The organism is Sphingomonas sp. Leaf25 (genome assembly GCF_001421635.1).
In the GTDB taxonomy this organism is placed as follows: Bacteria; Pseudomonadota; Alphaproteobacteria; order Sphingomonadales; family Sphingomonadaceae; genus Sphingomonas.
In genome coordinates this window covers 350567-405301 of sequence record NZ_LMKU01000033.1, presented here as the reverse complement: position 1 = coordinate 405301, position 54735 = coordinate 350567, and the positions used below count along the sequence as shown (strand labels likewise).

The window sequence follows — 54735 nt, the reverse complement described above, 5'->3', positions numbered from 1 at the left end:
GGCGCGGGTTTGCGACGGTCAGCGTCACGCGCTGCTCGCTATCCGCGCCGCCCGCCAGCCGCAGCCGTCGTTCGTCGCGCGCCACCGTTCGTCCGGCGGCATCGACGATGCTGGTCCGCAACGTCACCGCGCCCGACCGGCCGTCGTTGCGCAACCGCGTGCGCACCGCCACCCGCGCCGCGCCATCGTCCAGCGTCACGACGCTGCCATAGACGCCCGGCCCGCCATGATCGAGCAGATCGACATGCACCGGATCGGTCACGATCAGCGACACCGGGCGATACAGCCCGCCATACATGAAGAAATCGCCCGAGATGGGCACGATGAACTCGGTCGTGCTGCCACGCTCCGGCTTGGAATTGTCGACCTTGACGGCAAGCACGTTCTCGCCCGGGCGCAGCGCGTCGGTCGCATCGACGCGGAAGCGGCTGAACGCGCCTTCATGCCGCCCCAGCTTGCGGCCGTTGAGCCAGACATCGGCGATGATGCTGGCGGCATCGAACTGGAGATAGATACGCTTGCCCGCGCTTCCGGCCGGGGGCGTGAAGCGCAGGCGATACCAGCCAATGCCGCGCGTGGTGTTCGCATCGGCGCGGCGGGTTACGGCATAGTTGCCGGCGCGGTTCCACGTATGCGGCACCGCCACCCGCTCCCAGCCCGCATCGTCGTGATCGCGCGCGGTCGCATCGCTCGGCACGTCGCCGAGGTGAAAGCGCCAGCCGTCGCTGAGCGACGTCTCGGTCCGCGCGAACGCCGCGGCGGGCAGCCCCGCCATCAGCAGCAGCATCGCGACCATCAACCACCGCCCCGGCATCGTCTTCTCCCGCCTCGCACGTCATTTGACGTATGACGTATTATGACTTATTCGTCTAAAGCTATCGAGTTGGCAAGTAAACGGCCGATGGTTGCCGGATCGCGAAAAAGGGGAACGTCCACGTGAAGCTGTGTCGCTATGGCAGCCCGAATGCCGAAAAACCCGGTATCGTCGATGCCGACGGCCGTATCCGCGACCTGTCGGGCGTGGTCGCCGACCTCGCCGGCGAGGTGCTGTCCCCCGCCTCGCTGGCACGGCTTGCCGCGATCGATCCTGCCACGCTGCCGCTGGCGACGGGCGATCTGCGCTACGGGCCACCCGTCGCAGGCACGCGCAAGTTCGTGGCGATCGGACTGAACTATGCCGATCATGCCGCCGAATCGAACCTGTCGATCCCCGACGAACCCGTCGTGTTCAGCAAATGGGTGAATTGCATTCAGGGGCCGAACGACCCGGTCGTGATCCCGAAGGAGTCGCGCAAGACCGACTGGGAAGTCGAACTGGGCGTCGTGATCGGCAGCCATGCCAGCCATGTGTCCGAGGCCGACGCGCTGGCCCATGTCGCGGGATATTGCGTCGTCAACGACGTGTCCGAACGGCACTGGCAGGTCGAACGCGGCCCGACGTGGGACAAGGGCAAGGGCTTTCCGACGTTCGGCCCGGTCGGGCCATGGCTGGTGACGCCGGACGAGGCGGGCGATCCGCAAGGCCTGTCGATGTGGCTGTCGGTCAACGACCGGCCGATGCAGAACGGATCAAGCGCGACGATGATCTTCACCGTGGCGCAGATCATCGCCTATCTGTCGCAGTTCATGACGCTGGAACCCGGCGACATCATCACCACCGGCACGCCTCCCGGCGTCGGCCTCGGCCAGAAGCCCGACCCCTGGTATCTGAAGCCCGGCGACGTCGTTACGCTCGGCATCGAACGGCTGGGCGAGCAGCGACAGGATTTCGTCGCGTGGCAGGCCCCTGCCCCCCGCCTTCCCTGACAGTCCGCCTGGAGACGCCGCCATGCCCGCACGCCGTAGCCTGTTGCGAACCTTGGCGGGTGCCGTACCGCTCGTCGCCTTGCCGCGCGGCGCACTGGGGCAGCGGCGGCGGACGGTCGACATTCGCGATCACGGCGCGGTCGGCGATGGCCGGACGCTGAACACCGCCGCGATCCAGCGCGCGATCGATGCCTGCGCGCAGGGCGGCGGCGGCATGATCGCGATACCGGCGGGCGTGTTCGTCAGCGGATCGATCGTCCTGCGCCCCGGCGTGGGCATGGAACTGCGGCGCGGCGCGGTGCTGAAAGGGTCGGCGTCGCTGGCCGATTATCCGCTGGTACTGCGTCGCTTCGCCGAAGCCTGGCCCGAACCGCTGCGCATGGCGCTGGTCAATGCGACGGGCAACCACGGCCTGCGCATCCTCGGCCCCGGCACGCTCGACGGACAGGGCGACCCGTTCTGGCGGAGCTTCTTTACCATGCCCGACGAATATGTCGGCCAGGCCAAGGTGCAATATCACTTGCCCCAGCTCTGCTCGATCGAGGATTGCGACGACGTGCTGGTCAGCGGCGTGACCTTTCGCGATCCCGCCTTCTGGAATCTCCACCTCTATCGCTGCCGCCGGGCGGTGGTCGAGGATTGCGGGTTCGAGGTGCCGCATGTGATCCGCGCGCCGAGCAGCGACGGCGTCGACATCGATAGCTGTCAGGACGTGATCGTTCGCCGCTGCCGCTTCTCGGTCGACGATGATTGCATCGCGCTGAAAGGAACGCAGGGCGCCGGTGCCGCCGCCCATGCCGAAGCGCCGCCGGTCGAACGCATCCATATTCACGACTGCGTCTTCGAACATGGTCTGGGCTGCGTCACCTATGGCAGCAACGCGACGGTGGTGCGCGACGTGCGCGTCGAACGGATCACCAATGTCGGCGACATGCCGACGATCCGCTTCAAGGTCCGCCCCGACACGCCGGGGCAGGTATATGAGAAGCTGCGGGTGAAAGGCGTGCGACTGGCCGAGGCACCGACTTCGGTCAGCCGCTGGCACAATGGCGAGGTGTTCCATGGCACCGACATTCCCAATTTCAGCGTCAACGATCCCGCGATCGGCCTGATCGTCAACGCCCGCCTGACCCATGGGACGAAGGTCGCGCCCCGGCAGCCGGGCGCGATCATCCGCGACATCGTGATCGAGGACGTTCGCGGCACCACGCGCGGCTTCGGCACGATCTCGGGCAATCCGACGACCGCGATCAGCGACGTCCTGTTGCGCGACATCGACGTCCGGCTGACCGACCCCGATCGATCCGCGCTGGTCGCACGCGATACGCGGAACGTTCGCATGGAGAACGTGCGGGTGAATGGCGAACCGGGCAGGACCGTGCGGGAGGACGACGGACGTTGATCGGGCGGGACCAGTACTGCCCGGTCGCAAAGTCCGCGAGCACGGTGGGATCGACAATGGGGCTAGGGCAGGACCGGTCATGGTAACGTGATCCCCTGAACAAGCCTGATTCCCGCGCTGCGACAACGATCAGAACGCCGGGTTGCCATTGGGTGAATGACGCATGCCGGCGTCGTACGACGACACCGCCCTTCACCTTGCCGGTCATGCGGGCTATCGCAGCGGCGGCCGGGGGGATGAACATGGGATCGATCAAAAGCACGCTGTCGGATCGGCAGGCGATCTGGGCGTTCGTTGCCGGCTGCATCGCGGTCACCGCCGGTGTCGTCGCGCATCTGCCGATGTTCGCGATGGCGCGTTCGATGCAGTATCGTCTGGCCGGCATGCCGATGGACAATCTGATGCTGGGCGGCATGGTGCTCATCGTCGTGGGAACCTTGGTGGCGGCCTATGGCCTGATGCCGCGCAACGTCGGTGCGCAGCGGGCCGCTGCCGCCGGAATCGTGGTTGCCGCCCCGGAAGATGCGCCGCTTGGACCCGCGCATTGGGGATTGATGGCGGTGCTGGTCATCGCACTGGTGATCGACGTGATGAAGCCCGCCTCGCTCGGCTTCACCGTGCCCGGCATGATCTCCGAATATGGCGTGCCGAAAAGGACGGTGTCGCTGGTGCCGTTCTTCGCGCTGGCCGGCACCGTCACCGGATCGGTGCTATGGGGCTGGATCGCCGACATCTATGGCCGCAAGGCGTCGATCCTGCTGTCGGCGGTGATGTTCGTCGGCACCTCGATCTGTGGTGCGATGCCGAGCCTCGCATGGAATATCGCGATGTGCTTCATGATGGGCGCGGCGGCCGGCGGCATGCTGCCCGTCACCTATGCGCTGCTCGCCGAGATGATGCCGAGCCGCCACCGTGGCTGGAGCCTCGTGCTGGTCGGCGGGCTTGGCGCGGTGGGCGGCTATTTCGCCGCCAGCGGCATGTCGGCGATCCTGCAACCGATCTTCGGCTGGCGCATCCTGTGGTTGGCCAACCTACCGACCGGGCTGACGCTGGTCCTGCTCGGCGCGCTGATCCCGGAATCCGCGAAGTTCCTGCTGGCGCGCGGCCGTATTGCCGAAGCAGAGGCGGTGATGCGGCGGTTCGGCGCGACCGCGCATAACGTCCCGGTGCCGACGGTCGCGCGTGCCGGCGGGTCGCAGGCGCTGCGCGGTGCGAAGCTGTACGGCAAGCTTGCCGCGCTCAGCATCTGTGCGCTGTCGTGGGGGCTCATCAACTTCGGGCTGCTGCTGTGGCTGCCCGCCGATCTGGTCGCCAAAGGCTATTCGGTCGGCGTGTCGAGCCGCCTGCTCGCCGAAAGCGCGCTGATCGCGTTTCCCACCGTCTTCATCGCGGCATTGCTCTACAGCCGGTGGAGCACGAAATGGGCACTGGCGACGATGATCGCGCTGACGCTGGCGGGGCTGTTGCTGGTGCTGCGCCTCGAACTGGCGGGCAGCGGCAGTCCGGTGCTGCCGGTCGCATTGCTCATCGTCGGCTCCAACGGCATCATCGCCATCGTCCTACCCTATGCCGCCGAGAGCTTTCCGCTGCGGGTGCGCGGCCGGGCGACGGGCTGGGTGGCGGCGTGTACCAAGGCGGGCGGCCTGTTCGCGCAGGCGCTGACGATCAGCGGCATCACCCTGTCGATGGGCACGTCGTCGCTGCTGGTCATGGTGCCGACCGCGCTGTCGCTCGTGCTGGTGGCGTGGTTCGGCCGCGAAACCCGCGGTCGCGACCTGCGCGATCTCGAATGAGGCGATTGCCATCGTGCAGCGGCACGGTCGTTCGATACACCGCGCCTTCGGGTGACGTTGCGGGCAGGTTGGCGATGCCGATACGGCGTCCTTTCCGTGACCCGGTTCCGGTCATCCGTCCAAGGCGTTTCCCGCCACCGCAAGCGACGCCTGCCCGTGCCGGCGACACTCTCTCGACGACGACAGCGCTGCGGCAAGGCCGTCCCGTTGATACGGCTTGCTCAGCCTCGGCAGGTCCGCTGCGATCCCTTCGAGTTCCGCATAGCCCGAGATGACGAGCACGGCGGTGTCCGGCCGCCGCTCGGCTACCTTGCGGGCAAGCTCGGCTCCGCTCATTCCCGGCATCAGATGATCGGTGACGAGAACGTCGAAGGCGATGCCGCTCTCGACCAGTTCCAGCGCCGCTTCCGCCGATGCCGCTTCCAGCACCGCGTATCCGAGATCGGTGAGCATGTCGGCGGTGCTGAGCCGCACCAGTTCCTCGTCGTCCACCAGCAAGGCGATCCCCGCGGCGTGTTTCGATTCCCGTACCAGTGCCGGGGCCAAGGCCGGCACCGTCTCGGCAGTCACCGGCAACCACAAGTCTATCACCGTCCCGATATTCGGCTCGCTTGCGATGACGAGGCCGCCGCCGAGCTGTGCGGCGAGGCCGTGGACCATCGACAGGCCAAGCCCGGTGCCCTTGCCGATACCCTTGGTACTGAAGAACGGCTCGATCGCGCGCGCAAGCGTGGCGTCGTCCATCCCGGACCCGGTATCGCTGACGGTCAGGCGGACATAGTCGCCGGCCCCGAGTATCGGACGGGACGCCGGCCCGATCGGCTCGGACCGTGCGGCGATCGTCAATGTCCCGCCCCCGGCCATGGCATCGCGGGCGTTGACGGCAAGATTGAGAATGGCCAGTTCGAGCTGGTTGGGATCGGCCCTGGCAGGCGGCAGGTCGGAAGCGAGGTCCAGTACGACCCGTACGCGCGGCCCGGACGTGGCTTCGATCAGGTGCGCCATGCCGATCACCAGTGCCGCGACATCGACCGCCACCGCCTGCAGCGGCTGACGCCGGGCGAAAGCCAGCAGACGCTGCACCAGCAACCGGGCGCGCTCGGCCGACTGCAGGGCGCCATCAATCATCCGCTGCTCGCGCTCGGTGCCGACGCCGCGTCGGTGCAGCAGGTCGAGGCTCCCCATGATCGGCGTCAGCAGATTGTTGATGTCGTGCGCCACGCCCCCGGTAAGCTGGCCCATGCTTTCGAGTTTCTGGCTCTGTCGCAGCGCCTCCTGCGCACGATCGAGTTCGGCCTCCGCCAACAGCCTTTCCGAAATATCGGTGGCCTGGTGAAATGCGCCGACGACCCGTCCGCTTTCGTCACGAAGCGGCGTATAGCTGATTTCCCAGCACGGCAATCCAAGCTCCGGTCGGCCAAAGGCCTCGACGACCGTGAAGCTCTCCCCCGACAAGGCGCGGGTCATCAGGTCACGCATGACGTCACATTGGTCCGCCGCGAACAGGTCGGGAAACACGTCGCCGATCTTCGTGTCGAAGCCGTTGACGCGCCGAAACTCATCATTGTGCGCCTTGTTGAAGGCGATCAGCCGATAGTCCACGTCGAACGCGCAGATCGGCGCGGCGGTCGCCTCGACGATCTCGCGATAGCGCCGCACTTCGACCGTACGCTTGCGCTCGGCGGTGACGTCGCGCCCCGTGGCATAGGTCATCTTCCCTGCCGGTGCGGCGGTCCACGAAATCCACCGGATCGTTCCGTCCCGATGCCGGTATCTGTTCAGCACCACGGGTCGCCCGCCCGCAGCGGCCATCTCATAGGCGTCGACCGTGTCGGCATGATCGTCCGGCACGACGAACTCGTTGACGTGATGCCCGATCAGTTCCTGTTCGCGATAGCCCAGCACCGCCGTCCAGGCCGGGTTCACTCGCCGGAAAACGCCGTCGAAATCGATGACGAGCATCAGGTCGGGCGATGTGTCCCACATCCGGTCGCGCTCTGCGGTCCGCTCGACGACCCGGGCTTCGAGGGATTCGGTCAGACACTCGAGCGCGCGTTCGGCGCGACGCCGCTCGACGGCAAATCGCGTCCGGTCCGCCACGTCACGGATGAAGGCGAGCTCCTCGGGCAACCACTGGCGTGGCACCGCGCAATTCAGCAACAGGATCGCGACCAGTCGTCCATGCTCGACGACGGGAAGATTGACCATCGCGCGCGCCGACCTGGTTCAATGCCCGCGCCGTTTCGACCGTGCGTGTATCGACGTCGGCATCGGCGATGACGACCGGCTCGCCACGCTTCAACTCGTCTATGAAGCTGCCGAAGTGGCGAAACCGATGGACCCCGGCAAGGCTCACGACCCCCGGTGCCGTCCAGTCGCGCTCGACTATGGCGGTTTCGGCGACGTCGTCCACGTCGGCATACCCCGATCGGTCGACATCGAGGATACGGCCGAGAACTTCGGCAGCCGCAAACAGCATCTCGGCCGGATCGTCGATGACACGAAACCGATCGGCGAGATCGACCAGCCCGGCGCCACGCTCGAGCGATGCCTGGGTTTCCAGATCGCGACCGATCAGTTCCGCGAAGAGCTCGAACGTCGCGCAGATGGCCGGATCGCGTGGACTGGCCGGTGCCGGGTCCAGCGCGCACAACGTCCCGAAGAACGCCCCCCGGCGCAGGATCGGCGTCGAGATGTAGCTCTGGAAACCGTATCGCTCCGGCGTATGATGGTCACGATATACCGGATCGTTCGCCACATGATCGATCGCTATGGTGCGTCCGCACGCACCGACCTCGTGACAAAGCGTGGACCGGACGTCCAGTTCACCCCCCGGCTCCAGCCCGAAGGCGATCTCGTCGTGAACCGCACAGGCGACCCATCGGTCGGCGGTAACGCGCGCAACCGCTGCGAAACGCATCCCTGTCAACCGGCAGGCAGCTTCCAGGATCTTGTCGATCGTCCCGAGCCGGCTCACGGCGGCGGCATCGTCTGATATTGCCGTAGGGATATTTCGTACCTCGATGACCCGGGCACTCGACCATGGACCGGCGGTGTCAAAATACCTGCTTTCAAGGGACATGCCACCATAATCCAGCAGGCATGTCGACGCGACATCCCGGCGGCAGGACCGCCGGGCACGGTCGTATCGCGCTGAGGGTATCCGTGAGGGTCCGGCTGGTGGATGCTACTCAATCAGGTGATCGAGTACCGGATTGTCTGACCAGCGAAACGGATCTTCCGAAATCGGCCCGGTAGCGGAGCCAATATTCTCGCCAGGATTCTTGATTCGTTTCAGTGCCTTGCACTGAAATGCTGGCGGAGACGGAGGGATTCGAACCCTCGGTAGGAGTAATCCCCCTACGGCGGTTTAGCAAACCGCTGGTTTCAGCCACTCACCCACGTCTCCCAAGGGGCTATGCCAAGCCTTGGAGTGCGGGCCTATAACGAGGGAATGCCCGGCGATCAACCACAACGTTGCTCGTAATTCGCACACCGCCGGCCGCGCGTTCATTGCGGGGCAAGGGCGAGGCGGCCTATCGTGCGGCATCGGGTTCCGCGTGGGGAGAATGGACAGATGCAACGGGTGATCGGGTGGCTGTTGCCGCTCATGGTGCTGGCGGCACCGGCGCAGGCGCAGGTGCGCACGGTCGACCCGAACGATGCGATCGACGGCGATCTCGCCCCCGCTCCCGTCCCGCCGACGCAACCGCGCGACGTGCCGCCCGCCTATACGCCCGAGCCGGTGCAGCAGGCCGAGCCGCCTGCCACCACTCCGCCGAGCAGCACCGCGACCAGTGCTGCGGGCGACACGTTCGAACGCGACGACCTGATCGGCGCGGCCGAGGGTGTGTTCGGGCGCGGTGCCGAGGGGCTGGCCGGCATCATCGAGAATATCCTGAAGGATCAGGGCAAGCCCAACGCCTATATCGCCGGGCGCGAGGCGGCAGGCGCGTTCGTCGTCGGCCTGCGCTATGGGTCAGGCGTGATGAACCACAAGGTGGAGGGGCAGCGCACCGTCTACTGGACCGGGCCGTCGGTCGGCTTCGATGTCGGCGGCGATGCGACCAAGGTCTTCGTGCTGGTCTACAACCTGTACGATTCGCAGGAACTCTACCGCCGTTTCCCTGCCGCCGAGGGGCGCGCCTATTTCGTCGGCGGTTTTTCGGCCAGCTATCTGCGGCGCGGCGACATCGTGATGATCCCGGTGCGGCTGGGCGTCGGCTGGCGGCTGGGCGCGAACGTCGGCTATATGCGGTTCAGCGAAAAACAACGGTGGCTACCGTTCTAAGCGCAGCGCGGCAGGCCCCTGCCTGACTCGCGCCAGCCCGGCCGGCGGGCAAAGCCCGGTCGACGACGCGGGCTTCGCCCGCGGCGCTGGGTAGGTCCCCCACCCAGCGCCGCACGCCATCACCCGAACGCAGTCGACTCGAACCGCACCGGCTGCCCCTGCGCCTCGCCGACCAGTTGCGCTTCCCACATCGCGGTCCGCCCGCGCACGATCGTGCCCACCGGCCGCCCGGTCAGCGTATCGCCGGTGAACGGCGACCAGCCCGATCGCGACGCCAGCCACGACTCCTCGACGGTCCAGCGCGACTTGAGATCGACGACGGTCAGATCGGCGTCATAGCCGAACGCGATCCGCCCCTTGCCGACCAGCCCGAAGATCCGCTGCGCGCCGGCACTGGTCAGGTCGATCAGCCGCGGCATCGTCAGCCGCCCCTCCGCCACATGGTTGAGCAGCAGCGGCAATAGGGTCTGCACGCCGGGCATGCCGCTGGGCGACGCCGGATAGCGCTTGGCCTTTTCCTCGACGGTATGCGGCGCGTGGTCCGATCCGATCACATCGGGCACACCTTGGGTCAGCCAGTGCCACAGCCCGTCGCGATGCGCGCCCGATCGGATCGGCGGGTTCATCTGCGCATAGGTACCAAGCCGCGGATAGGCCTCCTCGCCGGCCAGCGTCAGATGCTGCGGCGTGACCTCGCACGAGGCGATGTCCTTGTTCGCGCCCAGCAGCTCCAGCTCGGCCGGGGTGGTGACGTGCAGGACATGAACCCGCCGCCCCGCCTCACGCGCCAACCGCAGGATACGCCGCGTCGCGATCAGCGCGCTTTCGTCGTCGCGCCACACCGGATGCGACGACGGATCGCCGCTCACCCGCTCGCCCTCGCGCGCGATCATCCGCGTCTCGTCCTCGGCATGGATTGCCACGCGCCGCCGGCCATGGCGCAGCACGCGCAGCAAGTCGGCATCCTCGGACACCAGCAGATCGCCGGTCGACGATCCCATGAAGATCTTGACCCCGGCGGTGCCGGGCAGGCGCTCCAGTTCGGCCAGATGATCGGCATTGCGCGCGGTCGCCCCGACGTAGAAGGCGTGATCGCACCACATCCGGCCCTGCGCGCGGGCCAGCTTGTCGTTGATCGCTTCCGCATTGTCGGTGTTCGGCTTGGTGTTCGGCATTTCGAACACCGCGGTCACGCCGCCCATCACCGCCGCGACCGATCCGGTGGCGAGGTCCTCCTTGTGGACCAGCCCCGGCTCGCGGAAATGGACCTGCGTGTCGATCACGCCGGGCAGGATGTCGAGCCCGGTGCAGTCGATCGTCTCGCCCGCGTCGCCGGCCACGCCGATGCCGGCGATCCGTCCGTCGGTGATGCCGATGTCGACCCGCGCCGGGCCGCCGGGAAGGTGGACCGTGCCACCGGTGAGCTTGGTATCGAAGGTCGCCAACGCTGCCGCCTCTTGTCGCTGGGGGGTGGGGCCTCCTACCTCGTCCCCATGACGCTGACCACCCCCGGAACCTGGCTTGCCGATCGCGCCGTGCTGCGCATCGGCGGCACCGACGCACGCGATTTCCTGCAAGGGCTCGTCACGCACGATCTCGCCCTGCTCGCGCCCGACCGGCCGTTATGGGCGGCATTGCTGACGCCGCAGGGCAAGGCGCTGTTCGATTTCATCCTGTGGGCAGACGGCAGCGACGTACTGATCGATGGCGAGGTCGATGCGATCGGCGCGATCGTCAAACGCCTCACCCTCTATCGCCTGCGCCGCGCCGTCACGATCGCGCGGGAAGATACCGGCGTTCACTGGTCGGCGGAGGGAACGCAAGGACTGCCCGATCCCCGCCTGCCGGAGCTTGGCCGCCGCTGGCTGGCACCGCCCGGCGAACCGGCCACCGGCTGGCGCGAACACCGGCTGCGCCTCGGCATCGTCGAAGGCCGCGCCGAACTGGGCGATGGCCAGACGCTCTGGCTGGAGTGCAACGCCACCGAACTGAACGGGGTCAGCTTCACCAAGGGCTGCTATGTCGGACAGGAGAATACCGCGCGGATGCACTATCGCTCGACGGTCAACCGCCGGCTGGTGGTGGTGCCGGCCGACGCCGCCGGTCCGCGCACCCGCCTGCTCCATGCCGACCTAGGGCTGGCAGTCGAACATCGCCGGGTCGACGATCTTGGCGATACGCTCCGCCCGGCATGGCTGGCGGTCGCCTTGGCCGGCGATCCCGCCTAGCGCCGATCGACATTTCGCATTTCCGGCCAATCTTCGTCATTCCCGGTCGAAACGGCCGCCCCTTTCGTCACCCCGGACTTATTCCGGGGTCCACGGCTCGGCAATCGCTACGCCTTGAGCCTCGACTGACCGTATGTACGGCCAGGTGGACCCCGGAACGAGTCCGGGAGGACGACGCGCGAAGGAAGGTCGATCGGCCCTAAAACAGTTCGTCGAGCAATAGATGGAACGTCAGCCGGTCGGTGTCCGGCTCGGCGATGCCATAGGCCGCGAACATCCGCTCCTGTAGACCGGGTCCGAACTCGCCGAGGCAGTTGAACAGGATCGCAAGGTCCTGATAGCGATCCGCCACCCCGGCCCGCGCCACGTCGATGCAGCCGACCACCGCCCCGCCCTGCACCAGCAGATTGTCGAGCGAGAAATCGCCATGCGTCACCACCGCATCGGGGTTGAGCGGCAACAGCGCCCGCATCGCCGTCCACACCTGCGCCGCCGACCAGCCGAGCCGCTCGTCGTCGAAATCTTCCTCGTCGACCTGGCCCGCGTCGATCCGCGCCCGCGCCGCCGCGATCCGCCGCTGATGGTCGCTCGCGAACGGGCAAGACGCGACCGGGATCGCATGCAGCCGCCGCAGAAACGCCACCAGCGCGTCGACCATCGCCGCGTCCGGCCGGCGCGACAACGCCTGATACGCCGTTTCGCCCGGCAGCGCCGTCGTCAGCAGCCACGCCGCATCGTCCGCCATGACAAAGCGCACCACGCCCGGCACCGGTATTCGTCCGGCCAGCCAGCGCAGCCGGATCATCTCGTCGGCAATGTCGTCGGCGACCGGTCCGGTGCCGTGTTTCAGGAACAGGTCAGCCGCCCCCGGCCGACCGTGCAGCCGATACACCGCCCCGCCCGATTCCCCGACCAGATCGCGCGCCCAGCCATATCCCGCCACCGCTTCGGCGATACCAGGCGGCACGTCGACCGGTGCGCAGAGGGTTTCGCGATCCATCGGCCACTCCGCCACATCCGACACAAACAAAAAGGGAGGCCGGTTGCCCGACCTCCCTCTTTGCGAATTCTATTTTCCCGAAGGAAAGTAGAATTACATGCCCGGACCGTAGGTAATTTCCACGCGACGGTTCTGCAGTTCGCGGACGCCATCGGCAGTCTCGACGCGCGGACGGCCTTCGCCGAACGCTTCGGTCGAGATGTTCGACGCGCCGACGCCACGGCCTTCCATGTACGCACGGACCGAGTCCGCACGACGCTGCGAAAGACCAACGTTATACGAAGCCGAGCCCGACTTGTCGGCGTGGCCGGCAAGCATGACGCGCGCATTGCCGCACGACTGGTAGTTCGAGATGGCGTTGTCGAGAATGCCAGCCGCTTCCGGCGTGACGTCCGACTTATCCCATTCGAAGAACACGATGTACGGTCCCGGCGTGCAGACGGTTTCCACGATCGGGGGAGCGGGTTCCGGTGCCGGCGGCGGCGGAGCAACGGGCTCCGGCGGCAGCGGCGGCGGAACCGGGGTCGGTGCGCCGAAGTTGAAGGTCAGGCCACCCAGCAGGCTGTGCGACCGGAAACGACCGTCGTAACCGACGCCACGAACGTTCACGATGCGAACGTCTTCGGCGTTGAAGAAACGATACTTCAGCGAAACGTCGACGTTCTCGCTGAGCGGTGCGCGGATGCCCGCAATCGCTTGCCATGCGAAGACCGTGTCCGAATCGTCGAGCGCCGAGAAGCGGTTCGAGACGCGATAGTCGTGCGCCTTGACGCGCGCGACACCGGCACCACCGCCGACGAAGCCGCTGATCGCGTCATCGTCACCGAAGTCGAGCATGGCGTTCGCCATGAACGACAGCGCCGAGGTGCGGCCACCGCCGCTGTAGGTGCCGGCAGGCACCGCAGTCGTCGGGCCGGTTGCGACCGAACCGGTGGTCCGGATCTCGTCGACGGTCGCGCTGCGATAGCTGACTTCGGCTTCGACGCGGAGCGCACCGAAGTCGTAACCGACCTGGCCGCCAACGTCATAGCCATAGTCGCTGTCGATGGTGGTGACGCCACCAGCCGGAGCAGTAAGATCGTAATCGATGTCTTCGACGATCATTGCGCCGCCTTCCACACCCACATACCACGCGTTGTCGCGGGCGAGGGCGGGAGTTGCGAGCGCAGTGGTCGCGAGCGCCAATGTGACGGCAAGCTTCCGCATTCTAGTCCCCTTTCACAGTTGTCCTACGGACAGCGCAAACCAAGTACCGAAGCGTTGGTTGCCGCGCAAGCGCACAAAAATCGCGGTGTTGCACAAACGACACGATTTCACCGGCCAATCAGGCCGTGATCGCGGAGTGCCGTCAGTACCGTATCGAGGGTGGCGCGGGCCTCGACATCCCGCACGTTTCCGCCATTCGCCCCCGGAATCGCCGGCCGCTGCGCCCCCACCACGGCGGTTCCCTCGACCATCAGCCGCCGGGCATGAAGCTCGCCGATCCGCCACTGCGCCCCGCGGAACACCACGGTCGTTTCGCCACCGGCCCACCATAAGGCCATGCCCTCGCGTGGGGCAACGAAGCGCCAGCCGCCCGCCGTCATCCCCGCGACCCGGCGCGCGCTTCCCGCCCACGCGCCGACCGGCGCATCGCCCACGATCCAGCATTGTCCGGGCTGCGCGGTGGCCGGGGGCGTGTCTTCGCCGACCCCCTCGATACCGCCGTGCAACAGCAGGTCGATGCACGTCAGCGCCTCGTTATGCGTCATTTCCTTTTGCGCCTGCGAACTGTGCAACAGCGGCAGCGCAAGCCGTGCGGTCCGGTCGGTCATCATGGTGTCTCCGGCAGAAATGGAAGGATCATCGGTCGCGACGCGCCATGCGTGCCGATCTGGCGCACCGCGATTTGCGCCGCCGCGCCCGGCACCGGCAGGGCGACGGCGGGCATCGCGACCTCGATCGTCTCGCCACGGCCATCGGCGTGCGCGATCGTCACAAGATACCCCTCGCGTTCCTCGCCCAGCGGCAGGTCGATCGAGTCGCGCCACCCCGCCGAACCCCGCGCCCGCCGGACCCAGCGGACGACCAGCGCGCTACCCACCCGGTCGATCCGGCCATGCACCGGTGCCGGCGGCACCAGCGCGCGGCCGTCGGGCACGATCGCCGTCTCGGTCACGTCGTCGAGGGCGACTCCACTCGCCATCGCGCGGATCGCCCGCCCGACCATTGGCAGCGGATCGTCGATCGCGCGCAGCGTTGCCGGATCGAGCAGCACGAAGCCTTCGCCCGGGTCATGACTCGCCATCGCCCAGTCGCTCCCCTGTCGCCCGCGCCACAGCAGCGACAATCGCCAGCGCGCCGCACCCGTCCGCCGCGCCCGACCGAACTGGACGATCTCGTCGCCGATCAGCGCGGCATTGGCCCCCTGGTCGAGCGCCGCCGCATCGGCGTCGGCCAGCGTCATCGCATCGTGCAGCAGCACGACATCGACCTCGCTCGTCCGGTCCTCGATCGCCGCCGTGCCCGGTCCCAGCACGCCCGGCACCGTGCCGATCGTCCCCGCCGCCGCCGTCATGCCGATCTCGCGCCACCCGGTCGCATCGTCGCCGGCCAGCAACGTCGCCCGCCGCCAGCCGGGTGCCGTCCCCGCCGCGACCGCCATCACCTGCAGCGTATCGCCCGCGCCCGGCACCTCGATCAGCCGCAACCGGGTGTCGCCCGGCAGCACGTCGGCGGCCAGCACCGGCGCGCCGTCCGCCGCCACCGGCCCCGGCGCATCGGACGGGATCGGCACCAGATCGGCGGTGATGCCGTCAGCCTCGATCGCGACACGGCGGACGCGCCACCGCCCGTCCTCGCCGGCGATCGTCACCCGCTCGCCCGGGCGCAGGTCGATCGCGTCCCAGCCGAGCATCAGCGTCCGCCCCTCGCCCCCGCTGGCCAGCCGCGCCGCGACCATCCCCGCCAGCGCCGCCGCGTCACCGGCCTGCATCGCAGCGGGCAGCGCGATCCGCTCGGTCGCCCGCGCGCCCGGCGTCCGCACCTGCTGCACTCCTGTCTGATAATCGCGCGCACTGTCGTGATAGGCGACCACGACATCGCGCGGCTCGACCGGAGCCCGCCGCCGGCCGGGCGCACCCGCCCCCGGCGACACCCTCCGCGCCGGCCCCGCCCCGAAACACAAATCCAGCCCGCCGCCCCCGGCCGCATACCAGCCGCCGATCGGATCGATCAGCGCCGCGACCGCATCGCCGACGCTCGTCCCCTCGGCGGCGAACCCGCCCAGCACCGGCCCCGCCTGCCCGCCGATCACCCCGTCGCTCAACACTCCCGCGATCGTGCCGACCGCGACCGGCGCGGCATCGGCAATCACCTCGAAGGTCAGCGAGGGGATGCGATTGCCGAAATCGGCCAGCGCCAACTCCTCGAACACCACATAGGCGATGCCGCGATAGGCCGGCGCGCTGCCCACCCCCACGACGCTCGCGATCAGCGGATCGGGCATCTGCGCCTCGTCGCCCGGATACCAGCGAAACCCGGTGCGGCTCTTCCAGTCGCCCGCCGCCCCGCGCAGCAGCTTGCCCTCGGCCCAGATGCGCCCCACCCCCCGGATCGAACGCGCCGACAATGCGACGGCGAACGACGCCGAATAGCTGTACTGCGTCGTCCGCCCGCCGGTCTTGCTGCCGGTCGTCGCCGCCGATTCGCGCAGGTCGGTCGCCCAGATCACCGTGCCCGCCACCCGCATCGTCCCGAACAGCTTCGGGATCGCGCTGCCATAGCTTGACGTCTGTACCCTGAGTTCGGTCAGCCGCGGCCCCTCGCGCCGCTTGCCGCCGAACAGCGCGGCATCGATCGTCCGCCCGGCCACCGCCCTCAGCGCCCGGCCGACCGGCCCACCGACCGCTCCGCCCAGCGTCGTCAGCACCACACTCGCCATCAGCCCGCTTCCTCCATCCGCCACACCCCGATCACCGGCCACGGCGGCACGCCCGGCCGCTCGACCACCCGGCGCGCCACGCCGTCGGCGTGGATGATCCCGAGCTCGCTCACGATCGCCAGATGCAACTGCCCCGGCGCGCTCGCCAGCAGCAGCACGTCGCCGGCCCGCGCCGCGCCGACCGCGACGAACCCCGCCTCCGCCAGCGCATCGCCCGCCCGCAGCGCATCGCCGCACCGCGCCGGATAGCCCTGCGGCACCGCCCTCCCGGTCGCCCAGCCGACCAGCCCGACACAATCGAACCCGTCCTCCATCGACCGCCCCTGCACCCGGAACCGCGCGCCGACCGCCGCGCGCGCCCGCGCCACCACCGCGCTCATGCGCCGGGATAGCGTGTCAGCAGGTCGATCCCCGGCAGATGCGGCTCCCCCCGGAAATTGGCGACATTGCCGAACCGGTCGCGACAGGTGGCGAGCGTCCCGTCGCACCCCTCGCCCACCTCGACCAGCGCGCCGGTGCCGCCGAACGCCGGCACCCGCGCCAGCACCACGCCCGTGGCGTCCCCGGCGACGATCCGCTCGGCCAGCCCGCCGTTCGCCCCGCCGATCCAGCGCAACCGCCCGCCGGCACACCCCACCCCGCCGCCCGCCAGCGTCAGCCGGTTACCGTCCTGCGCGCTTACCCGCACCAGCCGTCGCCGCCCCGCCATCGGCACCCGGCACCGCGCATCGCCCAGCGTCGCGCGACATCCCGGCGACGTCGTCTCGACCACCGCCCGATCGAGCGCCACCTCCACCCCCAGCAATTCGGCGGTGAAGCCGCCCCGCGCCGTCGCCACGCTGCCGATCCGCCCCCCGGCGACCGGCGTCGCCACGTCCGCGCTCCAGTCCCACGCGAACACGCTGATCCGCGCCCCGTCATAGCGCCCGGCCAGCAGGTCGCGCTCCGCCACCGCCCGGTGGCTCAGTGCCCCGCCCACCTCCAGCGCCGGGGCGCCCGCCGTATCGTCGCGCACAATCGCCGAGGGCATCATCCCCGGCGCGGCACGATAGGTCAGCCCCGCCACCACCAGATCGCGGTCATGCGCGGTCAACCCGATCGTGACCCCGTCGACCCGCTCGATCCGCCAGCACCACGCCAGCGTCACCAGTGTATCGCCACTCATGGTTCGCGCAGCTCGATCAGCGGCACGCTCACCGCCTCGGCCGCGCCATGTGTGGTCCGCGCCACCTGCAACCGGTCCTCGGCGAAGCGCACCGGCACATCGAAGCCGAACCCCGCCGCCACCGCCACCCCCGGCCCCGGCGCGGCATCGAGCAGCACGAAGCCGCCCGGTTCGACCGTAAACCCCTGCGTCTCGACCCCGCCGACGCTCACGCGCACGCTGCCCGCCACCGGCCGGGTGATCCGCCGCACCATCGCGCCATAGCGTTTGACGAGCGGGAACCGCGTCGTTGCCCCGTCGCCCACCCCCAGCGCGACATCGAGTGGCCCCACCGGATCGCCGGTCGCGTGATCGAACGGGTCCTGCAACCGGAACCCCCGCGCCGGCCCCAGCCGTGCACGAAAGAACGCCAGCAACACCGCCACATCCTCCTGCGACCGCACCCCCGGCGCCACGTCATAGCGGGTGCGCGGTTCGGCCCAGCCGATGCCGCGTACCTCCGCCCCGCCCGCCCCGGCCGCGATCGTGGTCTGCGTTTCGGGGATCACCTCCGCCTGCGCGCCCAGCGCCAGCGGAAAGCGCACATCGTCGAACGCCTCCACGCCATCCTCCTCATCGAACCATATCAATCCGTCGCGCAGCACCTGCGGCAGCGCCCACAGGAACACGCCGGCCACCCCGCGCGCCCTCGCGCGCTGCGCCGCCGCCACGATCGCGCTCCATTGCCCCCGGTCCTCGGGGCGCAGCACGAAGCCGGCAAAATACTGCTGTTCCTCAACCGGATAGCCCAGCCGCGCCTCGGCCGCCGCGACCGCGCGCACGCTCGCCCCGACATTGCCGGTCGCCGCCCAGTCGTAATCCTCCAGTTGCAGCACATCGAACGCCGGCTGCGCCCACCCCACCGGCAGGTTCGCGCGCTTCACCTCCGGCGCGGCGGGATCGAGAATGGTCGGCAGATAGGCGAGCAGCAGCACCTGCACCGCCCCTGCCGCGCGCGCCGCAGCAACCAGCGCGGCGGTCGACGCCGCCAGCAGCGCCCCCGCCCGGTCGAGCAGGTCGCGCCTGGCCGCATCAAGTTCCCCGCGCACATCGTCGATCACCACCGGATCGCCGCCCAGCGCGACCTTCGCCGCCGCATCGTACAGGCAAATACGATGGCCGGGCGTCACCCACCACCACGGCTCGCCCACCTGAAACCGCGCCACCAGCCCCGCCGCAACGCCAAGCCCCACGAACGCCCGCGCCACCGCCTGCAAATACGCCATCGCCCCCGGATGCGCCGGCGACAGCAGCGTCGACGGCGGCACCCATCCGGTCAAGGCGGGCGACCCGTCGCTCGCCCGCTGCTTCCAGTCGCCCCGGCAATGCGCGTCGAACAATTCGTAGCTGAGCGACCAAATGACGCCATAGCCCAGCGCCAGTGCCCGCGCCGCGAAGTCACGATGCCACGCCGCGCACCCCACGTTCAGCGCGCCCCCGGCCAGCGACACGAACAGCCCGTCGCCCGCGCGCTCGAGCCGGAAATAATGGCTCATCCCCACATAATGGACGATGTCGCCGCGATACCCCAGCCGCAGCGCATTGTGCAGCAACCGCGCCGGCGTCAGGTGATAGCTGTCGTCATAGCCGCTACAGATGCCCAGCCCATGTTCGGGCACCACCACATCGCCGACCGCCAGCACCGACCCCGGCCCCTCGCAGCGAATATCCGACAGCTCGACCCACCCCTCCGCCGGTGCCGCCAGCGGCGCGTCGCCCGCGTCATAGCCCGGCGGCACCAGCGACACGAACATCCGGTCGACATCACCCGCCCAGACCGGATCGGCCTCGCCCGGCAACAGGAACCCGCCGTCGACGTCCGCGAAGTCGATGGCGACCACCGCATCCTCGGGACTGCCGACCGCATAGTTCCACAGCCGCACATACCACGCCCGTGCCGCACCGCTCGCATCGCGCCCCTCGATCGTCAGCACCGGACCATGCACCGCGTCGAGCGGCCGCACCCCACCCGAGCGCCAGCGGAACGACAGGCGGCACCCGCGAAAATCGCGATCGGTCGCATAGCGCAGCAACGGATGGTCGTGGCGATCCTCCGCCGCCCAGATCAGCCCCGCCAGATCGTCGCGCCGATAGAAGACGCAATCGACCCGCAGCGCATCCGGCGCGGTCGTCACCACCGACGCCATCATCGGCCGGGGGAAATCGACCGTCCAGTACGCCGCATCGAACCGCGTCAGCACCCCCGCTTCCTGCCCCTCGCGTTCGCTCGCCAGCCAATGGCCCATCTCACGCCTCCATCAGCGCGGCCCGCACCGCGCGCGCGACCTGCCGGCCCGACTGGCGCAGCGCCTGCGCTTCCTGCCCCGGCGTGCCGGTTATCGTGATCGCCACCCGCACCGCGCGCGCCTCGCCCGCTGCCGCCGGCATCACCCGCCCGCTGCTGGTCGGCACGAACAGTTCGGGACCACGCTCGCCGACCCAATAAGGCCGCTGCGGGCTGACCGGCCCACCGGTCGCGCGCCCCGGCGCGCCGCCGATCAACTGGCCGAGCAGCCCGATCAGCCCGCCCGCACCCCCGCCCGGCGTCCCCGACCCCAGCACGGCGGCCGCCGCGATCTCGCCCAGCACTTTGAGCGCCACATCGCGCAGGTCGTCGAACCCCAGCCTGCCGGTACGGATCGCCCGCGCCAACGTCGTTTCGATCGCGCGTCCCGCCCGGTCGATCCCGGCGGAAAACGGTCCGTCCAGATTGCCCTGCATCGCCGCCACATCGGCGGCGAAGCCTGCGGTATCGGCGCGCACGCGCACGATCAGCCGTTCGATTTCCTCATCCATCGGGAAAACGCTCCTTCAGCCTGGCGATGGTATCGCTGTCGCACGGGGCGGGCGCATCGCCGGCCACCGCCCGCACCAGCGACGCCAGTTCGGCGGGAGTCGCGGCCCAGAAGGCGTCGGGTGACCAGCCGAACGCCACCCCCGCCAGCCCGGCGGCCCGCGCCGCCCCCTCGGCAAAGCTCATCGCCCGCCCAGTATCTGCCCGATCAGCACTTTGAGCGCCGGGGTCGCCGCCGCGATGCCCGCCGCCGTCACCCCCTCGGCAAAGGCATCGCGGTCGACCGGCGGCGGATCGCGCAGGCAATGCCACAGCAGCGCGACCAGCTCGGCGATGCCGATCCGCCCCGCCGCCGCCCGCTCGACCAGCGCCAGCAGCGACCCCACCTCCGCCTCGGCGGCGACCAGCGCGGCGAAGCTCGGCCGCAGCACCAGCGTCTCGCCGCACACGCGCAACGACGCCTCGCCGCGCACCGGATTGGCGGCCATGGTCATGCCGCCACCACCGCGCCCGAGGATTCGAGCGCCAGCGTATAGCTGCGCTCGCCATTGTAATCGCCGGCATAGTCCAGCCGGGTGACGAGGAACCGCCCGGTCATCATCTCGCCGCCCTCGAACGTCAGCCGGTAATCGTCGATCCGCCCGACAAGCGCGCTGCCCCGGATGCGCACCTCGGCCGCAGCCCCGGTGAACACCCCCGCCGCCGACACGCTGACCGACCGCACCCCCGCGCCCGCCAGCAAGTCGCGCCACCCGCCCGAATCCTTGGACGTGACCGCCACCGCCTCGCCATTGATGCTCAACTGCGTCGTCCGCATCCCCGCCACCGTCGTATAGACGACCGGCACCGCCCCGTTCCCGACCTTGAGCAGGAACGCGCTCCCCTTCTCCACCGCCATGTCATTCTCCTGAAAAGCCGCAGGCCCCCGCCTGCCCTTCGTCTTTTCGCCTCCCCTCCCTCGCAGGGAGGGGCCGGGGGTGGGTCAATGGGGCACCACAACGCCCGCCCCGATCACAACTGTCACCCCGGACCTGTTCCGGGGTCCACCGCGCCACGCACGCCGTCCCCGGAAGGTGGATCACCCCACCGCCAGCATCCGCACCCGAAACTCGGCAACCGCCACCCAGCGCCCCTCCCCCTCGCGCGCGATCCGACCGCGCAGGAACACCAGCGACGCCACCCGCCACCCCGCCAGCTCGGCCGGCGCGCCCAGCACCGCCGCCTCCACCCGCGCCGCCAGATCGCGCAGCCGTTCGGGCCGCTCGCCCATATCGAACGCCTGCACCACCACCCGCCCCTCACGCCCGGCGGCATCCTTGGTGCCCCAGTCGCTCAGCGCCGGCGTATCGATCAGCACATAGGGGCGGAGTCCGCGCACCGGCGGTGCATCGAACACCGCCACCTCGGGGACCGCCGCGCGCACCCGCGCCACCAGCATCGCCTGCACCAGCGTGGCGGCGATCATCGCCCCCACTCCGCCACCTGCGCGAACGCCGGATCGGTGATCGACCGCCGTGCCAGCCCCCGCCCTGACAGCACCACCGCATCCCCCTCCACTGCCACCGTGACCCCCGCCACCCTGCCCGCCCGCACCGCCACCCGCTCGCGCACCTTTGCCGCCCGCGCCGCACCGGCCGTGCGGCCCCGCTCGGTGAGCGCCCTCATCGCCGCGCACTCCCGATCCGCATCCGCCGCCACGGCCGCCACAGCGCCCCCACCGCCGCCGGCGGGGCCAGATCGCGCCCACGCGCCTCGATCAGATGCGCGGCCAGCAACACCACCCCCTGCGCCACCGCCGGCGGCAGCCCCGCCCAGTCCTCCGCCAGCCCCGCCACGAAGCGCACCTCGCCCGCCGCCGCCATCCGCACCCATCCGGTGCCGTTCGCATCGATGTCCACCGCCGCCACCGCGCCGCCGCCGGTGATCGATCGCACCGGCTGCACCGGCAGCGCGCGCCACTCGCCCGCCGCCGCCATCGCCGCGACATGCTCGCGCGCGATCAGCGCCTGTCCGGTGAACCCCTCGGCCAGCGCCAGCGCGGCGGCGGCCGCTCCCTCGATCACCCCATCCTCGTCGCGCGCCACGATGCGCAGATACCCGCGCGCCGCCTCGCGCACCTCGGCGACCACCGCCGCCGGCAAAGGTGCCGTCATCGTCCTGCCTCCCGTCTTTCCCCCGCACGAAGGGGGCGGGCGCACCGACCCGCCCCCGACCGATCACGACACCGCGAACTTCATCAGCTTGATCGCCTCCGAATTGATGACCGCGCCGCCGACCCGCCGGGTCGCGTAGAAATGGACGAACGGCTTGTTCGAATACGGATCGCGCAGCACCTGCGTCTCGGCCCGCTCGGCGATCAGATAGCCCGCCTTGAAGTTGCCGAACGCGATCGCGGAATTGCCCGCCGCGATGTCGGGCATGTCCTCCGCCTCGACGACCGGATAGCCGAGCAGCGTGTCGGGCCGCCCCTCGATCAGCCCCGGCACCCACAGGAACGCGCCGTCCGCCGTCTTGAACTTGCGGATGCGCGCCGCCGTCTGCGCGTTCATCACCCAGCACGCCCCCTGCCGGTACGGCCGCCGCAGCAGGTGGACGAGGTCGATCAGCCGGTTTTCCGGCTCGGTCCCGAAATCGGCTGCGGCACCGCTCGCCAGATACTGCATCGTCCCGAACGCCCGCGTCGCATCGCCCACCGCGCTGGTCGGATAGCTCAGGAACCCCTTGGGCCGCGCGACCCCATTGCCGCTGACGAACGCCTGCCCCTCGGCGCGGGCAAACTCGCTCGCGATCTCGCCGGCCAGCCAGCCCTCGACATCGAACGCCGCATCGTCGAGCATCGCCTGGCTCGCCGCCGGATTGGCGTACAGCTCGCCCATCGGCGGCACGATCTCGTTGAAGGTCGGCGTCGCCGTCTCCGGCCGCGCCGCCGTCTCGCCCGCCCAGCCCGATGGCGTGCCGCCGTTCGTCACCAGCTTGCGGTATCCAGCACCTCCCACCTGCACCACCTGCGCGATCGCCCGGATCGGGCTCGCCGATTTCAGCGTCGATTCAATCAGCGTGTCGATCGCCTCGGGCACCGCATGGCCACCCGCCGCATCGCTGGCGCTCGACAGCGCCTTCGTCTCGACCGTCGTCCCGGCCCGCACGAACGCGGCAAAGCCATTCTCGATCGCCGCCCCGCTCAACAGCGGCCGGTTGCCCGGTGCCGCGACGCCCGAAAATCCGCTCGTCATTCCCTCGATCGTCATCTGCCCGTCCCCATGAAAAAGGGCGCCGCAACCACGACGCCCGTCCAGAAAATTGATCCTCGGCCGAAACTCACCCGTCCTCGACCGCATGGATGCGCGCCAGCGGCTGCATCGGCTGCGCGACGAGGCTGATCTCGACCAGCTCGGCCCGCACGATCACCCGCCGCACCCCCTGCCGCACCCGCAGCGCGCGATAGCCGAACGACAGCCCCGTGATCGCCCCGGCCTTCACCAGCCGCGCCGGTTCGTCCGCCGCGATGCGCGCGACGATCTTCACGCCGCGCGCATCCTCGCCGATCCACTCGACCGTGCCGACCGGTGTCCCGCGATGCTGCCACAGCAGCGGCACCCGCCCACGCGCCACCAGCGCGCCGGGCAGCAGCACGTCGCCACCTCGGTCGGCATGGTGAAACACCGCCGCATAGCCGGCGAACCTCACCGCCCCCATCGCGGCCAGTCCGTCTCGACCGCGATCCCCACCAGCACCAGCGCCAGCGCCATCCGCACCACCCAGCCGAACGCCGCGCGCACCGCCGACCGCCTGGCATCGCGCCACGCCGCCAGCAGGTCGCGCAGCTCCTTCACATCGCCCGCCGCCCCGGCATCGGACAGCCCGATCCGCGCCATCGCCCGTGTCGCTCCCAGTTCGCCCGCCGCCTCCGCCAGCCCGCGCAGCGTCAGCAGGTCGGCGCCATCCTCCGCCGCCTGTCCCATCAGCCGCGCCAGCACCATCTCGTCGTCCATCGCTTGCCTCCCCGTGGCCCTCGCCCTAGCCAGACGCGGTGAAACCCCGCCTGCGCATCATCGCCGCCGCCTTCGCCGCCGCGCTCCTCGCCTTCGTGTTCGCGCTGCCGATCCTGAAGGCCGACCGCTGCGCCGAACGCGGATTGACCCTCGACCGCAGCACCTTGCGCTGCCGCTAGGCCGGATCGACAGTCAGCGAAGTGCCCTCAGTCTGCTCCCCTCCCTGACAAGGGAGGGGAGGTGCCGGCCCGCTTCCCCACACCCCATCCGCCGTCCGGCGGCTCAATCGAACCCCAGCATCCCGCACTTCTCGGCATCGCTCAGGAAGTTCGCCGCCGCGACCTGCCGCCACAACCGCTCGCGCTCCTCGGCCAGCACCGGCACCCGGTTGAGATCGATCGCCAGCGTCACCTCGCCCAGCCACGGCGTGAGGCCCTGCGCCACCGCGCCCAGGATCCGCTCGCCCATCGGCACGATCGCCTGCCGCCACAGCGCGCGGTTCGCCTCGCGGTAATTGGCATAGGCATTGTCGCCCGGCAGCCCGAGCAGCATCGGCGGCACGCCGAACGCCAGCGCGATCTCGCGCGCCGCCTGTGCCTTCAACCCCACGAAATCCATGTCGGCGGGCGACAGGCTCATCGCCTGCCACTTCAGCCCGCCGTCGAGCAGCATCGGCCGCCCGGCATTCGGCGCGCCGGCGAAACTGTCGTCGATCTCGGCGCGCAGCCGGGCATATTGATCCGCCGACAGCACGCCGCCATCGCCCGGATCATGCACCAGCGCGCCCGACGGCCGCGCGGCATTGTCGAGCAGCGCCTTGTTCCACTTCGCCGCCGCATTGTGGACCGCCACCGCCCCTGCCGCCGCGCTCAGGCACCCCAGCCCGTAATGATCGTCAGCGGGATGGAACGCCCGGATATGGATCAGCGCCGGCCGCCCCGCGCCATCCTCCGCCGCGATCCGCGTCACCCGCTCGCCGACGCGGTAGCGATAGGCGACCGGCCACCCGCTCGCATCCGCCTCCACCGACACCCGCTCGGGCCGCAGCGCATAGAGTTCGCCGACACCCCCCGCCCCGTCCTCGATCACCTGGACATAGGCATTGCCGTGCAGCAGCAGATGCGCCGCCGCCGTCTCCAGAAACTCCTGACCCGCCGAGCGCGCAGCCACCAGCGCCACCGCCGCCGGCGTGCCCGCGATTGGCGCGGCGGCCAGCCCCTCGGCGACCGTCCGCACCGCGCGCTGCGCGACCGCATTGCCGATATAGCCCTCGCGAAGCTGCCCGGCATAATCCTGCGGCCACTGCCCCGCCGCCGGCCCCGCCCCCTCGCGCCACGCGACCGCCCCCGCGCCCCCACGCGCCAGCACCGGACGCGACCCGTCGCGCCCGGACCTGCGTCCGAACCATTTCATGCCCTGTCTCCCGAAACGAAAAAGGCCCCGCATCGGCGGGGCCTCGTGAAGCCAACCAGTCTATCTTCGGACCATCCCTGCCCTCTCCCCTGACAAGGGGAGAGGGATACCGAAGCTTGCCAGCTTTGCTGGCTAGCGCAGGTTTATAGAGGGGTCGGGGAGCCACAGGCTCGCGCGAGCGCACCAGCATGACCATCGCGGACTATCCAGCTCCGGGTTTATTCCTGTCGCGGCTGGTCGCCCTGTCCGGGTGCTGGCCGACATCCGAACTGCCGGATTTCCTTAACCTGCATCCACGCGGCAAAGCGCGCCATGAGCCGGGCCTCGGCACCCCGCATCAATTCGATCTGCTGGTCGCGGGATATGCGCACCGCCACCCGGTCCGTACCGTCAACCATCCGCACGAATGCTTGTCCGTTGCATCGACCGGCGCAGATCATCGCCGATCGCACGCCAATCGGAGGAGGCACTCCCGGCGTCGATCGCACGCCACGTCCGACCCATTCCCGGCACGGCGATGATCTGCGCCATCCCATTCAACAGCGATTTTGCCACAGGTGGCGATCGATACTGGTTCATGCCCCATGTCCTTGGCCGTGTGTCATGAGGATGCGGGACAGGCCGCATATCCGCCGATCCCGTCCACAACGACATTTCACCGATCATCGACCCGCCGGCTACCCGGTTCCACCGAAACGGACCCAATTTCGCCCGCCACCCCCTCGTCGTCCCCGCGCAGGCGGGGACCCATATGCGCCAACGTTCCGGCTTACCCGCACCGTCGGCGTCAATGGATTCCCGCCTTCGCGGGAATGACGGGAGAATCGGTGACGCTCCCCCCTCACAACACCCTAACGCTCGCCACCCCCTTCGCCGCCAGCATCAACTCCCACAGCGCCCACACCAGCGCATCCGCCCGGTCGGGCGAACGCCCCGGCCCCGCATAGCCGCCACCCCGCACCAGCCCGCACAGCTCGTCCTCCAACGCGGGGAACATGCCGACGTGGAACGCCTTGCCCAGCTCGTACAGCGCCATCACCGGCTCGGCCCGCGCCACCTTGCCGCGCGACGCATGGACCAGCATCACCGGCAGCACCGTGTCGGCGGCGCGCAGCACGCTTTCGACCATCGCCCCGCCCTGGTTGGATTCCGCCACCACCCGGTCGGCGCCGTGCCGTGCCGCACACGCCGCCACCGCGCGCGCCCAGCCCTCGGGGCTGGCTCCCACCACGCTCGCGTCCTCCAGCACATAAGCGCGCCCGTCGGTGCCCAGCATCGCCGCGACGATCCCGCACGCATCGCGGCCGATCCCGGCGGGCGGATCGACCCCCACCACCACCCGCGCGACCGGCGGCGCCTCCGCCACCCGCTGCCGGTCGAGCAGCTCGCGGCTCCACAGCGCGCCCTCGGCCTCGTCGATCAGCTCGCCGTCCATCTCCTGCCGGCCCATCCGCGTGCCGGCATAGCTCGCCTCGATCTGCTCCATGAAGAACGCCGGCAGATGGGCGTTGTCGTGCGTCCGCCCGGTCGTCACCACCACCTTCTTCATCCGCCGGATACGCTTGAGCAGCGGGATCGCCCTGGGCGTCGTCGTCACCAGCGTCTGCGGTTGCTCGCCGAGTCTCAGGCCCAGCATCAGATTGTCCCACGTAGCCTCGGGCTTGCGCCATTTGGTCAGCTCGTCGCACCACGCGATGTGATGCGCGGGGCCGCGCAGGGCATCGGGCGTCTCGGCGGAAAAGACCTGCGCCTCCGCCCCCGATCCGAACTCGACGACCCCGCGCGACGGCCACCAGCGGACATTGCCGTAATGCCGCCCGACCGCCATCAACCCCGCCTCGCCGCGCACCATCACGCTTTCCACGTCATGCCGCGTCGCCCCGACCAGCGCGATGCGCAACGCCCCGTCCTCGACCGCGCGGGTGCAGACCCATTCCGCTCCCGCCCGCGTCTTGCCGAAGCCGCGCCCCGCCTGGATCAGCCACACGCTCCAGTCGGTATCGGCCAGCGACTGGCCGCGATGGGCATATAGTCCCCAGCGCGTCGCCAGCTCGCGCCGCTGGCTGGGCTGCAGCCTGAGCAGGAAACGGTCGAGCGCGGCGTCGTCCATCCGCGACAGCAGCGCGAGTTCGGCATCGACCCCGCTCACGTCCGCCCCTCGAACTTCTGGCGCAGGCTGCGCAACCGCTTCTTGAGCATCGCATCGGTTTCGGCCTGCGTCGCGCGATATTGCGTGTCGCGCTGCCCCAGATTCTCGTTCTTCAACATCCGGCGATGCCGGTCGAGCAGGGCCAGCGCCTGATCGAACGTCACCGGCCCGGCGATCACCCGATCGGGATCGCCCACCGCGACTTCCTCCAGCGGGTTGAGCGCGCGGTGGAGCAATTCCCCCTCCAGCCGGTCGTATCCGGCGAGCAGCGCCATGCGCCACTGGTCGGCGAACGCCGGGTCGCGCCGCCGCAGCGAATAGAGGCTGGCCTGCGACAGCCCCACCGCCTCGCATGCCGCGCGCACGTTGCAGGTGGCGCTGACGTGATCCAGAAACGCCTCGCGCCGCGCCTGCGTCCAGCCATGCCCCACCCGCTGCCGCTGCACCGGCCGCCGGTTGGCCCCGGTCAATCGTTCGTCCGCCATGTCCGCCCCCCAGACGCGCGTCGGGGCCGGCAGCACCCCCGTGCCCGGCCCCGACCCGCAATTCCCGATGTTCCTGTTTTGTGCCATATCAGCGTTGCGATGTCAAGCAGGATTATCCCATCTGGTTCGTTTCGCTGGCGGCATGGTATCCGGCGGCCGGCGACCCCATATACGGTCCATCGCTGGCAAGTCGGTCCCGTAGGCGCCAGCGGCCGGGAGACGCACGCGCTTCCGCTTACGCTGCCGGAGCGTCGCTGATGGACCTCAATGATTTGCTACATTCGCACCAGGTCGCGCAGATGCGCGCGACCCGTGCCGCCTCGCCCGAAGCCGCCCATTCGCATCGCGGCATGGTGCGCGGCTACGAACATCGCATCTCGGTGATGCGCGCGCTGCTCGGCGCCTCGGGACGGATGGTGAGCGCATGACCGAGTCGACCACGCCTGAATCGGCCGCTCCCGAATCGGCCGCCCCCGAGCAGCCCGCCGTCGATACGGCCAAGCCGCGCTCGAAACAGTTTCGCCGCGCCTACACCACCGTGCGCCTGACCCCGGATCAGGCAACACGGCAGGGTCAGGTCGCGACCAGCGCCTTCCATCACTTCGGCGGTCGCGACGCGGCGATGGCCTTCCTCAACGCGCATGACGAGACGCTCGGCGGCCGCCCGCTCGACCTCGCCATCGCCAGCCCCGACGGCCTCGCCGCCGTCGAAGCGGCGATGCAGGCACGGGTCGCCGCGTAACGACTATCCGGCGGGGCCGCGTTACAGCCCCGCCAGCATCGCGCTCCACGCCGCGACTTCGTCGTCATGCTGGCGGGTGATCGTGAGCGGCCCGGCGATACCGGTGTCGGGATCGACCTCGATCGCCCCTTCCCATGTCACCGTGGCATTGCCCGCGATCGTCACCATGCCGTCGGCATCGGCGCGCGCGCACACCATGCCGCCGGCATTGAAGACACTGGTTTCGACCCCCCAGCCGATCCGCCCGGTACGCGCGGCGGCATGGGTCGACGCCGCCATCGCGCTGCCGCAACTGTCGGTCAGCCCGACGCCGCGCTCATAGGTCCGCACGAACAACGCGGGCGCATGCCCCACCTCGCGCAGCTCGACGAAGCTGACATTGGCCCGCGCCGGGATCAACGCCGGCGCCGCCTCGCACCAGTCGCCCAGCCGGACCAGCTCGTCCTCGTCGACCGCCTCGACGAAAGTGACGAGGTGCGGATTGGGCATCGCCACCGCCGTAAACGCCCGCGCGCTCGGCAACCCCGGAATCGGCATGTCGACGAACGGCGTGGTCTGCCCGGTCGTCAGCCCGACCTCGCTCGGCACCAGCGACACCGGCCCGGCGCGCGTCTCGATCGTGGCGACGCCTGGGGCAATGTCGGCCACGATCCGCGCCCCGGCATCGCTCTGCTTCAACCGCACCCGCCCCTCGCGCGTCCCCGTCAACGCAAACCCCAGCCGCGCGGTACACCGCAGCCCGTTCAGACACGTCTCCGCCTCCGACCCATCGGGATTGAACATCCGCATCCCGAAAATATGCGAATGATCTGAATGAGTTAGCAACAAAAGCCCATCCCCGCCGACATCGCCCGACCGGTCGGCCAGCGCCCGCGCCACCCGCGCCCATTGCGTGTCGTCGAGCGCGATCCCGCGCGCGTCGATCAGCGGGAAGTCGTTGCCCGACCCATGGGTGTGGACGAAGGAGAAACGCATGTGGCCGCAATCCCGAACAAGGAGGTTGCGCGCCATATCGCGCCTGCCCTGCGCCAGCGAAAGAGCCGAAAGCGTAAATATGGGCGACATGGCGCGCCGCGCTGTGCCACTATCGCCGGATTGTGAGCGAACTGCTGTCCCTGCTGCTGCTCGTGCTGGTGGCCGTTCTCGGTGTGGCGCTGCTGCGCCTGTCGCGCCGCGTCGCCCTGCTCGAAGCGAAGCTCGGCCTTGCCCCCGCGCCCGTCGTCCTGCCAGAGCCGCTGCCGCGCCCCGCCCCCGCCGCCCGCCCCGAACCGCGCATCGAATGGCCCGCGCCGCCGCGTCCCAAGCGCTCCCGTCCGTCGATCGATCTCGAAACGCTGGTCGGCGCGCGGTTGCCGGTGTGGATCGGCGGCCTCGCGCTGGTCGTCGCCGGCATCTTCCTCGTCCGCCTGTCGATCGAGGCGGGCTGGCTGACCCCCGCCGTCCGCACCCTGTTCGCCGCCGGCTTCGCGCTGCTGCTGCTGGCCGGCGCGGAGGTCGCCCGCCGCCTTCCCGCCACCCGCGGCGACCCGCGGATCGGGCAGGTGCTTGCCGGGGCCGGCATCGCCTCGGCCTATGCGACGCTCTATCTCGCCGCCGCGCTCTATCATCTCGTCAGTCCGCTGACCGGCTTCGTCGTGATGCTCGGCGTCACCGCGCTCGGCCTGTTCCTCGCGCTGCGCCACGGCCCGCCGACCGCCGTCATGGCGCTGATCGGCGGGTTCGCCGCGCCGCTGGTCGCGGGCTATGACGCGGCGGGGATCGGTCCGCTGCTCGTCTATCTCGGCCTGTTCGCCGCCGCGCTGCTCGGCCTTGCCAGCGTGCGCGGCTGGGCGTGGCTCGCCGTGACCACGCTCGTCACCGGCTTCGGCTGGTCGGCGCTGCTGATCGCGCTTCTCCCAACGAACGATCTCGCCGCGCTGGGGCTGTTCGTCGTCGCGCTGGGCATCGGCGGCGCGCTGGCCGCGCCGCGCACCGGCGTCACCCATCGGTTGCTGCGCGCCGCGCCGGTAGTGGTCGCGCTGGTCCAGTTGCTCGCGCTCGCCCCCGCGCTCGATTTCTCGGCGCTGGCGTGGGGCTTCTACCTCGTCCTCGCCGCCGCCGCGCTGTTCCTTGGCCACCGCGACGGCGCGCTGCTCCCCGCCGGCTTGGCGGCCGCGATCCTCGTCACGCTGCTGGTCGCCGCCGGGCTGGTGGCGGGCAGTACCACCACCCCGGTCGCGCTGCCCGTAGCGATCCTGCTGTTCGCCCTGAGCGGCGGACTCTTGTCGCGCCGCTCGGCGCAATGGGTGATGATCGCGCTGGTCGGCGGCATCGGCCCGCTGCTCGCCGCGCAACTGGTCGACCCCGGCCTGCTGCGCCCGATCGGCTGGGCCGCCGCATGGGGCCTGCTCGGCGCGGCCGGCGCGCTGCTCGGGCAGCGGCACCGCGACCGGCGCGATACCGGCGACCTCGGACTGGTCGGCGGCATCGCCACCGCCGCGCTCGGCCTCGCGCTCGCGCTCGCCAATCTCGTGCCGCCCGCCTTCGCCACGCTCGCGCCGCTCGCCGCACTCGCGCTGCTGGCGGCGGCGCTGCCGCAGGATCGTGGCGCGCTCGCCCGGCTGGCGGCGCTCCCCGCGCTGGCGCTGCTCGCGCTGATCGCGCCGACGCTGACCGCGATCGGCCACACCATCGCGCTGGCGATCCTGTACGAAGCGCTGCCCTACACCACCCTGCCGTCAGCCGCCGACGCACTGACACAAGCGCTGCTCCCCGCGCTCGCGCTGCTCGGCCTCGCCCGCTGGCGGCGCGGCCTATTCGGTCCGGTCGCCGTGCCGATCCTCACCGCCGCCACGGCCATCGCGATCCTCGGCGGCTACGTCCTGCTCAAACAGCCGCTCGCCATCGCCACCCTGCCCCGCTTCGTCAGCCTCGGCTTCGTCGAGCGCGCCGCGATCACCGACCTCGCGCTGGTCGCCGGCTGGCTGCTGTGGAACCGCATCCCGGCGCTGGCGCGCGCACTCGTCGCATTGGCGCTCGCCCGGCTGGTCTGGTTCGACCTGATCGGCCTCAACCCGGCCTGGATCGAACAGGAAGTCGGCCCGCTCCCGCTGCTCAACGCCGCCACCCTCCACCTTGGCCTCTTCGCGCTGATACTATGGCGGCTCCCCGGCCTGCCGCAGCGTCACCTCGCCGCCGCCGCGCTCACCCTGCTGGCGGTCCTCGCCACCATCCGTCAGGCGACGCATGGCACGCTGCTGACCGGCCCGGTGACGTCGGGCGAAAACTGGGGCTATTCGGCGGCGATGCTCGCCCTCGCCATCCTGTGGCTGTGGCAGGGGGTGGCGCGCGACCGGCGCGAGCTGCGCCGCTTCGGCCTGACATTGCTCACCCTCACCACCCTCAAGGTCTTTCTGATCGATGCCGCCGCACTCGGCGGCATCTGGCGGATCGTTTCGTTCTTGGGATTGGGCCTCGCGCTGATCGCGATCGGTTGGGGCTATCGCCGCTTCCTCACCCCAGCCGATAATGCGCCGCCAGCCGGTCCAGCGCCAGCGTCAGCACCAGCCGCCCCGATCTGATCGGCCAGCCCAGCGCCTTTTCCGCCGCCGGCAACCCCTCGCCCGCGCACACCGTCCGCCACAAGATGTCCGACAGCCCCGGCCCGACCGCCGCGATCGCCGCATCGAACCGCGCCTTCGCCGCCAACTGCCCGCCCGACGGATCGGCCGGCACCCCCTTGGCCCCACGCGGCGCGCCGTCCCAGCGCATCGTCACCCGGGGGCCGAGCGACGCCGCCTCATACGCCTCGCGCAGCCGCTCCCCCGCATCATATTGCCGCGTATCGACCAGCCCGCGCGCTTTCAGCCAATCGAGCGGCGATTCGCGCAGGTTCACCTGCACCCGCCGCCCGCCCGGCGTGTCCGTCACCCGTCCCGCCTCCAGCCGCCGCTCGACCAACTCCCGCATAGACCCGCTCCTTCGTCGTTGCCGCGAACCCTTGCCACGACGCCTAAGCTGTAGGACAGCACTACAAACCAGATAGGTTGGAGAGACACCGCCATGATAACCGCAATCCGCGAGGTCCGCCGTGCGCGGCGGCTGACGCTGGGGGAGGTCGCCGCGCGCTGCGTGCCGCCCACCACCGCGCAGACGATCGGCCGGCTGGAGACGGGCACCCGCACCGTCTCGGTCGGCTGGCTCAACCGCATCGCGCTGGCGCTGGAGGTGGAGGCGGCCGATCTCGTCCGCCTGCCCGACCGCGCCGACATCACCGTCGCCGCGATCCTGGACGCCGCCGGCGTTACCGCGCCGCGCCGGCAGGCCAGCGTCGTGCCGCCACGCCCCGACGGCGATCTGGTGGCGGTGGTCGTCGATCAGGCATCGGGCGACTATCGCAGCGGCGATACGCTGTGGTGCCGCCGCCTTGCCCCGCCGGCGTTCGCGCAGGCACTGGGCCGCGACGTGCTGGTGCCGATGCCGGCGGGCAGCTTCCTGTTCGGCCGGCTGCTCGGCCTCGATCCCGACCGGCTGACCATCCTGCCGATCGGCACCGGCGCGCTCCATGTTCTGGCCGTCACGCCATGGCTGGCGGTCGCCGAGCAACTGGTGCGAAAGCTGTGATTTTTGGGTGAAGCGTCGTGACGCTGTGGCACGGCCGTGGTAGCGCATGCGCCATGCCCGTTTCGGCCGCTGCCTCCGCCCGCGAAATCCTGACGAACCTTCACGACGTGATGGCGTCGCGAAGTCCGGCGCAGGCCAAACTCAACTCGGTCGTCCGCATCATCGCCGAAGCGCTCGATAGCGAGGTCTGCTCGATCTACCTGCTGCGCGAGGGGCTGCTCGAACTCTTCGCCACCGTGGGGCTGGCGCAGGAAGCGGTCCACGTCACCAAACTGGCGACCGGCGAGGGACTCGTCGGCACCATCGTTGCCAATGTCGAGACGCTCAATCTGGCCGAAGCCGCGATCCATCCCGACTTCGCCTACCGGCCGGAGACGGGCGAGGACAAATATCACAGCTTCGCCGGCGTGCCGATCATCCGCCGCGAACGTGCCGTCGGCGTGCTGGCGGTGCAGCATGCCGATCCGCGCCGCTATGCCGATGTCGAGATCGAGGCGCTCCAGACCGTCGCGATGGTCCTGTCCGAACTGATCGCCAACGCCGACCTGATCGACCCGACCGGCGGCACCCCCACCCGCCCGCAGGCGACCGGCGCGATGCGGGTCGACGGGTTCAAGCTGGTCGAGGGCATGGCCTCGGGCGTCGCGGTGTTCCACCAGCCGCGCATCGTCATCGAACATACCGTCGCCGAGGATACCGAGGCCGAGCGTCACCGCGTCTATGCCGCGTTCGACAAGATGCGCGACCAGATCGAACGCATGTCGAACCAGGCCGAATTCGGCGTCGGCGGCGAACATGACGAGGTCCTCGCGACCTACAAGATGTTCGCCTATGACGAAGGCTGGGCGCGGCGCATCAACGAGGCGATCGACAGCGGCCTGACCGCCGAGGCGGCGATCGAGCGCGTCCAGCAACGCACCCGGATGCGGATGCGCGAGATCAAGGACCCGCTCCTCGCCGACCGGATGCACGACCTTGAGGATCTGTCCAACCGGTTGCTGCGCATCGTCTCCGGGCAACTCGGCACCGCCGCGCAGATGGGGCTCAGGCAGGACACGATCCTGCTCGCGCGCAACCTGGGGCCGGCCGAACTGCTCGAATACGACCGCCGCCGGCTGAAAGGCGTGGTGCTGGAGGAAGGGTCGCTCACCGCGCATGTCGTCATCGTCGCGCGGGCGATGGGCGTGCCGGTGCTGGGGCGCGTGCGCGACATCAAGCGGCTGATCGCCGAGGGCGACCGGCTGCTGCTCAACTCGGTCGAGGACCTGCTGGTCATCCGCCCGACCCCGGCGATGGAGGAAGCGTTCGAGGCGCGGCTGGCGCTGACGCAGAAGCGCCGCGCCGCCTTCGCCGCGATGAAGGGCGAACCGCCGGTCACGAAGGACGGCCACCGCATCACGATGATGGTGAACGCAGGGCTTCGCGACGACGTGGCGGCGCTCGACCTGACCGGCGCGGACGGCATCGGCCTGTTCCGCACCGAATTCCAGTTCCTCGTCTCCGCCACCCTGCCGCAGCGCGAACGCCAGCAGCGGCTCTACCGCGACGTGCTGGAGGTCGCGGGCGACCGCCCGGTCGTGTTCCGCACCGTCGACATCGGCGGCGACAAGGCGCTGCCCTATCTCGACCACGCCGATGGCCATGTCGAGGAGAACCCGGCGATGGGCTGGCGCGCGCTGCGGCTCGCGCTCGCCCGCGAAGGATTGATGAAGGCGCAGGCCCGCGCATTGATCGAGGCGGCGTCGGGCCGCACGCTCAACGTCATGTTCCCGATGGTGTCCGAACCCTGGGAGTTCGAGGAGGCCCGCACCATCTTCGAGGCGCAGCGCGACTGGCTGCGCGAACGCGGCCGCACGCCGCCGACCGACATCCGCTATGGCGCGATGCTGGAGGTGCCGGCGCTGGCCGACGTGCTCGATTTCCTGTGGCCGAACCTCGACTTCCTGTCGATCGGCACCAACGACCTGACGCAGTTCCTGTTCGCCGCCGATCGCGCCGATCCCCGGCTCGCGGTGCGCTACGACTGGTTGTCGCCCGCCATCCTGCGCTTCCTGCGCCGGGTGACGCGCGAGGCGCATGCGGCGGGCAAGCCGGTGGCGGTGTGTGGCGAGATGGGCGGACGGCCGCTCGAAGCCATGGCGCTGATCGCGATCGGTATCGACCGGCTGTCGATCACCCCGGCGGCGGTCGGCCCGGTCAAGGCGATGATCCGCTCGCTCGATCGTACGGCGGCGATGGCGCAGGTCGAATCGCTGCTGGCCACCCCCTCGCGCTCGCTGCGGGAGCCGCTGGAGGAATGGGCGCGGGCGAACGGTGTCGAATTGAACTGATCGCACGGCGGTTTGCCGCGCTGCGGCGTTGACACCCGCCGCCGCCTATCCGAAACCGCGTCACAGGTCGAAAGGCGGACAGTCCGCCGTGGAAGGAGTATCGATGACGGACGGCGAGGGCACCACCGGCACGCCGCGAACGGCGGGCATGATGCTGCGCCAGGCGCGGGAGGCGCAGGGGCTGACCCTGTCCGACATCGCACAGCGCACCCGCATTCCGCTGCGCCACCTCGAAGCGGTCGAGGACGGCAAGTTCCAGGCACTGCCGTCGATCACCTATGCGATGGGCTTCGGCCGGTCCTATGCCCGCGCGGTCGGCGTCGACGAGACGGAGGTGGCGCGCGCGCTGCGGGCCGAACTGGCGATCAGCTATCAGCGGCCCGAGCCCCTGCAGGACCTCGAACCGATCGGCGAGCGGCGCGGCCCCTCGATGGGCGTGACCGCGATGGGCGCGGCGGTGGCGATCGTGCTGCTGCTGATCGTCGGGGTCTATTTCGGCACCTCGCTGCTGCGCCGCGACGATCCCGTCACCGCGCCGGCCGCGACCGTCGCCGCCGATCTCGGCATGCTGCCCCCCACCCCGACGCCGGGCGCCGCGCCCGCCGCCGGTGGCGCGGCCCCCGCCGCCGTGCCGGCGGGCAGCGGTGGACAGGTGGCGCTCACCGCGACCGGATCGGTGTGGATTCGCGTGTTCGACGATACCGGCACGATCACCAACCGCGAACTCAAGCCAGGCGAGCGCTACGACGTGCCGATGACCGCGAAGAACCCGCAGATCCGCACCGGCCGTCCCGATCTGTTGACGGTGACGCTCAACGGGTCGAACATCGCGCCGCTCGGCACCGCCGAACGCGCGATCACCGTCGGGGTCAGCGCCGATGCGCTGCGCGCGCGCGGCACCGCCACGCCGACCCCGGCACCGGCGGGTTAAGCGTGGCGACAGGGTGGAGGCCACAGGATAAAGCAATGAAGCATCAACGCCCTGTTCCCATGCGCACGGCTCCCATGCGCGCGCTTGCCGCCCTGCCGTTCCTCGCGCTCGTGCTGAGCGTGCCCGCCGCCGCGCAGCAGACGCAGCTCGACGGCCGCGTCAACAAGCTGGAGCGCGAGATGCGCGCGGTGCAGCGCAAGGTGTTCCCCGGCGGCGCGCCCAACCAGGTCGAACCGCAGATCACCGCGCCGACGCAGGCGATCGACATCCCCGGCACCCCGACCAGCGGCCCCCTCGCCACGCTGGAGGCGCGGTTGAGCGCGCTCGAATCGCAACAGCAGACGCTCACCAACCAGATCGAGCAGGCGCAGTATAAGCAGCGCCAGTTGGAAGAACAGTTCATCGCCTATCGCCGCACGACCGACCAGCGGCTCACCGCGCTGGAAAGCAACGGCGCGACCGTGACCCCGGCCACCCCCGGCGCGATCGCGGCAGCGGGCGATACCAGCGTCAGCCCGCCGGTCGTGCGCGGGTCGGGCAACGGCGGTGATACGCTCGGCGGCACCCGCCCGGCCACGCCGCGCCCGACGACCACGCCGACCCCCGCGCCGGCGGCGACCACCACCGATCCCGCCCGCGCGGGCCGTATCGCGGCGATCGAAAAGCCCGCCTCCGGCGACGCGGCGGAGGACGGCTATCTCTACGGCTTCCGCCTTTGGAGCGCGAAGCTGTATCCCGAAGCCATTGCCGCGCTGAAACCGGTGGTCGACAAATATCCGCAGCACCGCCGCGCCAGCTATGCCCAGAACCTGATCGGCCGGTCGTATCTCGACGACGGCAAACCCTCGCTCGCCTCGATCGCCTTCTACGACAATTACAAGAAGATGCCCGATGGCGAACGCGCACCCGACAGCCTGTTCTATCTGGCCGACGCGCTCATCAAGCTGAAAAAGACCAAGGAAGCCTGCGACGTCTATGGCGAGCTGGGCGAGGTCTATGGCGACAAGATCTCGCCGCAGATGAAGGCCGATGTCGTGAAGGGTCGCGCGGCGGCCAAATGCGCTGCCTGATCCGGCCGGGCGGTTCGCGCGCGATCTGATCGCGCTCGCCGCCGCGCCTGTCCCTGACCGGCCATTGGCCATCGCAGTATCGGGCGGCCCCGATTCGATGGCGCTGCTCCGGCTCGCGGCGATCGCCTTTCCGGCCAGCGTCATCGCCGCGACCGTCGACCACCGCCTGCGCGCGGCGGCGGCGGACGAGGCGGCGATGGTCGCCGACTGGTGCCGGGCGCAGGGCATCGCACACGCCACCCTCGCCCCCGCGACCCCGCCAGCCGGGGCCAGCATCCAGGCACAAGCGCGCTACGTCCGCTACGCGCTGCTCGGGCGTTGGGCGCTGACCGCCGGGGCATGCGCGCTCGCCACCGCGCACCATGCCGACGATCAGGCCGAAACCTTCCTGATGCGTGCCGCGCGCGGTTCCGGCCCGGCGGGCCTCGCCGGGATCCGCCCGCGCTGGGAGTTCGCGCCCGATCGCTGGGCAGCCATGGCCCCACCCCGACCGTACCCCCGCGCAGGCGGGGGTCCAGAGTCCGACAGACCGGACGTAAGCGCGATACGCCCTGGCCCCCCGCCTGCGCGGGGGTACGATCGTCCAATCCGTCTCCCCGTCGTCCGTCCGCTCCTCGGCTGGCGCCGCCACGACCTTCGCGCCATCGCCGCCGCGCTGCCGTTCGTCGACGATCCGTCGAACACCGATCCCCGCCATGATCGCACCGCCGCCCGCGCGCTGCTGGCGCAAGGCCATCTCGACCCGACCGCCCTCGCCGCGGCCGCCGCGCATTGCCGCGAGGTCGATGCCGCGCTCGGGCAGACCGTCGACTGGCTCTGGCGCACCCGCCGCCTGCCCGCCGATCCGGGCGAAGTCCGCCTCGATCCCACCGACCTGCCACGCGAGCTGTGCCGCCGCCTCGCCCGCCGCGCGATCGGCGCGGTTCGCGCCCACGCGCCCTGCGAGGGCCGTTGGTCCGATTCGGCCAATATCGAACCGCTGCTGGATGCGCTTGTCGCCGGCAAGGCCGCGACGCAGGCCGGCGTTTTCGTGGCCGTCCGGGGGCCGCACTGGCACTTCCGCCCCGCTCCGCCGCGACGATCAGTCTGATCGGCTTTGTTCCATTGCCATTAACTTGCGGCAGCCTATCTTGGTGGCACTGAGAGGTATCACTTCGGCATGAACGATAACGACAAGCAGAACGGCCCCGACGGTGGCGGTGGCGGCAATCCGTGGATGAAGAGCCTGCTGATCTGGGTCGGCATCCTCGTCTCGCTCGCCATGTTCGTGACGCTCTTCGACGGGCGATCGGCGCAGACGCAGGGGCAGGTCGTTCCCTATTCGACCTTCTTGGACAAGGTCGACGAGGGTTCGGTGCGCGAGGTCAACATCGCGCCCAACACGATCACCGGCATCTACACCAATGACGAGAAGTTCCGCACCAACGCGCTGAACGATCCCAATCTGATCGAACGGCTGCGGACCAAGAACGTCACGATGAACGCGCGCCCCGAAGAGGGTCCGAACATCTGGCTCGTCATGCTGTACCAGTCGCTGCCGTTCCTGCTGTTCCTCGGCATCGCCTTCTTCGTCCTGCGCCAGATGCAGAAGGGCGGCGGCGGCGGCGGCGCGATGGGCTTCGGCAAGTCTCGCGCGCGCATGCTCACGCAGAAGGAAGGCAAGGTAACGTTCGACGATGTCGCCGGCATCGACGAGGCACGCGCCGAGCTGACCGAAATCGTCGACTTCCTGAAGGACCCGACCAAGTTCGCGCGCCTCGGCGGTAAGATCCCCAAGGGCGCACTGCTGGTCGGCTCGCCCGGCACCGGCAAGACGCTGCTCGCCCGCGCCATCGCGGGCGAGGCGGGCGTGCCGTTCTTCACCATCTCCGGCTCGGACTTCGTCGAGATGTTTGTCGGCGTCGGTGCCAGCCGCGTGCGCGACATGTTCGAACAGGCCAAGAAGTCGGCCCCCTGCATCGTCTTCATCGACGAAATCGACGCGGTCGGCCGTCATCGCGGCGCAGGTCTGGGCAATGGCAACGACGAGCGCGAGCAGACGCTGAACCAGTTGCTGGTCGAGATGGACGGCTTCGAGGCGAACGAGGGCATCATCATCGTCGCGGCGACCAACCGCCCCGACGTGCTCGACCCGGCGCTGCTGCGTCCGGGCCGCTTCGACCGGCAGGTCGTGGTGCCGCGCCCCGACATCGAGGGGCGGATCAAGATCCTGCAGGTCCATATGAAGAAGGTGCCGCTGGCCCCCGACGTCGACCCGCGCGTCATCGCGCGCGGCACACCCGGCTTCTCGGGCGCGGACCTTGCCAATCTCGTCAACGAAGCGGCGCTGACGGCGGCGCGCAAGGGCAAGCGCCTCGTCGCGAACCAGGAGTTCGAGGAGGCGAAGGACAAGGTCATGATGGGTGCCGAACGGCGCTCGATGGTGATGACCGACGATGAAAAGCGGATGACCGCCTATCACGAGGCCGGCCATGCCATCGTCTCGCTGCACGAACCCGCGTCGGACCCGATCCACAAGGCGACGATCATCCCGCGCGGCCGTGCGCTCGGCATGGTGATGCGCCTGCCCGAACGCGATTCGTACAGCTATCACCGCGACAAGATGTACGCGAACCTCTCGGTCGCGATGGGCGGCCGCATCGCCGAGGAGATCATCTTCGGCTATGACAAGGTATCGTCGGGCGCCTCGGGCGACATCCAGCAGGCGACCGGTCTGGCGCGCGACATGGTGACGCGCTGGGGCATGTCCGACGCGGTCGGCCCCGTCGAATATGGCGAACCGCAGGGGGAAAGCTTCCTCGGATACTCGGCATCGGCCCCGTCGCGCATGTCGAACAAGACCGCCGAACTGATCGACAGCGAGATCAAGCGCATCGTCGAGGGCGGCCTGTCGCGCGCACGCCAGTTGCTGACCGACCATGTCGACCAGCTCCACTTGCTGGCCGGCGCGCTGCTCGAATACGAAACCCTCTCGGGCGACGAGATCAAGCGCCTGATCGCGGGCGAAACCATCGACCGCGACATCGGCACGCCCACCACCCCGCTGTCGGCCGGCGGCACGTCGATCCCCAAGACCCGCCGCCCCCGCGGCCCCTTTGGATCGCCGACGCCTCAGGGGGCATAAACCCTCCATTCCGGGATGCCGCGTGACCGTGCCGGCGCGCGGCATCCCGTCGCACAGGACGAACCCTTTCCGTCAGTAGTACTGGAACCATGCCAATGCGCCGGTTTGTTGTTGCCGCGGTGTTATGCAGCCTGATGCCCGGCATTGCCGATGCAATGACGGTCAGCGAGTTTCTGGCAAAGACAAGGGCGTTGAAGGCGGAGGGCATGATGGCGATGTTCTCGTCCGACGCCACGCTGCTCAAACGGGAGATCGGCGGTATCGCGGCGGAATATCGCGCGAAGCGGCTGGCCGACAAGGCAGCCGGACGACCACCACATAGTTGCCCGCCCGATCATGCGAAAATGAGCGGCGACACATTGCTCGCCGCGCTGAACAAATTCCGCGCGCTCAACAGGGCGTGAGCCTCAAGGACGGGTTCGCGGCGACGATGCAGCGCCTGTATCCCTGCGCCCGCTGAAACCGGTCGACCAAATTGACAGCGCGAGAACGAATGTACACCCCGGTGCGGGGCATCATCCTGCGCGTCTCGCACACTTTCCTCCGTCCTCTGGCAGAACGATACCCCGTTCGCCATGGAACATAGCATCGCCCCATCGCCCCGGTCACCGCGCGGAAACCCCGCCCGCGAAGACGGACATCGTCGTCCGCCCCTTGACAACCGCCCGCCCAACCGTGTGACATTGTAACGTCATGTTGGCGTCGGGAGTCCCTATGCGCATCCGTACCCTGTTATTCGCCTGCACCCTATTGGCCGTCACCACGACCGGTCCGGCCCAGACCGCGCCCGGCCCCGACATCTGGCCGCGCAGCGGCGACATTCCCGCGAAGTTCACGCCCCCCACCGACAAGTACAATTATGTCCGGCGCGAGGTGATGATCCCGATGCGCGACGGGGTGAAGCTGCACACCGTCATCATGATTCCGAAGGGCGCGGCGAACGCGCCGATCCTCCTCACCCGCACGCCCTACAACGCCTCGGGCCGGGTCGCGCGCAGCGACAGCACCGATTATGTCGCGGCACTGCCACAGGGCGACGAGGTGTTCACCCGCGCCGGCTACATCCGCGTGTTCCAGGACATTCGCGGCAAATACGGCTCGGAGGGCGAGTATGTCGTCACCCGCCCGGTGCGCGGCCCGTTGAACCCGACGACCACCGATCACGTCACCGACGCATACGACACGATCGACTGGCTGGTGAACAAGGCGAACCTGCCCGAAAGCAACGGCCGCGTCGGCATGCTGGGGTCGTCGTACGAAGGGTTCACCGTCGTCATGGCGCTGCTCAACCCACACCCCGCCTTGAAGGTCGCCGCGCCCGAAAGCCCGATGATCGACGGCTGGATGGGCGACGACTGGTTCCATTACGGCGCGTTCCGCCTGGCGAACATCGGCTGGATCGGCAGCCAGACGGGATACAAGGGCCCGGGCGCATCGCCGCCGTCGACCACCTATGACGATTACGACCAGTTCCGGCAGGTCGGCTCGGCCAACGACTGGGCCAAGGCATCGGGCTATGCGCAACTGCCCTTCTGGCAGCGCTTCGTCGCGCATCCCGCCTATGATGCCTATTGGCAGGGACAGGCGCTCGACAAGCTGCTCGCCGCCAACCCGTCGAACGTCCCCACCATGTGGGAACAGGGGCTGTGGGATCAGGAGGACATGTACGGCGCGATCACCGCATGGGAGGCGCTGAAGGCGAAGGGCAAGGGCGGCAACAACTTCCTCGTCATGGGACCATGGCGGCACAGCGGCGCGAACTATGACGGCTCGTCGCTCGGCGACCTCAAGTTCAACGGCGACACCGCGCTGCAGTGGCGGCAAAACTATCTCTTCCCGTTCTTCGACCAGTATCTGCGTGACGGTCGCCCCGCGTTCACCCCGCCGCAGGCGCTGATCTACAACACTGGCGAGAACCACTGGGACGAACTGACGCAGTGGCCGCTTGCCTGCGACACGGGCTGTGCCGCGCCGATGAAGCCGATCTATCTCGGCGCCGACGGCGATCTCGGCTTCGCGCCCGTGCCGGCAGGTGGCGACAGCTATGTGTCCGATCCGGCCAAGCCCGTCCCGCACCTCTCGCGCCCGGTCAATTTCGACGATGGCCGGTGGAAGGCGTGGCTGGTCAGCGACCAGCGCCATGTCGACGGCCGCACCGACGTGATGACCTACCAGACGCCGGCGCTGACGAAGGCGGTCAAGGTCGCGGGCGCGCCGATCGCCGACCTGTTCGCGAAGACCACCGGCACCGACGGCGATTTCGTGGTGAAGGTGATCGACGTGTACCCTGATGTCGTCCCCGGCGAACCGGCCAAGGGCGGCTATCAACTGCCGATCGCGCTCGACATCTTCCGCGGCCGCTACCGCGACGACGTCGCCAAGCCCTCGGCGATCCCGGCGAACAAGACGCAGCGCTACCGCTTCCGCCTGCCCACGGTGAACCATGTGTTCCAGCCGGGGCACCGTATCATGGTGCAGGTGCAGTCGTCGCTGTTCCCGCTCTACGACCGCAATCCGCAGACCTATGTCCCCAACATCTTCACCGCGCCGAAATCGGCGTACAGGAAGGCGACGGTAACGATCGAACGCGGCGGCGCGACGCCGAGCGCGGTATGGCTGCCGGTGGTGCCGACGAACTGATCCTCGTCTCTTGAAAGGGGGGTGGGGCGGGTTGCAGCCGCCACCCCCCTCTCCCGATGCTCACCGTCACCCCGGACTTGTTCCGGGATCCACCGCGCCGCAGACGCACCAAGGGTTGCGTGACCGGAACCGTGGACCCCGGAACAAGTCCGGGGTGACGAAGCGTGTGTGACGACCCCTCGTCGACACCCGAAACCCTTCTGTCCTACAACCGGATGTTCCTGATACGTTCTCCACCCAACCAGGAGAACGACCATGACCATCGACCGACTGATCGACGACGTGATCGACCGCGAGGGCGGCTATGTCGACCATCCCGCCGATCGCGGTGGCGCGACCCGCTTCGGTATCACCAAAGGCGTTGCCCGCGCCGAAGGCTACACCGGCGACATGCGCCATTTCCCCCGCGCGCAAGCAGTGCAGCTCTACCGCCGCCGCTACTGGCTCGCCCCCGGCTTCGACCAGGTGGCGAAACGCGCGCCGGCGCTCGCCGCCGAACTGTTCGACACCGGCGTCAACATGGGGCCGACGGTGGCGGCGGGCTTCCTGCAACGCACGCTGAACGCACTCAACCGGGGCGCGCGGGACTGGCCGGACGTAAACCTCGACAGCGCGATCGGCACACGAACGCTTGCCGCGCTGGACGCGATGCTCGCCAGCCGCGGCCCGGCGGCCGAAGCGGTCTTGGTCAAGGCGATCAATGCCTTGCAGGGCGAACGCTACCTCCGCCTCGCCGAAACGCGCCCCGCCAACGAAGCCTTTCTCTACGGCTGGCTGGCGCAGCGCGTGAGCTGACGAGTGTAAACTTTGTAAACTTTGACCTCACAGGAGCCCATGATGCTGCCGACCCTGATCGCCCCCATCGCCGGCCTGCTGGACAAGCTGATTCCCGACCCGCAGGCGCGCAACGCCGCCAAGCTCGAACTCCTCCGCCTCGAATCGACCCGCGATCTGGACGCGACCCGCGCCCAGCTTCAGGCGATCGTGGCCGAGGCGCAGTCGACCGACCCATGGACCGCCCGCGCCCGGCCGGGCTTCCTCTATGTGATGTATGCGCTGCTGCTGTGGTCGATCCCGATGGGCCTGCTCGCCGCGATCGAACCGTCGCTGGGGCAAGCCGTCGCGCGGGGCATGACCGCCTATCTGCGCGGCATCCCCGAAGAACTCTACGCGCTCTTCGGCACCGGCTATCTCGGCTACACCGCCGCGCGCGCATGGGGCAAGGCGAAGGGCGTGGAGAAATAGCCCGCGCCTGATGCCGGCCGGGGGAGGGGAACTTGGCGAAGCCGCCCCCCCTCCCCATATCGCACGCCATGAGCAAAGAGACGGTGTGGCACGGCACCACGATTGTATCCGTGCGTCGCGGCGGTCGCGTGGTGATCGCGGGGGATGGGCAGGTTTCGGCCGGACAGACGGTCATGAAACCGAATGCGAGAAAGGTCCGCCCGCTGGGCGACGGCAAGGTCATTGCCGGCTTCGCCGGGGCGACCGCCGATGCCTTTACCCTGTTCGAACGGCTGGAGGCCAAGCTGGAGCGGCATCAGGGCCAGTTGCTGCGCGCGGCGGTCGAACTCGCCAAGGACTGGCGGACCGACAAGTTTCTGCGCAATCTGGAAGCGATGCTGATCGTCGCCGACAAGGACGTGACCTTGGTCGTCACGGGCAACGGCGACGTGCTCGAACCCGAAGCCGGAATTGCCGCGATCGGATCGGGCGGGAACTTCGCGCTCGCCGCCGCCCGCGCGCTGTCCGACTATGAAGGCGATGCGGAGAAGGTGGCGCGCAAGGCGCTCGCGATCGCCGCCGAACTGTGCGTCTACACCAACGACCGCGTGACTCTCGAAGCGCTCGACAGCGCCAACTGAACCGGACTTTCCATGAACGACCAGCTCACCCCCAAGGCGATCGTCGCCGCCCTCGACGCGCACATCATCGGCCAGCATGATGCCAAGCGCGCCGTCGCCGTGGCGCTGCGCAACCGCTGGCGTCGCCAGCAGCTCTCGCCCGATCTGCGCGACGAGGTGTCGCCGAAGAACATCCTGATGATCGGACCCACCGGCTGCGGCAAGACCGAGATCAGCCGCCGCCTCGCCAAGCTGGCCGACGCCCCGTTCGTCAAGGTGGAAGCGACCAAGTTCACCGAGGTCGGCTACGTCGGCCGCGACGTCGAACAGATCGCGCGCGATCTGGTCGAGGAAGCGATCCGGCTGGAGCGCGAGCGTCGCCGGGTGGCGGTGAAGGACAAGGCCGAGGAAGCGGCGATGGCCCGCCTGCTCGACGCGCTGACCGGCAAGGGCGCGAGCGAGGCGACCCGCGAGGCGTTCCGCCAGCGCTTCCGCGACGGGCATATGGACGACAAGGAGGTCGAGATCGAACTCGACGCCCAGCCGCAGATGCCGTTCGAGGTGCCCGGGGCCGCGCCGCAGATGATCGACCTGTCGGCGATGATGGGCAAGGCGTTCGGACAGGGCCAGCAGAAACGCCGCAAGCTGACCGTGCGTGCCGCATGGGACAAGCTTGTCGAGGAAGAGGCCGACAAGCGGCTCGACCAGGACGAGGTCAGCCGCGTCGCGCTGGCCGATGCCGAGGCGAACGGCATCGTGTTCCTCGACGAGATCGACAAGATCGCGGTGAGCGACGGACGCGGCGGCGGATCGATCAGCCGCGAAGGCGTGCAGCGCGACCTGCTGCCGTTGATCGAGGGGACGACCGTCGCCACCAAATACGGCCCGATGAAGACCGACCATGTCCTCTTCATCGCATCGGGCGCGTTCCATGTGGCCAAGCCCAGCGACCTGCTGCCCGAACTTCAGGGGCGGCTGCCGATCCGGGTCGAGCTGAAGGGATTGAGCGAGGCCGATTTCATCGCGATCCTGTCGGACACCAAGGCATCGCTGCCCGCGCAGTATCGCGCGCTGCTGGCGACCGAATCGGTCGACGTGACCTTCACCGACGACGGCATCGCCGCCGTCGCCCGCATCGCGGCGGAGGTGAATGCCGAGATCGAGAATATCGGGGCGCGCCGGTTGCAGACGGTGATGGAAAAGCTGCTGGAGGAAATCAGCTTCGATGCAGAGGACCGCGCCGGCCATGCGGTGACGATCGACGCCGCCTATGTCGACAAGCAACTGGCGAGCATCGCGCGCAACACCGACCTCAGCCGCTACGTGCTGTAGGCGTCGTGCCGTCCGTCCGGGCTGTCCCGGACGGACGGCAGGCGGTTAACTCGCCTTGTCGTAGGGCACGAAGGTGCCGAAGGTGCAGTCACCCGACGGGATCTGCGATCCCCGGTCGATCAGCCGGAAACGATCGTTGCGGCACACCTGCGCGCCGTACAGGATCGACACCACGATCTGGTCGTCGCGCAGGAACGGGCAACGGTCGCGGACCTGGGTCCGCCACAACCGCTTGCCGTTCTGGCGATAGACGAGCGAGTCGCCGATCACCTGCGGCCCGTCGATGAAGCCGGTCGGGATGCAGTTCTGCGGCGTGCCCGGCGTCCGCCCCGCCAGCGCGCTGGCGAGCAGCCGGTCGCCGCGCGCTTCGGTTTCCGCCTGCTGCTGCGGGGTCGCGCACGCCCCCAGCATCAACGCCGCTGCCGTCCATGCCAATCGCTTCATGCCGCTTCTCCTGAACCCGCTGAAATCAAAACGCATCCTTGGCCGATCGGTGCCGTGCCAGTTCCTCGACCGTTCCCGCGCGCAGAAACGGGTTGGTCGCCCGCTCCGCACCGATCGTCGTCGGCACCGTCGCCTCGCCCCGCTCACGCATCGCACCGACCGCCACCAGCCGCTCGGCGATCGCGGCATTGTCCGGCTCGGCATGCACGGCGTAGCGCGCGTTCGACAGCGTATATTCGTGGCCGCAATACACCCGCGTATCGGCGGGCAGGTCGGCATAGCGCCGCATGTTACCGAACATCTCGGCCGCCGTCCCCTCGAACAACCGGCCGCACCCCATCGCGAACAGTGTGTCGCCGGTGAAGATGACGTCATCCTGCGCGAAATGGAACGCGACATGCCCCGCGGTATGGCCGGGCACCGCCCACACCTGCGCCTGGTGGTCGCCGACGAACAGCATCGCGCCTTCGCCGACGCCATCGTCCATGTCGGCGATCTTCGCCCGTTCCGCCTCCGGCCCGGTGATCCGCGCACCCGTCGCGGCTTTCAGCGCGGCATTGCCGCCGACATGATCGGCGTGCCAGTGCGTGTTCCAGATCGCGGTGATCGTCCACCCCCGCGTCGCCGCCGCATCGATCAGCGGCTGCGCCTCGCCCGGATCGATCGCCACCGTCGCGCCGCTCGCATCGTCATGGACCAGCCATGCGTAATTGTCGGAGAGGACGGGGACCGCCACGATCTCCATCACCACGTCCCTGTGTTCGCCATCGACGCCCATGGTTCGGCGGGCGGCAGCGACCCGTCCTGCAACAGCTCGATCGAGATGCCGTCGGGCGTCTTCACGAACGCCATATGCCCGTCGCGCGGCGGACGGTTGATCGTGACGCCGGCCTCGGCCAGCCGCTGGCAGGTGGCGTAAATATCATCGACGCGGAACGCGAGGTGCCCGAAGTTGCGCCCGCCGGCATACTCCTCCGCGTCCCAGTTATGCGTCAGCTCGACCTCGGCGACGCCTTCCTGCCCCGGCGCGGCGAGGAAGATCAGCGTGAAGCGGCCCTTCTCGCTTGTCGTGCGGCGGATCTCCTTGAGGCCCAGCAGATCGAAGAAGGCGATGGTCGCGTCCGGGTCGCTGACGCGGATCATGGTGTGGAGATAGCGGGTCATGGGCGGCTCCGTTGCAGGTCGCGTCCGCATATCGGCACGATCAACCGCCCCCGCAACTCACGCCGATGGCAGCGTATCCAGCGCGGCATCGGCCGCCTTCGCCTGCGGACTGCCCGGCGCCAGCCGCGCCACCGCCTCGAACGCCGCGCGTGCCGCCTTGGTATCGCCCGACAGGCCGGCAATATTGCCCGCCTCCAACTGGACCGACGGATCGTCGCCCGACCGGCGCACCGCCTCGGCGATGTCGGTCCGCGCGCGCGGCAGGTCGTTCGTCCGCCGCGCCAGCGTCGCCGAGAGCAGCCACGCCAGCGGATCGGCCGGCGCGTCCTTCAACGCCCGGTCGAGATCGGCCCGCGCCCCGGCCATATCCCCCGCCGCGACCCGCACCCTGGCCCGGTCGAGCTGCGCCTCGCCGCGCGCCAGCCCGGTCAACGTGCCGGTCGCCAGCGCCGCGTCGAGCGCGCGGCCCGCCGCCATCGTATCATTGTCGGCCAGCCGGGCATTGCCCGCCTGCGCCCAATAATTGGCGGCGCGCGGGTCCTTGGCGACCTCCGCCTCCTTCGCCGCCTGCTCGAACGCCTCGGCCGCCGCGCTCCAGCGCTGCCGCGACGCATAGCTCATGCCGAGACACTGGCGTGCGAGGAAGCCGCCGCCGACCAGCCGCCATTGCCCGGCGATCCGCTCGCCTTCCTCCGGGTTGCCGGTCGCGGCATCGACACAGGCGTCGTAGCGAGCCTCGGGCGTCGGCGCGGCCGGGCGCGGCGGTCCGGCGGCGGCGGTGGTCTGGGCGACGATCAGGGCGGCAAGCAGCAGGGTCAAAGCACATCCTCGATGGCGCGCAGGATCAGCGCGATGTCCGATTCGCGCGACAGGCGGTGGTCGCCATCCTTGACGAGCCAGGTCTGCACATTCGCTGAACGCAGCCGGCTGGCGAGATGCACCGTCCGCTCCCATGGCACATCGGCATCGCGCTGCCCCTGCACCAGCCGCACCGGGCCATCGATCGGCAGTTCGCCGTGCATCACCCGGTTGGCCTCACCCGACGACCAGAAGGCGCGGGTGAACACGCTCGGTGTATCGGCATAGGGCGACGGCCGCTCGATCCGTCCGTGCGTCAGCAGCGTCATCTTCTCCGCCTGGGTAAAGCCCCAGTCGGTGAAGTCGGGCGCGGGCGCGATCCCAACTAGCCCGGCGATCCGCTCGGGCCGCGCCCGCGCGGCGAGCAGCGCGATCCACCCGCCCATCGACGATCCGACCAGCACTACCGGCCCTGCGATCACCTCATCGATCATCGCCAGCGCATCGTCGCGCCAACCGGCGAGCGTCTGGTCCTCGAACTCGCCGGGGCTGTCACCGCAACCGGCATAGTCGAAGCGAAGGAACGCGCGGCCCTGCGCCTTCGCCCATGCCTCGATCGCCAGCGCCTTGGTGCCGGTCATGTCGGAGGCATAGCCCGGCAGGAACAGGATCGTCGGACCGGTGCCGGGGGTGTGGCGATAGGCGAGCGGGCGGGAATCGGTCATGGGGCCGGATCATGCCATGCGGTTCGCGGTGGGGGAAGGGTTGGCACCCTGTTCAATGCACTACCGTCACCCCGGACTTGTTCCGGGGTCCACCGGGCCGCTCACGATGCTGCTGGATCAGGAACGCTACCGCCTGTCGGGTAGGGCGTTCTGGGTGGGGTGGTTCGCTTCCCAAGGCGACGACGGCAAAGCCGCCGTCGGTCGGGGGCATCTGGCCCCCGCCGGCCATGCCGGACGATCCGTGCCTTGCCGGGCTTTGCCCGGCTCGGCTCGGCTCGGACCGGCGGGGAAGCTTGCTTCCCCGCCTTCGTCCGTCAGTACATGTGCTGCCCGCCATTGATGCTCAGCGTCGATCCGGTGACGAACCCGCCCTCTTCCGAGCACAGGAACGCCACGCCGCGCGCGATTTCGCTCGCCTGACCCAGACGGCCGACCGGGATCTTGGCAACGATCTTCTCCAGCACGTCGGCCGGCACCGCCGCCACCATGTCGGTGTCGATATAGCCCGGGGCGATCGCGTTCACGGTCACGCCGAACCGCGCGCCTTCCTGCGCCAGCGCCTTGGTGAAGCCGTGGATGCCCGACTTGGCGGCGGCATAGTTGACCTGGCCATACTGGCCCGCCTGACCGTTGATCGAGCCGATGTTGACGATCCGGCCCCATTTGCGGTCGCGCATGCCGGGGAAGGTCGCCTTGGCGAGATTGAAGCACCCGCCGAGGTTGGTGCGGATCACGTCGTCCCACATCTCGTAGCTCATCTTGAGCAGTGTGCCGTCGCGGGTAATACCGGCGTTGTTGACGACGATGTCGACCGGGCCGAGCGCTTCCTCGATCGCCTTGACGCCTGCCTGCGTCGCTTCGAAATCGCCCACGTCGAACTTGAACGCGGCGATGCCGGTGCGCTCGGTGAACGCCTTCGCCTTTTCGTCGTTGCCCGCATAATTGGCGGCGACGGTGACGCCCATTTCCTGCAGAGCAAGGCTGATCGCCTCGCCGATGCCGCGCGTGCCGCCGGTGACGATCGCTACCCGTGCCATGCATTCTCTCCCAAATGTTTCGTCCCTGCTAGGCGGGGTCGATCCATCCCGCAAGTTCGCGTGCGATGATGTTGCGCAACATTTTATTGCCGTGCGGCTCGGCATTCAGGCAAGGAAGATAGGCGAAATCCGTGCCGCCCGCTTCCACGAAGCTTTCCTTGCCCCGGATCGCCAGTTCCTCCAGCGTCTCCAGACAGTCCGCCGAAAAGCCCGGCGCGAAGATCGCGACGCGGCGCTTGCCCGCCTTCGCCAGCTCGACCAGCGTCTCGTCGGTCGCCGGTCCCAGCCACTTGGCCGGCCCGAAACGCGACTGGAACGCGATGGTCAGCGGCCGGCCCAACGCCTCGGACACCAGCCGCGCGGTTTTCTGACAATGGCAATGATAGGGGTCGCCCAGTTGCAACGTGCGCTTGGGCATGCCGTGAAAGCTGGCGACGATCGTGTCCGGCTCGAAATCGAGCTTCGCCAGATCTTCGCCAAGCGTCGTGGCGAGCGCGTCGATATAGGCCGGATCGTCGTAATAGGGTGGCAGCGTGCGGATCGCCGGTTGCCAGCGCAGGCCGGCCAGATGCGCGAACGCCTTGTCATTGGCGGTCGCGGTCGTCGCTGCGCAATATTGCGGGTAGAGCGGGGCCAGCAGGATGCGGTCGCATCCCTGCTCACGCAGCGAATCGATCCGGCTGGCGATCGATGGATTGCCGTAGCGCATCGCCCAGTCGATCACGACGCCCTCGCCGAACGCGCCCTGCATCGCCTCCGACTGCGCGCGGGTGATCGCAGCAAGCGGCGAACCCCGGTCGCTCCACACCTGTTGATAGGCATGCGCCGACTTCTTCGGCCGAGTGTTCAGGATGATCCCGCGCAGGATCGGCTGCCACGCGATCGCCGGAAGCTCGACGACGCGGCGATCGGACAGGAATTCGGCGAGGTAGCGCTTCACCGAGCTTGGCGACGGATCGTCGGGCGTGCCGAGGTTCATCAACAGCACGCCGATGCGGCGGGGCGGGAATACGGGGTGATTCGTCGGACGGTCCATGGCGCGGTGTAACGCGCGAACGGGGCGGACGGGGCAAGCGGTTTCGGTTTTCACGCGAAGGCGCGGAGACGCGAAGGATACAGAGAAGAAATTTTCGCGCAGAGGCGCAGAGGCGCGGAGGGGATGCGTTCGCGGGACGGATAACCGCGAAGCGACCTTATCAATTCGTGGCAGCGTGAGCAGGCGTCTCCCGGTCGCGAGCGGTTTCCGTTATCATTACCTCTCTGCGCCTCTGCGCCTCTGCGCGAACCCATTTCTTCTTCGCGTCTTCGCGCCTTCGCGTGAACCAGAACCGCAAACTACCCCAGCAACGGCAACGACCGATACCGCCGCCCCGTCGCCGCATACAGCGCGTTGGCGATCGCCGGGGCCACTACCGGCACCGCCAGTTCGCTTACCCCGCCCGGATCGGCATCCGATTCGACCAATTCGATCAGCATTTCCGGGCTGTCGGCCAATCGCGGCAGGTTCAGCCCGCCGAAGCCGCGCACATCGGGCAGGTTCGCGGTGAAGCCGGTCGCCGCACCCGTCGCCATCGCCATGCCGAACAGCAACCCGCCCTCGATCTGCTGGCGCACCAGATCGGGGTTCACGATCCGCCCGCAATTGACCGCCGCGACCAGCCGGTCGACCTTCACCCGCCCGCCCTCGACCCGCGCCTCGGCCAGACAGGCGATCGCCGATCCGCGCATCCGGTGGCAGGCGATGCCCTGCGCGCTGCCCGGCACGCCGCCTTGCCAGCCGCCCATCGTCGCGACGCTCGACAGGCAGCGGGCCAGCGCCACGTCGCCGCCAAGCATCGCAATGCGGAACGAATGCGCCTCGACCCCGGCGAATCCGGCAAGCTCGTCGAGGAAACATTCGTTGAAGAACGCGGTGTAGCTGTGCGCCCCCGATCGCCACCAGCCGGCGGGTAGCCCTAGTTCGGCGGGATGATGATCGACCGCGACATTGGCGATGCCATAGGGTGGCACCGCGCCATCGGTCGCCAGCGCGTCGCCATGGTCGCCGGGCAGCGCCATGCCGATCGACGTGGCGACATCGCCGCCCAGCAACCGGCGGGCGAGGTCGCGTCCGGTGCGCGGCGCGGCGATCCGCGCCTGCCACCCGGCGATCCGTCCGCCGCGCGCCAGCCGCGCCGTCATCCTTGCGGCGGCGGGGGTGCGATACTGGTCGGCAAGACAATCCTCGCCGCGCGACCACGTCAGTTGCACCGGTCGGTCGAGCCGCCGCGCCAGCACCGCCACCTGTTCGGCGACGCGGGTGTCGAGGTTCGCGCCGAACGATCCCCCAGCGATCGTCGGGTGCAGGATCACGCTGTTCTCGGCCACCCCGATCGCGCGGGCGACAGCAGCACGGGCCAGCGTCGGCGCCTGCGTCGGGAGCCACAGCGTCAGCGTGCCGTCGCGCCATACCGCCGTGGCGCTGGTCGGCTCGATCGCGGCGTGGAGCGCGGCGCGCACCCGGTAGGTCGCGGTCTGCGTCCGGGCACCTGCGAAGGCAGCGTCGATGTCACCGCCGGCATGGACCCGCGCGCCCTCGACTGCCAGCGCCCTGTCGAGCGCGGCGGCGATCGAGGCGTCGTCGATCAGCCCGTGCGTCTCGAACCGGGGAGCCATCGCGTCGAGCGCGCGATTGGCCGCCCACCACGTCGTCGCCACCGCCGCGACCCAGCCGGGGTTCTCGACCACCGCGACCACGCCGGGCAGCCGCTCCACCGCCGTCTTGTCGACCGCGATCCGCCGGGTATCGCCGATCGGCCCCTGCCGGACCGAGGCGAAGACCATGCCCGCCAATCGAATATCGCCGGCAAAGGTCGCGCGCCCGTCGACCTTCGCCGGCGCGTCGAGCCGGGGGAGCGGTTGGCCGACCAGCCGCTTCTCCTCGCCGGTGCGAAACGGCAGTTCCCCGCCCGGCAGGCTTTCGCCTGCCGCCGCCTCGGCCAGCTTGCCGAAGCGCTCACGCTGCTCGCCCATCACGACGAAGCCGTCCGCCGTGCCGCAACTGCGCCAGTCGCCGCCCCAGCCGCGTGCCGCCGCCTTGCACAACAACACCCGCGCCGCCGCACCCGCTTCGCGCAGCGGCCCCTCGAACCGGCGGATCGAGGTCGACCCGCCGGTCAGCATCAGCGTGTTGCGCTCGGCATAGGCAGTGCGCGTCGCTTCGGGGAGCAGCGCCAGCGCGTCGCCGAACAGGATGCCGGCGGCCAGCGGATTGGCATAGAGCGGGTTGATCGGCGCCGCCTCCACCGCGACGGTGCGCCAGTCGGCGCCCAGTTCATCCGCGACGATCTGCGGCAGCGCGGTATAGACGCCCTGACCATGTTCGGCCTGCGGCACCGCCACCGTCACCTGTCCGTCCGCGCCGATCTTGAGGTACGGCCCGAACACCGTCTCCCCCTCGGCCGCCGCGAGATTCACGCCGTAACGGCGCGGCC

57 protein-coding genes and 1 tRNA gene are annotated in these 54735 nt (G+C 69.5%); 21 read left to right on the top strand and 37 right to left on the bottom strand.

The genetic code is table 11. The annotated features are described in order from the left end of the window. Window positions 1–814 (bottom strand): glycoside hydrolase family 2 protein (locus ASE78_RS19700; protein ID WP_235515128.1); only part of this gene is annotated, 814 nt, incomplete at its 3' end. 122 nt (window positions 815–936) lie between these two features. On the opposite strand from ASE78_RS19700, the gene ASE78_RS16870 reads away from it, so the two are divergent. From ASE78_RS16870 to ASE78_RS16860, 3 genes are all read left to right on the top strand, one after another. Further along, window positions 937–1806: a fumarylacetoacetate hydrolase family protein gene (locus ASE78_RS16870; RefSeq protein ID WP_056498683.1), complete on the top strand. Its 870-nt coding sequence runs from the start codon at window positions 937–939 to the stop codon at window positions 1804–1806. A gap of 22 nt (window positions 1807–1828) precedes the next feature. Then, window positions 1829–3208: a glycoside hydrolase family 28 protein gene (locus ASE78_RS16865; RefSeq protein WP_082467291.1), complete on the top strand. Its 1380-nt coding sequence runs from the start codon at window positions 1829–1831 to the stop codon at window positions 3206–3208. Window positions 3209–3414: 206 nt separating this feature from the next. Further along, on the top strand, window positions 3415–5001 hold the full coding sequence (locus ASE78_RS16860) for an MFS transporter (protein WP_235515127.1): 1587 nt from the start codon (window positions 3415–3417) through the stop codon (window positions 4999–5001). Window positions 5002–5112: 111 nt separating this feature from the next. On the opposite strand, the gene ASE78_RS16855 is transcribed toward ASE78_RS16860, so the two are convergent. The 3 genes from ASE78_RS16855 to ASE78_RS16845 all read right to left on the bottom strand — a co-directional run bounded on the left by ASE78_RS16855 (window position 5113) and on the right by ASE78_RS16845 (window position 8410). Then, the gene (locus tag ASE78_RS16855; RefSeq protein WP_235515126.1) at window positions 5113–7161 is read right to left on the bottom strand and encodes a PAS domain-containing sensor histidine kinase; all 2049 of its coding nucleotides are present in this window, start codon (window positions 7159–7161) and stop codon (window positions 5113–5115) included. Then, window positions 7103–8083 (bottom strand): GAF domain-containing protein, encoded by a 981-nt coding sequence (locus tag ASE78_RS18445; protein WP_082467329.1) that lies wholly within the window; start codon window positions 8081–8083, stop codon window positions 7103–7105. The genes ASE78_RS16855 and ASE78_RS18445 overlap by 59 nt, the downstream gene beginning before the upstream one ends. Before the next feature lie 234 nt (window positions 8084–8317). Next, window positions 8318–8410 (bottom strand) — tRNA-Ser (locus tag ASE78_RS16845). 168 nt (window positions 8411–8578) lie between these two features. Between ASE78_RS16845 and ASE78_RS16840 the strand changes: the two genes are divergently transcribed. Beyond that, window positions 8579–9292, top strand: a complete 714-nt coding sequence (locus ASE78_RS16840; protein ID WP_056498677.1) for a DUF1134 domain-containing protein — start codon at window positions 8579–8581, stop codon at window positions 9290–9292. Between the two features lie 119 nt (window positions 9293–9411). Here the strand turns inward: ASE78_RS16840 and ASE78_RS16835 are convergent, their stop codons facing one another. Beyond that, a complete protein-coding gene (locus ASE78_RS16835; protein WP_055757800.1) occupies window positions 9412–10737 on the bottom strand; it encodes a dihydroorotase in 1326 nt (441 codons plus the stop codon). Between the two features lie 48 nt (window positions 10738–10785). On the opposite strand from ASE78_RS16835, the gene ASE78_RS16830 reads away from it, so the two are divergent. Continuing rightward, window positions 10786–11520: a YgfZ/GcvT domain-containing protein gene (locus ASE78_RS16830; protein WP_056498675.1), complete on the top strand. Its 735-nt coding sequence runs from the start codon at window positions 10786–10788 to the stop codon at window positions 11518–11520. 199 nt (window positions 11521–11719) lie between these two features. Here the strand turns inward: ASE78_RS16830 and ASE78_RS16825 are convergent, their stop codons facing one another. From ASE78_RS16825 to ASE78_RS16745, 17 genes are all read right to left on the bottom strand, one after another. Next, a complete protein-coding gene (locus tag ASE78_RS16825) occupies window positions 11720–12520 on the bottom strand; it encodes an APH(3')-I family aminoglycoside O-phosphotransferase (protein ID WP_056498673.1) in 801 nt (266 codons plus the stop codon). Window positions 12521–12613: 93 nt separating this feature from the next. After that, entirely contained in the window at window positions 12614–13726 is a 1113-nt protein-coding gene (locus tag ASE78_RS16820) for an OmpA family protein (RefSeq protein WP_056498671.1), read from the bottom strand. Window positions 13727–13833: 107 nt separating this feature from the next. Beyond that, on the bottom strand, window positions 13834–14334 hold the full coding sequence (locus ASE78_RS16815) for a DUF2793 domain-containing protein (RefSeq protein WP_235515125.1): 501 nt from the start codon (window positions 14332–14334) through the stop codon (window positions 13834–13836). Beyond that, a complete protein-coding gene (locus ASE78_RS16810) occupies window positions 14334–16442 on the bottom strand; it encodes a phage tail protein (protein ID WP_056498669.1) in 2109 nt (702 codons plus the stop codon). The genes ASE78_RS16815 and ASE78_RS16810 overlap by 1 nt, the downstream gene beginning before the upstream one ends. Next, window positions 16442–16822: a peptidoglycan endopeptidase gene (locus tag ASE78_RS16805; protein ID WP_200911079.1), complete on the bottom strand. Its 381-nt coding sequence runs from the start codon at window positions 16820–16822 to the stop codon at window positions 16442–16444. Before ASE78_RS16805 ends, ASE78_RS16810 begins: the two co-directional genes overlap by 1 nt. After that, window positions 16819–17607, bottom strand: a complete 789-nt coding sequence (locus tag ASE78_RS16800; protein ID WP_056498667.1) for a DUF2163 domain-containing protein — start codon at window positions 17605–17607, stop codon at window positions 16819–16821. The genes ASE78_RS16805 and ASE78_RS16800 overlap by 4 nt, the downstream gene beginning before the upstream one ends. After that, window positions 17604–19892, bottom strand: coding sequence for a DUF2460 domain-containing protein (locus ASE78_RS16795; protein WP_056498666.1), 2289 nt, complete (start codon window positions 19890–19892; stop codon window positions 17604–17606). The genes ASE78_RS16800 and ASE78_RS16795 overlap by 4 nt, the downstream gene beginning before the upstream one ends. Before the next feature lies 1 nt (window position 19893). Next, complete coding sequence (locus ASE78_RS16790; protein WP_056498664.1) at window positions 19894–20442, bottom strand: hypothetical protein; 549 nt, start codon at window positions 20440–20442, stop codon at window positions 19894–19896. Next, window positions 20435–20626: a phage tail assembly chaperone gene (locus tag ASE78_RS16785; RefSeq protein ID WP_056498662.1), complete on the bottom strand. Its 192-nt coding sequence runs from the start codon at window positions 20624–20626 to the stop codon at window positions 20435–20437. Before ASE78_RS16785 ends, ASE78_RS16790 begins: the two co-directional genes overlap by 8 nt. After that, a complete protein-coding gene (locus ASE78_RS16780; protein WP_200909715.1) occupies window positions 20623–20934 on the bottom strand; it encodes a GTA-gp10 family protein in 312 nt (103 codons plus the stop codon). Before ASE78_RS16780 ends, ASE78_RS16785 begins: the two co-directional genes overlap by 4 nt. Continuing rightward, window positions 20931–21338 carry a phage tail tube protein gene (locus ASE78_RS16775; RefSeq protein ID WP_056498660.1) on the bottom strand — a complete coding sequence of 136 codons (408 nt, stop codon included), beginning with the start codon at window positions 21336–21338 and terminating at the stop codon, window positions 20931–20933. Before ASE78_RS16775 ends, ASE78_RS16780 begins: the two co-directional genes overlap by 4 nt. Before the next feature lie 180 nt (window positions 21339–21518). Continuing rightward, window positions 21519–21905 (bottom strand): DUF3168 domain-containing protein, encoded by a 387-nt coding sequence (locus ASE78_RS16770; RefSeq protein WP_156351542.1) that lies wholly within the window; start codon window positions 21903–21905, stop codon window positions 21519–21521. After that, a complete protein-coding gene (locus ASE78_RS18850; protein WP_156351541.1) occupies window positions 21902–22105 on the bottom strand; it encodes a hypothetical protein in 204 nt (67 codons plus the stop codon). Before ASE78_RS18850 ends, ASE78_RS16770 begins: the two co-directional genes overlap by 4 nt. Beyond that, complete coding sequence (locus ASE78_RS16760) at window positions 22102–22593, bottom strand: hypothetical protein (protein ID WP_082467289.1); 492 nt, start codon at window positions 22591–22593, stop codon at window positions 22102–22104. The genes ASE78_RS18850 and ASE78_RS16760 overlap by 4 nt, the downstream gene beginning before the upstream one ends. A gap of 63 nt (window positions 22594–22656) precedes the next feature. Beyond that, entirely contained in the window at window positions 22657–23688 is a 1032-nt protein-coding gene (locus ASE78_RS16755; RefSeq protein ID WP_056498653.1) for a phage major capsid protein, read from the bottom strand. Between the two features lie 70 nt (window positions 23689–23758). Continuing rightward, on the bottom strand, window positions 23759–24136 hold the full coding sequence (locus ASE78_RS16750) for an HK97 family phage prohead protease (RefSeq protein WP_200911078.1): 378 nt from the start codon (window positions 24134–24136) through the stop codon (window positions 23759–23761). Next, on the bottom strand, window positions 24124–24432 hold the full coding sequence (locus ASE78_RS16745) for a DUF6127 family protein (protein WP_056498651.1): 309 nt from the start codon (window positions 24430–24432) through the stop codon (window positions 24124–24126). The genes ASE78_RS16750 and ASE78_RS16745 overlap by 13 nt, the downstream gene beginning before the upstream one ends. Before the next feature lie 38 nt (window positions 24433–24470). Between ASE78_RS16745 and ASE78_RS18845 the strand changes: the two genes are divergently transcribed. Beyond that, window positions 24471–24611: a hypothetical protein gene (locus ASE78_RS18845; RefSeq protein WP_156351540.1), complete on the top strand. Its 141-nt coding sequence runs from the start codon at window positions 24471–24473 to the stop codon at window positions 24609–24611. A gap of 103 nt (window positions 24612–24714) precedes the next feature. Here the strand turns inward: ASE78_RS18845 and ASE78_RS16740 are convergent, their stop codons facing one another. From ASE78_RS16740 to ASE78_RS16725, 5 genes are all read right to left on the bottom strand, one after another. After that, on the bottom strand, window positions 24715–25845 hold the full coding sequence (locus ASE78_RS16740; RefSeq protein ID WP_056498650.1) for a phage portal protein: 1131 nt from the start codon (window positions 25843–25845) through the stop codon (window positions 24715–24717). 218 nt (window positions 25846–26063) lie between these two features. Next, window positions 26064–26243, bottom strand: coding sequence for a hypothetical protein (locus ASE78_RS16735; protein ID WP_055757761.1), 180 nt, complete (start codon window positions 26241–26243; stop codon window positions 26064–26066). Continuing rightward, window positions 26236–26424, bottom strand: coding sequence for a hypothetical protein (locus ASE78_RS18840; RefSeq protein WP_156349068.1), 189 nt, complete (start codon window positions 26422–26424; stop codon window positions 26236–26238). Before ASE78_RS18840 ends, ASE78_RS16735 begins: the two co-directional genes overlap by 8 nt. Window positions 26425–26686: 262 nt before the next feature. After that, a complete protein-coding gene (locus ASE78_RS16730; RefSeq protein ID WP_056498647.1) occupies window positions 26687–27994 on the bottom strand; it encodes a DNA-packaging protein in 1308 nt (435 codons plus the stop codon). Next, window positions 27991–28479: a hypothetical protein gene (locus ASE78_RS16725; RefSeq protein WP_235515124.1), complete on the bottom strand. Its 489-nt coding sequence runs from the start codon at window positions 28477–28479 to the stop codon at window positions 27991–27993. Before ASE78_RS16725 ends, ASE78_RS16730 begins: the two co-directional genes overlap by 4 nt. A 257-nt stretch (window positions 28480–28736) precedes the next feature. Here ASE78_RS16725 and ASE78_RS19100 point away from each other — a divergent pair, with 257 nt between their 5' ends. Further along, window positions 28737–28907: a hypothetical protein gene (locus ASE78_RS19100; RefSeq protein WP_164490766.1), complete on the top strand. Its 171-nt coding sequence runs from the start codon at window positions 28737–28739 to the stop codon at window positions 28905–28907. Continuing rightward, window positions 28904–29221, top strand: coding sequence for a DUF2384 domain-containing protein (locus ASE78_RS16720; protein WP_056498643.1), 318 nt, complete (start codon window positions 28904–28906; stop codon window positions 29219–29221). Before ASE78_RS19100 ends, ASE78_RS16720 begins: the two co-directional genes overlap by 4 nt. Before the next feature lie 21 nt (window positions 29222–29242). On the opposite strand, the gene dapF is transcribed toward ASE78_RS16720, so the two are convergent. Beyond that, a complete protein-coding gene (gene dapF / locus ASE78_RS16715) occupies window positions 29243–30196 on the bottom strand; it encodes a diaminopimelate epimerase (protein WP_056498641.1) in 954 nt (317 codons plus the stop codon). 122 nt (window positions 30197–30318) lie between these two features. Between dapF and ASE78_RS16710 the strand changes: the two genes are divergently transcribed. Continuing rightward, on the top strand, window positions 30319–32781 hold the full coding sequence (locus ASE78_RS16710) for a DUF2339 domain-containing protein (RefSeq protein ID WP_056498640.1): 2463 nt from the start codon (window positions 30319–30321) through the stop codon (window positions 32779–32781). On the opposite strand, the gene ASE78_RS16705 is transcribed toward ASE78_RS16710, so the two are convergent. Continuing rightward, window positions 32714–33169: a DUF6456 domain-containing protein gene (locus ASE78_RS16705; RefSeq protein ID WP_056498637.1), complete on the bottom strand. Its 456-nt coding sequence runs from the start codon at window positions 33167–33169 to the stop codon at window positions 32714–32716. The two genes, ASE78_RS16710 and ASE78_RS16705, sit on opposite strands and share 68 nt — an antisense overlap. 93 nt (window positions 33170–33262) lie before the next feature. On the opposite strand from ASE78_RS16705, the gene ASE78_RS16700 reads away from it, so the two are divergent. The 12 genes from ASE78_RS16700 (at window position 33263) to hslU (ending at window position 47094) form a co-directional block, all read left to right on the top strand. Beyond that, window positions 33263–33823 carry a helix-turn-helix domain-containing protein gene (locus tag ASE78_RS16700; RefSeq protein WP_056498635.1) on the top strand — a complete coding sequence of 187 codons (561 nt, stop codon included), beginning with the start codon at window positions 33263–33265 and terminating at the stop codon, window positions 33821–33823. A gap of 53 nt (window positions 33824–33876) precedes the next feature. Further along, a complete protein-coding gene (ptsP, locus tag ASE78_RS16695) occupies window positions 33877–36153 on the top strand; it encodes a phosphoenolpyruvate--protein phosphotransferase (protein ID WP_056498633.1) in 2277 nt (758 codons plus the stop codon). Window positions 36154–36256: 103 nt separating this feature from the next. Continuing rightward, window positions 36257–37084: a helix-turn-helix domain-containing protein gene (locus ASE78_RS16690; RefSeq protein WP_056498631.1), complete on the top strand. Its 828-nt coding sequence runs from the start codon at window positions 36257–36259 to the stop codon at window positions 37082–37084. A gap of 74 nt (window positions 37085–37158) precedes the next feature. Beyond that, the gene (locus ASE78_RS16685) at window positions 37159–38154 is read left to right on the top strand and encodes a tetratricopeptide repeat protein (protein ID WP_200911095.1); all 996 of its coding nucleotides are present in this window, start codon (window positions 37159–37161) and stop codon (window positions 38152–38154) included. A 64-nt stretch (window positions 38155–38218) separates the two neighbouring features. After that, a complete protein-coding gene (gene tilS / locus ASE78_RS16680) occupies window positions 38219–39244 on the top strand; it encodes a tRNA lysidine(34) synthetase TilS (protein WP_056498627.1) in 1026 nt (341 codons plus the stop codon). Between the two features lie 69 nt (window positions 39245–39313). Next, the gene (ftsH, locus tag ASE78_RS16675) at window positions 39314–41278 is read left to right on the top strand and encodes an ATP-dependent zinc metalloprotease FtsH (RefSeq protein WP_055757738.1); all 1965 of its coding nucleotides are present in this window, start codon (window positions 39314–39316) and stop codon (window positions 41276–41278) included. 89 nt (window positions 41279–41367) lie between these two features. Beyond that, window positions 41368–41682: a hypothetical protein gene (locus tag ASE78_RS16670; RefSeq protein WP_235515123.1), complete on the top strand. Its 315-nt coding sequence runs from the start codon at window positions 41368–41370 to the stop codon at window positions 41680–41682. A 310-nt stretch (window positions 41683–41992) separates the two neighbouring features. Further along, window positions 41993–43918, top strand: coding sequence for a CocE/NonD family hydrolase (locus tag ASE78_RS16665; RefSeq protein WP_056498625.1), 1926 nt, complete (start codon window positions 41993–41995; stop codon window positions 43916–43918). 255 nt (window positions 43919–44173) lie between these two features. Then, window positions 44174–44713, top strand: a complete 540-nt coding sequence (locus tag ASE78_RS16660; RefSeq protein WP_056498623.1) for a glycoside hydrolase family 108 protein — start codon at window positions 44174–44176, stop codon at window positions 44711–44713. Between the two features lie 39 nt (window positions 44714–44752). Continuing rightward, window positions 44753–45163 carry a holin family protein gene (locus tag ASE78_RS16655; protein WP_056498621.1) on the top strand — a complete coding sequence of 137 codons (411 nt, stop codon included), beginning with the start codon at window positions 44753–44755 and terminating at the stop codon, window positions 45161–45163. Between the two features lie 68 nt (window positions 45164–45231). Beyond that, a complete protein-coding gene (gene hslV / locus ASE78_RS16650; protein WP_055757729.1) occupies window positions 45232–45783 on the top strand; it encodes an ATP-dependent protease subunit HslV in 552 nt (183 codons plus the stop codon). 12 nt (window positions 45784–45795) lie between these two features. Continuing rightward, on the top strand, window positions 45796–47094 hold the full coding sequence (gene hslU / locus ASE78_RS16645; RefSeq protein WP_056498619.1) for an ATP-dependent protease ATPase subunit HslU: 1299 nt from the start codon (window positions 45796–45798) through the stop codon (window positions 47092–47094). Window positions 47095–47139: 45 nt separating this feature from the next. Here hslU and ASE78_RS16640 read toward each other — a convergent pair whose 3' ends face one another. From ASE78_RS16640 to ASE78_RS16605, 8 genes are all read right to left on the bottom strand, one after another. Beyond that, window positions 47140–47538 carry a hypothetical protein gene (locus ASE78_RS16640; RefSeq protein ID WP_056498617.1) on the bottom strand — a complete coding sequence of 133 codons (399 nt, stop codon included), beginning with the start codon at window positions 47536–47538 and terminating at the stop codon, window positions 47140–47142. A 25-nt stretch (window positions 47539–47563) separates the two neighbouring features. After that, complete coding sequence (gene gloB, locus ASE78_RS16635) at window positions 47564–48286, bottom strand: hydroxyacylglutathione hydrolase (RefSeq protein WP_056499261.1); 723 nt, start codon at window positions 48284–48286, stop codon at window positions 47564–47566. Beyond that, the gene (locus tag ASE78_RS16630) at window positions 48283–48702 is read right to left on the bottom strand and encodes a VOC family protein (RefSeq protein ID WP_056498614.1); all 420 of its coding nucleotides are present in this window, start codon (window positions 48700–48702) and stop codon (window positions 48283–48285) included. The genes gloB and ASE78_RS16630 overlap by 4 nt, the downstream gene beginning before the upstream one ends. A 57-nt stretch (window positions 48703–48759) precedes the next feature. Continuing rightward, a complete protein-coding gene (locus ASE78_RS16625) occupies window positions 48760–49521 on the bottom strand; it encodes a tetratricopeptide repeat protein (RefSeq protein ID WP_414887059.1) in 762 nt (253 codons plus the stop codon). Beyond that, a complete protein-coding gene (locus ASE78_RS16620) occupies window positions 49518–50225 on the bottom strand; it encodes an alpha/beta hydrolase (protein WP_056498613.1) in 708 nt (235 codons plus the stop codon). The genes ASE78_RS16625 and ASE78_RS16620 overlap by 4 nt, the downstream gene beginning before the upstream one ends. Before the next feature lie 314 nt (window positions 50226–50539). Next, on the bottom strand, window positions 50540–51262 hold the full coding sequence (gene phbB, locus ASE78_RS16615; protein WP_055757720.1) for an acetoacetyl-CoA reductase: 723 nt from the start codon (window positions 51260–51262) through the stop codon (window positions 50540–50542). Between the two features lie 28 nt (window positions 51263–51290). After that, window positions 51291–52298 (bottom strand): ferrochelatase, encoded by a 1008-nt coding sequence (gene hemH / locus ASE78_RS16610; protein WP_056498611.1) that lies wholly within the window; start codon window positions 52296–52298, stop codon window positions 51291–51293. A gap of 299 nt (window positions 52299–52597) precedes the next feature. Continuing rightward, on the bottom strand, window positions 52598–54735 hold a 2138-nt coding region (locus tag ASE78_RS16605; RefSeq protein ID WP_082467327.1), incomplete at its 5' end, for a xanthine dehydrogenase family protein molybdopterin-binding subunit.

Bases quoted from the DNA above. Each gene is read 5' to 3' on its own strand.
- ASE78_RS16840 (WP_056498677.1), top strand. From the start codon at position 8,579: ATGCAACGGGTGATCGGGTGGCTGTTGCCGCTCATGGTGCTGGCGGCA.
- ASE78_RS16815 (WP_235515125.1), bottom strand. From the start codon at position 14,334: ATGACCGACCGGACCGCACGGCTTGCGCTGCCGCTGTTGCACAGTTCG.
- ASE78_RS16820 (WP_056498671.1), bottom strand. From the start codon at position 13,726: ATGCGGAAGCTTGCCGTCACATTGGCGCTCGCGACCACTGCGCTCGCA.
- ASE78_RS16800 (WP_056498667.1), bottom strand. From the start codon at position 17,607: ATGAGTGGCGATACACTGGTGACGCTGGCGTGGTGCTGGCGGATCGAG.
- phbB (WP_055757720.1), bottom strand. From the start codon at position 51,262: ATGGCACGGGTAGCGATCGTCACCGGCGGCACGCGCGGCATCGGCGAG.
- ASE78_RS16860 (WP_235515127.1), top strand. From the start codon at position 3,415: ATGCGGGCTATCGCAGCGGCGGCCGGGGGGATGAACATGGGATCGATC.
- ASE78_RS16640 (WP_056498617.1), bottom strand. From the start codon at position 47,538: ATGAAGCGATTGGCATGGACGGCAGCGGCGTTGATGCTGGGGGCGTGC.
- ASE78_RS16655 (WP_056498621.1), top strand. From the start codon at position 44,753: ATGATGCTGCCGACCCTGATCGCCCCCATCGCCGGCCTGCTGGACAAG.
- ASE78_RS16720 (WP_056498643.1), top strand. From the start codon at position 28,904: ATGACCGAGTCGACCACGCCTGAATCGGCCGCTCCCGAATCGGCCGCC.
- ftsH (WP_055757738.1), top strand. From the start codon at position 39,314: ATGAACGATAACGACAAGCAGAACGGCCCCGACGGTGGCGGTGGCGGC.
- ASE78_RS16630 (WP_056498614.1), bottom strand. From the start codon at position 48,702: ATGACCCGCTATCTCCACACCATGATCCGCGTCAGCGACCCGGACGCG.
- ASE78_RS16830 (WP_056498675.1), top strand. From the start codon at position 10,786: ATGACGCTGACCACCCCCGGAACCTGGCTTGCCGATCGCGCCGTGCTG.
- ASE78_RS16775 (WP_056498660.1), bottom strand. From the start codon at position 21,338: ATGGCGGTGGAGAAGGGGAGCGCGTTCCTGCTCAAGGTCGGGAACGGG.
- ASE78_RS16620 (WP_056498613.1), bottom strand. From the start codon at position 50,225: ATGACCGATTCCCGCCCGCTCGCCTATCGCCACACCCCCGGCACCGGT.
- ASE78_RS16785 (WP_056498662.1), bottom strand. From the start codon at position 20,626: ATGAGCTTTGCCGAGGGGGCGGCGCGGGCCGCCGGGCTGGCGGGGGTG.
- ASE78_RS16810 (WP_056498669.1), bottom strand. From the start codon at position 16,442: ATGGCGAGTGTGGTGCTGACGACGCTGGGCGGAGCGGTCGGTGGGCCG.
- ASE78_RS16755 (WP_056498653.1), bottom strand. From the start codon at position 23,688: ATGACGATCGAGGGAATGACGAGCGGATTTTCGGGCGTCGCGGCACCG.
- ASE78_RS16805 (WP_200911079.1), bottom strand. From the start codon at position 16,822: ATGAGCGCGGTGGTGGCGCGGGCGCGCGCGGCGGTCGGCGCGCGGTTC.
- ASE78_RS16750 (WP_200911078.1), bottom strand. From the start codon at position 24,136: ATGGGGGCGGTGAGGTTCGCCGGCTATGCGGCGGTGTTTCACCATGCC.
- ASE78_RS16685 (WP_200911095.1), top strand. From the start codon at position 37,159: ATGCGCGCGCTTGCCGCCCTGCCGTTCCTCGCGCTCGTGCTGAGCGTG.
- ASE78_RS16825 (WP_056498673.1), bottom strand. From the start codon at position 12,520: ATGGATCGCGAAACCCTCTGCGCACCGGTCGACGTGCCGCCTGGTATC.
- ASE78_RS16740 (WP_056498650.1), bottom strand. From the start codon at position 25,845: ATGAAATGGTTCGGACGCAGGTCCGGGCGCGACGGGTCGCGTCCGGTG.
- ptsP (WP_056498633.1), top strand. From the start codon at position 33,877: ATGCCCGTTTCGGCCGCTGCCTCCGCCCGCGAAATCCTGACGAACCTT.
- ASE78_RS16665 (WP_056498625.1), top strand. From the start codon at position 41,993: ATGCGCATCCGTACCCTGTTATTCGCCTGCACCCTATTGGCCGTCACC.
- ASE78_RS16670 (WP_235515123.1), top strand. From the start codon at position 41,368: ATGCCAATGCGCCGGTTTGTTGTTGCCGCGGTGTTATGCAGCCTGATG.
- ASE78_RS16705 (WP_056498637.1), bottom strand. From the start codon at position 33,169: ATGCGGGAGTTGGTCGAGCGGCGGCTGGAGGCGGGACGGGTGACGGAC.
- ASE78_RS16865 (WP_082467291.1), top strand. From the start codon at position 1,829: ATGCCCGCACGCCGTAGCCTGTTGCGAACCTTGGCGGGTGCCGTACCG.
- dapF (WP_056498641.1), bottom strand. From the start codon at position 30,196: ATGCGTTTCTCCTTCGTCCACACCCATGGGTCGGGCAACGACTTCCCG.
- ASE78_RS16690 (WP_056498631.1), top strand. From the start codon at position 36,257: ATGACGGACGGCGAGGGCACCACCGGCACGCCGCGAACGGCGGGCATG.
- ASE78_RS16735 (WP_055757761.1), bottom strand. From the start codon at position 26,243: ATGGTTGACGGTACGGACCGGGTGGCGGTGCGCATATCCCGCGACCAG.
- ASE78_RS16745 (WP_056498651.1), bottom strand. From the start codon at position 24,432: ATGGACGACGAGATGGTGCTGGCGCGGCTGATGGGACAGGCGGCGGAG.
- ASE78_RS16790 (WP_056498664.1), bottom strand. From the start codon at position 20,442: ATGGATGAGGAAATCGAACGGCTGATCGTGCGCGTGCGCGCCGATACC.
- ASE78_RS16700 (WP_056498635.1), top strand. From the start codon at position 33,263: ATGATAACCGCAATCCGCGAGGTCCGCCGTGCGCGGCGGCTGACGCTG.
- hemH (WP_056498611.1), bottom strand. From the start codon at position 52,298: ATGGACCGTCCGACGAATCACCCCGTATTCCCGCCCCGCCGCATCGGC.
- ASE78_RS18850 (WP_156351541.1), bottom strand. From the start codon at position 22,105: ATGAGGGCGCTCACCGAGCGGGGCCGCACGGCCGGTGCGGCGCGGGCG.
- ASE78_RS19100 (WP_164490766.1), top strand. From the start codon at position 28,737: ATGGACCTCAATGATTTGCTACATTCGCACCAGGTCGCGCAGATGCGC.
- hslV (WP_055757729.1), top strand. From the start codon at position 45,232: ATGAGCAAAGAGACGGTGTGGCACGGCACCACGATTGTATCCGTGCGT.
- ASE78_RS16770 (WP_156351542.1), bottom strand. From the start codon at position 21,905: ATGATCGCCGCCACGCTGGTGCAGGCGATGCTGGTGGCGCGGGTGCGC.
- ASE78_RS18445 (WP_082467329.1), bottom strand. From the start codon at position 8,083: ATGTCCCTTGAAAGCAGGTATTTTGACACCGCCGGTCCATGGTCGAGT.
- ASE78_RS16725 (WP_235515124.1), bottom strand. From the start codon at position 28,479: ATGGCGGACGAACGATTGACCGGGGCCAACCGGCGGCCGGTGCAGCGG.
- ASE78_RS18840 (WP_156349068.1), bottom strand. From the start codon at position 26,424: ATGAACCAGTATCGATCGCCACCTGTGGCAAAATCGCTGTTGAATGGG.
- ASE78_RS16660 (WP_056498623.1), top strand. From the start codon at position 44,174: ATGACCATCGACCGACTGATCGACGACGTGATCGACCGCGAGGGCGGC.
- ASE78_RS16780 (WP_200909715.1), bottom strand. From the start codon at position 20,934: ATGACCATGGCCGCCAATCCGGTGCGCGGCGAGGCGTCGTTGCGCGTG.
- ASE78_RS16795 (WP_056498666.1), bottom strand. From the start codon at position 19,892: ATGGGCCATTGGCTGGCGAGCGAACGCGAGGGGCAGGAAGCGGGGGTG.
- hslU (WP_056498619.1), top strand. From the start codon at position 45,796: ATGAACGACCAGCTCACCCCCAAGGCGATCGTCGCCGCCCTCGACGCG.
- ASE78_RS16760 (WP_082467289.1), bottom strand. From the start codon at position 22,593: ATGACGGCACCTTTGCCGGCGGCGGTGGTCGCCGAGGTGCGCGAGGCG.